Source organism: Ralstonia sp. PBBBR1 (genome assembly GCF_002256165.1).
Taxonomy (GTDB): Bacteria; Pseudomonadota; Gammaproteobacteria; order Burkholderiales; family Burkholderiaceae; genus Ralstonia; species Ralstonia thomasii.
In genome coordinates, this window is record NZ_NKIL01000003.1 from 394,090 (window position 1) to 450,634 (window position 56,545).

A 56,545-nucleotide genomic window follows, 5' to 3' on the forward strand; every position below is an offset into this window, starting at 1 on the left:
AACACACGCAGCGCACGCCGGAGCAGCGCAGCGAAACGTGGCTTGCACGCCAAAGCCACAAGATCGATCAGGCGCTGCAAGCCATGTCGCAAGGCCTGGCCGACAAGACCTGGTGCAACGGAAACCATCTGACGCTGGCCGACATCGCCGTCGGTTGCGCACTTGCCTACCTGGATTTCCGCCAGCCGCAGATCGACTGGCGCGAGCGTCACGCCAACCTCGCCACGTTCTACGCGCGCATTGAAAAGCGGCCGAGTTTCATGGAAACCCAGCCGCAGTAATCCATGGTAATTCGCGAGCGCTACACGGCCACCGGATCAAACCGTTCGGCCTGGGCCATCGGCCAGTAGCGTTCGTACAACTGGAAGCGATACCGCCCGGCCAGCAGGTCGCCGGGTTCGAGGTACTTGAGCAGAGCGGAGAGCAACTGCACCTCGTTACCCGACACGCGCCGCACGATGTGGTGCGCGCGGAAATCCGCCGGATGCTGCAGGCCGGCCGCCTGCGTCAGTTCCAGCAGCGCGTGCAACGTGTGCGCGTGATATTGATGCACGCGCTCGGCCTTGTCCGGCACCACCAGCGCCTTCTGGCGAGACGGGTCTTGTGTCGCCACGCCGGTCGGGCAGCGGTCGGTGTGGCACTTCTGCGCCTGGATGCAGCCCAGCGCAAACATGAAGCCGCGTGCAGCGTTGCACCAGTCGGCACCCATTGCCAGCGTGCGAGCCACGTCGAACGCCGTGACGATCTTGCCCGACGCGCCAATCTTGATCTTGTCGCGCAGGTTGGTGCCGACCAGCGTGTTGTGCACCAGCAGCAGTCCTTCCTGCAGCGGCGTGCCAACGTGGTCGGTAAATTCCAGCGGCGCCGCGCCCGTGCCGCCTTCCGCGCCGTCAACGACGATGAAGTCCGGGAGGATGCCGGACTCGAGCATTGCCTTGACGATGCCGAAGAACTCCCACGGATGCCCGATGCACAGTTTGAAGCCGGTCGGCTTGCCGCCCGACAGCGTACGCAGCCGATCCACAAACTGCAGGAGCCCCAGCGGCGTGCTGAATTCCGAATGCGCGGCCGGCGAGATGCAGTCCTTGCCGATCTGAATACCGCGCGTGGCGGCAATCTCGGGCGTCACCTTGGCGGCAGGCAGGACGCCACCGTGCCCCGGCTTGGCGCCCTGAGACAGCTTTACCTCGATCATCTTCACCTGGGGGCTGCGCGCCTGTTCGGCAAAGCGGTCTGGATCAAAGCGGCCATTGGCGTCACGGCAGCCGAAGTAGCCGGAGGCGACTTCCCAGATCAGGTCGCCGCCTTCTTCGCGGTGGTACGGCGAGATCGAACCCTCGCCCGTGTCATGGATGAAGTTGCCGAGCTTCGCACCACGGTTGAGCGCGCGAATAGCATTGCCCGACAGCGCCCCGAAGCTCATCGCCGAGATGTTGAACACCGACATCGAATACGGCTTAGCGCGGCCCTCGCCCACCATCACGCGGAAGTCCGACGAGGCAATGCGCGTTGGCGCCAGCGAATGGCCGATCCACTCGTGCCCCGGCACCTTCACATCGACTTCGGTGCCGAACGGACGGCTATCGACTTCGCCCTTGGCGCGCTGATAAACGATGCTGCGCTGTGCGCGTGAGAAGGGCTTTTCGTCCGTGTCGTCTTCAACGAAGTACTGGCGGATTTCCGGGCGAATGAACTCGAACAGGAAGCGGAAGTGACCCCAGAGCGGGTAGTTGCGGAGCACCGAGTGGCGCGTCTGCGTCATGTCGTGCACGCCCAGGATCACGAACACGCCCGGAACGACGGCACAGACCCAATGCAGGCGCCCCGCTACCGCAAACCCCGCGGTGACGGCAAACAACAGCACAACGCCCGCAAAGGCCCAGTAGCGACGTGGCAGCATGACCAACCCAGTGTGGAGACAAATCAGCGCGCAAGCTTAAACGAGTGCAGCAACAGCCGCACCCGACACAACGCAGTGTTGCGAAAACCGCTTAGGCGACCGCCTTTTCGACGACAGCAGGCTCAGCTGCCGAAATAATGCCGCCGCCCAGGCAGACCTCGCCGTCGTACAGCACGGCGGATTGGCCTGGCGTGACGGCCCATTGGGCCTCGGGGAAGGTCAGCGTGAGTGCGTCATCGGCCGCGCGTGCGACGGTGCAAGGCGCATCCGCCTGGCGGTAACGCGTCTTGGCGCCAACGCGGGTGCCTTCGGCGGGCGCGTGGCCGGCAACCCAGCTCAGATCGTCGGCGTGCACGGTATGCGCCAGCAGCCACGGGTGGTCGTGTCCCTGCACCACGTACAACGTGTTGGCCGCCATGTCCTTGCGCGCCACGTACCAGGCATCGCCGGTGCCGTCGCGGCTGCCGCCGATGCCGATGCCCTTACGCTGTCCCAGCGTGTAGAACGCCAGGCCGATGTGCTCGCCGATGGTCTTGCCGTCCGGCGTCTTGATCGGGCCGGGCTTGGTCGGCAGGTAGCGGTTGAGGAAATCGCGGAACGGCCGCTCGCCGATGAAGCAGATGCCGGTCGAGTCCTTCTTCTTGGCGTTCGGCAGGCCAATCTCGGCAGCAATTTCACGCACTTTCGTCTTCGGCATCTCGCCCAGCGGGAACAGCGTGCGCGAAAGCTGCGCTTGGTTCAGCCGGTGCAGGAAGTAGCTCTGGTCCTTCGTGTGATCGAACGCCTTGAGCAGCTCGAAGCGGCCATCGACCTCGCGCACGCGGGCGTAGTGCCCGGTCGCGATGGTGTCGGCGCCTAACGCCATCGCATGATCGAGGAAGGCCTTGAACTTGATCTCGGCGTTGCACAGCACGTCGGGATTCGGGGTGCGGCCGGCCGAATACTCGCGCAGGAAGTCCGCAAACACGCGGTCTTTGTACTCGGCGGCAAAGTTGACGGCTTCCACGTCGACGCCGATCAAGTCGGCCACCGATACCACGTCGATCCAGTCCTGCCGGGTCGAGCAGTATTCGCTGTCATCATCGTCTTCCCAGTTCTTCATGAACAGGCCGACGACGTCGTAGCCCTGCTGTTTGAGCAGCCAGGCAGTGACGGAGGAATCCACGCCGCCCGACATCCCGACGACGATGCGCTTCTTGCTCATGACTGCGCTCCCAGGCCGTACACGCTGGCGTGCGTGTGGATGACGTCAAGCGGATACCGCTTGCCGGCCAGGTAGTCCTCCACGCAGGCGAGCAGCAGCGGGCTGCGATGGCGCTCGCGGCTGGCGCGGACTTCATCCGCCGTCATCCAGACAGTGCGAACGATGCCGTCGTCCAGCGTGCGGCGCGGGTCTTGGGGGCCCAGCTCGCCGGTAAATGCCATCCGCACGTAGGTGACCGGATCCCCCTGCGGCGGCTGGAACTGCGCCATGTAGCAGCCCAGAAACGCGGTCGGCACAAAGCTGTAGGCGGTTTCTTCCAGTGCCTCGCGCGCGACGGCGTCGACCAGGCTTTCGTCCGGGTCGAGATGGCCGGCAGGCTGGTTCAGGCGCAAGCCAGCATCGGTGTGCTCCTCCACCAGCAGAAAGCGCCCGTCCTGTTCAATGACGGCGGCAACGGTAACGCTGGGTTTCCAGCGGACAGCTTGGTTCATGGCAAAAAGGCAACAAAAACAAGGCGTTATTGTAGCTGGAGGCTGCCCTCCCCGCTTGCATGGGGCCGCTGGAACAAGGGCATGTCGCGCCAGGCCTGAGTTGTGAACAATTGAGCACACGTTTGCGCAGAATCGGCCCGCGTTCCATGTTGGATCGGATATTCGACATGGCATTCGACGAGCGTCCGTGCGCCAAAAAGTTCGGGTAAGCTGCACGTCGATCCTGATCCAGCGCGCCTTCGTTCACTTCGCGCGCATCCTAACCATAATCAGCGAGGAGAGAACACGATGCACATCGGCATCCCGCAGGAGACGCGGGCGGACGAGACGCGCGTTGCCGCGACCCCGGAAACGGTGAAAAAGTACGTGGCGCTTGGCCATCAGGTCACGGTGCAATCGGGTGCCGGTGTCGCCGCTGCCCAGCCTGACGACGCCTATGTGGCGGCCGGCGCCAAGATCGGAACCGCCGCCGAGGCGCTTGGCGCGCAGATCGTGCTCAAGGTGCGCTCGCCGGAAGCGGCCGAACTGGCGCAGATGCAACCGGGCGCCGTGCTGGTCGGCATGCTCAACCCGTTTGATGACGAAAACACGGCCCGCCTCGCCGCCGCCAACGTCACCGCGTTTGCGCTGGAAGCCGCGCCGCGCACCACGCGCGCGCAGAGCATGGACGTGCTCTCCTCGCAGGCCAACATCGCCGGCTACAAGGCGGTGATGGTCGCTGCCAACCATTACCAGCGCTTCATGCCGATGTTGATGACCGCCGCTGGCACCGTGAAAGCCGCGCGCGTGCTGATCCTCGGCGCCGGTGTGGCCGGCCTGCAGGCCATCGCCACGGCCAAGCGCCTGGGTGCCGTCATTGAGGCGTCCGACGTGCGGCCAGCGGTGAAAGAGCAGATCGAATCGCTGGGTGCGAAGTTTCTCGACGTACCGTTCCTGACGGACGAAGAGCGCGAAATCGCCCAGGGCGTGGGCGGCTATGCCCGCCCGATGCCGCCTGACTGGATGCGCCGCCAGGCCGAACTCGTGCACACGCGTGCAGCCCAAGCCGACATCGTCATCACGACGGCGCTGATCCCGGGCCGCCGCGCGCCGACGCTGCTGTCGGAAGCTACCGTGCAGGCCATGAAGCCAGGCTCGGTCGTCGTCGATCTGGCGGCAGCGCAAGGCGGCAACTGCCCGCTGACCGAAGCCGACCGCGTGGTCGTCAAACACGGCGTCACGCTGGTGGGCTACACCAACCTCGCGTCGATGGTGGCGGCCGATGCCTCTGCCCTCTACGCCCGTAACGTGCTTGATTTCCTCAAGCTGATCATCGACAAGGATGGCGGCTTGAACATCAACCGCGAAGACGACATCGTGGCCGCCTGCCTGCTCAGCCAGGCCGGCCAGGTGGTGCGCGCTCCCGCAGCCACGAGCGCCGCCAAATAAGAACGGAGACGGCGGCCTGCCGGGCGTCACAGCCCGGCGTGGTGGCCAGTGGCGATTTCATCTTTTGTTTCAAGGAAAGCTTCATGCAACGCAACATGCTTCGCGCCAAGCTGCACCGCGCGACGGTCACCCAGGCCGATCTCGACTACGAAGGCTCCTGCGGCATCGACGAGGACCTCCTCGATGCCGCCGACATGCGCGAATACGAAAAGATCGAGCTGTACAACGTCAACAACGGCGAACGCTTCTCGACCTACATCATCAAGGGCAAACGCGGCTCGGGCGAAATCTCGCTCAACGGCGCCGCCGCACGCCGCGCCCACGTGGGCGACCTGCTGATCATCTGCACTTACGCGCCGATGAACGAAGAAGAAGTCGCCAACTACAAGCCCAAGGTCGTGCTGCTGGGCGAGGGCAACAAGATCAAGGCCATCAAGGAAACCTGACGCGCCAGGCGGCCGGGCCTGAACGACCTGGCCGCTTCGCACATCGACCAAGAAGCGAGGAGGAGCACTCATGGAGCTGGTCAATCACACGGTGATCAATCTGATCATCTTCGTGCTGGCGATCTACGTCGGCTACCACGTGGTCTGGACGGTCACGCCGGCGCTGCATACACCGCTGATGGCCGTGACGAATGCCATCTCGGCCATCATCATCATCGGTGCCATGCTGGCAGCCGGCCTCACACAGACGGGCCTCGGCCGCACGATGGGCGTGGTGGCGGTGGCGCTGGCGGCAGTCAACGTGTTTGGCGGCTTCCTGGTCACGCAGCGCATGCTTGAGATGTTCAAAAAGAAGGAGCCGAAGGCCAAGGCCGATCAGAGCGAGGGAGCCAAGCAATGAGCATGAACCTTGTCACCCTGCTGTATCTGCTGGCTTCCGTCTGCTTCATCCAGGCGCTCAAGGGGCTTTCGCATCCGACCACGGCGCGGCGCGGCAACGCGTTCGGCATGACGGGCATGGCGATTGCCGCCGTCACGACCGTCGCACTGATCTACAAGCTCAAGGCCGAGATGTTTGCCGGCACCGAGAGCGGCACCTCCACGGGTTTCATCCTGATCTTCGCGGGCCTGGTGGTGGGCGGGGGCATCGGTGCCTATGTGGCGCGCACGGTCGAGATGACCAAGATGCCTGAGCTGGTGGCCGCCATGCACTCGCTGATCGGTCTGGCCGCAGTGTGTATTGCCGTCGCTGCGGTAGCCGAACCGTCTGCCTTCGGCATCACGATGGCCGGCGACAACGTGCTGCCCCTGGGCAACCGCGTGGAGCTGTTCATCGGCACGTTCGTCGGCGCCATCACGTTTTCGGGTTCGGTGATCGCCTTCGGCAAGCTGTCGGGCAAATACAAGTTCCGCCTGTTCCAGGGCGCGCCGGTGCAGTTTGCCGGCCAACACATGCTGAACCTGCTGCTGGCGGTGGCCATGCTCGGCTTCGGCATCCTGTTCTTCCTGAGCCAGAGCTGGCTGCCGTTCATCATCATGACGGCCATCGCCTTTGTGCTGGGCGTGCTGATCATCATCCCCATTGGCGGCGCAGACATGCCGGTGGTGGTGTCGATGCTGAATTCGTATTCGGGCTGGGCGGCGGCCGGCATCGGCTTCTCGCTCAACAACCCGATGCTGATCATCGCCGGCTCGCTGGTCGGGTCATCCGGTGCAATTCTGTCTTACATCATGTGTAAGGCGATGAACCGGTCGTTCTTCAACGTGATCCTGGGCGGCTTCGGTTCTGAAGCATCCGCCGGGGCCGCAGCAGGTGGCGGCGGACAGCAGCGCCCGGTCAAATCGGGCTCGCCGGATGATGCAGCCTTCCTCATGGGCAACGCCGAGACGGTCATCATCGTCCCCGGCTATGGCCTGGCCGTGGCGCGCGCGCAGCACGCCCTGAAGGAACTGACCGAAAAGCTGTCGGACAAGGGCGTGACCGTCAAATACGCGATCCACCCGGTCGCAGGCCGCATGCCGGGCCACATGAACGTGCTGCTGGCCGAAGCCGAAGTGCCTTACGACCAGGTCTTCGAGATGGAAGACATCAACGGTGAGTTTGGCCAGGCCGACGTGGTGCTGGTGCTGGGCGCCAACGACGTGGTCAACCCGGCGGCCAAGAACGATCCGAAGTCGCCCATTGCCGGCATGCCGATCCTGGAGGCCTACAAGGCCAAGACCATCATCGTGAACAAGCGCTCGATGAACGCCGGCTACGCCGGGCTGGACAACGAGCTGTTCTACATGGACAAGACGATGATGGTGTTTGGCGACGCCAAGAAGGTCGTTGAGGACATGGTGAAATCCGTCGAGTAAAGCGGCGCACTGACAGCCGTCAATGTGCCGTCAGGCCAGACCGGTTCCGCTTGCTCCCGGCAGCGGCAGACAGTAACGTAGTGGAAACGGGCAGCGCCGGCTACACCGGCCGTGCGCTGCACCCAGCCCTCTTCCGACTCTTCCCGACGTATGCAACAGGACAGCGCCCTGCCGGTCTATTTCCACCCTACCCTGACGGTGGTGGTCGACGACAGCCAATCGTTCGTGGAAAGCCTCGGGTTCCAGATGGACCCATCACGTGCGCTGCTGGCTTTCAATGATCCGGAAGACGCGCTGGCGTGGCTGCGCCAGTGGCATTCGCTTCGCATGCCGGGTTTCCTGCCCGTGCGCGTCACGCACGATGACCTGACGTTCTCGACCGAGCGCCGCACGATCCAGCTCGACGTCGACCGCGTCTACCGCCAGATCCACGAGGTCAACCGCTTCCTCCAGCCCTCGGTCATCGTGGTGGATTACTCCATGCCACGCATGAACGGTCTGGAGTTCTGCGCCAAGCTCAAAGATCTACCGTGCATGACGATCCTGCTCACCGGCATGGCCGACGAGAACATCGCCGTGCAGGGTTTCAACGACGGCCTGATCGACCGCTACATCAAGAAAGACAATCCGGCGATGGCCGAGCGGCTCAGCGCGGAAATCGAAGCACTGCAGGTGCGCTACTTCAGCAACCTGTCGAGCACACTGCGCGATCTCCTGTCGCGCCACTCGTTCAGCTTCCTGTCAGACCCGGCGATCACACGGCTCGTGCGCGATTTGTCTACGCGCTACCGCTTCATCGAGTACTACCTCTATCCGCACCCCGCCGGCGTGCTGCTGCTCACGGCCGATGGGCGGGCGACGCTCATGGTCATCGAGACCAACGCGAGCATGCTCACGCACCTGGAAAACGCCGAGGCCTACAACGCGCCCGACGCGCTGCTCAAGGGGCTACACGACAAGCAGATCGTCCCGTTCTTCTGGCCCGGCGATGGGATGTACACCCCGGCCTGTGTGGAGTGGGAACAATATTGCCTGCCCGCAGAGGTGTGCCAGGGGCGCGAGCCGTATTACTACGCGCTGTTCGACATGCCCAGCCATCTGCTGCCGGCACAGGTCTACAGCTACGCCCAATTCCTCACCAACTACAAACAGGATCCGGACGCGCTCACCGGCCGCAAGCCACGCTGAGGTGGTGTTTCCGCTTTGCTCTGCACTGCGGGTTTCCGCATTGTGTGGGTCACATTGGGCAAGTACAATCAATTGCGTCATCCGGCAGCCATGACGTCAGAGCATGGCCCGGCTGAATCGCCCTGATGCATGCGTGGCATACCTGCGGCATCATGGCGAATACGGGTGCCAGCACGCAACATACGATATGGCGCCCCGAGTTCATTACTGTGCGGGATTCTCCTTGAGGGACGATTTGGGATGCAGCAGCGGGCCGCGCGTTCAAGCAGCGCGCGTTGCGGATGTCAGCGGAGTGCATCGTTCCAATCTGGTCATGGTTCACGGTTGCACGATTCCCGTTGCCACGCTGTTGATCGGCGAGCAGTAGAGGTGCCGCGGTAGCAGTACTGAAGGCGCCGGCTGCAGTCGATCATCCTCCCCGATCTTCTCGAAGCGGGTTTGGGCGAGAGACGCCCGGGCTGGCGCGTATTGCGCACAGCCAGCGGACGGCTTCAAGCACGCTTTCACGACTGATGCGGCGGCATGCCCGGCAGTGTCGGCGGGGCGCGCCGTATTCGCGGTGCCCGGATCGCGCTACGACCCCGGGTGCGCGGTTGTTGGAGTGAGCGTCCCGCTTGGCAGACGTTTTCCCTGAAGTCTCCGGCAAATTCGCACCGTGTACTCACCCAACCAAATCGATCCCGCGGTCAGCTTCCGCAACTCACAGGGTCAGCAGGTCCGCGGCACCATCATCACGCTGCAGCGGCGTGCCCTGGTGATGGAGATCTACAACCCCTACTCGATCGTGCAGGTGAGCGAGGTGCTGTCCGAACTCGCGATCAAGATGGGGACGCGCCAAGCCTATCTTGGCAAGGCGGTGGTGATCAGCCTGGTGAACACGGGGCTGACCGCCGTCGTCTCGCTCACGCTGATCGACGAATGGCGCGAGCTGTCGGAAGTGGCCGACACGCCCGCCTCGGTGGGCGAAGAAGCGCGAACGTTCGTGCAGGAATGGCAGGAACGTTTCCGCATCCATCGCGACTATCAGATCGTCGTCAACGAGATGCGAGCGTTCCTGGCCGAAGTGTCGCGCTGGGTGGAACAGGTGGATCTGTCGAAGACATTGCCGCGCGAAGACAACAAGCTGCGCATGGATGTCTTCCAGGAGCTGGCCGAGCCGATCATGCTCAAGCTCAAGGGCTACATGGACGGGCTGGAATCGGAAGCGGGCAAGGTCGAGGCGGAGCTTGCACCTGCTCACCGCACGTTCGCGCAGGCGGCGCTGCATCCGCTGCTGTTGCGCGCGCCATTCATCTATCGCACGTACACCAAGCCGCTGGGCTACGCGGGCGACTACGAGATGGTCAACCAGATCCTCTCCGACCCGCGAGAGGGGCCGAACACGTACTTCCAGATCGTCAACGCCGCCTTCTTGCGTACCGACGTGGCCGAGGCGCACCGCAACCGCATCGACATTCTCGTGCAGTATCTGAGCGACCTGGCAGCCCAGGCCAAGGCGGCGGGCCGACCGTTCAAGGTGCTGAACGTCGGCTGCGGGCCTGCGGTGGAAATTCAGCGCTTCATTCAGGAGCATCCCGAGCCATCGCTGCTGTCGTTCGAGCTGGTGGATTTCAGCGAAGAGACGCTCGACTACACCCGCGAGCAGATGCGCCGCGCGATGGACCGCGCGCGCAAGACCGTCACCGTCGATTTCGTGCATGAATCGGTGCATCAACTGCTCAAGCGCCGCATCACGGCCGACAGCCCGCAAGCCGGCGATTGCGATGCAGTGTATTGCGCCGGCCTGTTCGACTATCTGTCCAACAAGGTCTGCCAGCGCTTGCTCTCCTACTTTGCTTCGCGCACGCGCCAGGGCGGCGCCATTCTTGCGACGAACGTGCACGGCAACAACCCGATGCGCTTCGTGATGGAACACGTGCTGGAGTGGTACCTCGTCTATCGCGATGAACCGCTGATGGCTGAGTTGCTGCCCGAAGGCTCGCACGACGTGCGTGTCTATACCGACGTGACCGGCGTCAACGTATTCGCCCAGGCCAGCGTGGCCCGGCTTGCCACATCCGCTGCTTAATCCGCAGCCCAGGAACACGCATGGAGCCTATTACACATCACGGATACCAGGCCGAGCTCAAGCAGTTCCGGCTCGTCTTCAGCCGCATGGCCGCCATTACCGGCATCGTGCTGGTGCTGGCCGGTGTCGGGCTGGACTACGGCATGTATGTGGACAAGCTGTGGCTGTTCGCTTCGCTGCGCGTCATCACGTCGCTCATCATGCTAGGCGCACTGCTTGTGCTGTACACGCGCTGGGGCGAGGAGCACGTGCAGAGCCTGACGTTCTTCTGGCTGATCTGTCCGCAGATCATGATCTCGTGGATGATCTACGACACCGAGGGCGCCAGTTCACCGTATTACTCGGGGCTGAACCTGGCGATCTATGCAGTGGGCATGGTGATGCCGATCGGCTTTCTGCAGGCCGTACTGTTCGGCACCTGCACGTACATCTTCTGGGTGATCGCGTGCACGCTGCATCCGGGCGGCATCCAGTCGCGCGAGATCTTCATCGTGCATTCGATGTTCATCCTGTTCTCGATTGCGACGAGTACGCTGTACACGTACTTCAACGAGCGCGGGCGCTTCCAGCTCTTCCGGCTCAAGGAAGAAGTGGCGCAGAAGAACGAGCAGCTGGCGCAGACCAATCAGAACCTCACCGACATCAAGGGCCAGCTTCTGCAGCAGGAAAAGATGGCCGCCATCGGCACGCTGTCCGCCGGCCTGCTGCATGAGATCAACAACCCGGTCAACTTTTGCCTGATGGCGATTGCCGTGGCGCAGGAAGATCCGACCGCCAAGAGCAGCCCGATGCTGCTCGAATGCCTGACCGATGCCAAGGAAGGCATGCAGCGCGTGCAGCACATCGTGTCGGACCTGAAGACCTTCGCCTACCGCAGCCCCGAGAAAGGCGAAGCCGATGCACCGTTCCTGGTCGAGAAGGCTATCGACTCGGCCGTCCGCCTGACGAGCCACGAGTTGCGCGGCGTGGCCCTGGAACGCAAGCTGCCGGCTGACACGCTCGTGCGCGGCGACGAGGCGGCCATCATCGGCGTGCTGATCAACCTGTTGTCGAACGCGGCGCTTGCCATGCAAAAGGTGCAGCGCGAGAACCCGCGCATCGAAATTGCCGGTGAGTGGATCGACAACCGCCTCCATGTGGTGGTGACCGACAATGGCCCGGGGATCTCGGAAAAGAACCTGTCGCGCGTGTTCGAGCCGTTTTTCACCACGCGCGATGTCGGCAAGGGCCTGGGCCTGGGCCTGTCGATCAGCTACAGCGTGATCCAGCGCCACGGCGGCACCCTTGCGGTGACGAGCCAGGAAGGCGAGTGGGCGCGCTTCACGTTCGATCTGCCGCGCTCGGAGTAGACGCATCATGGACACCACGCCGGAGACCGTCACCATCCTCTACGTCGACGATGAAGCGCAAGCCTGCAAATGGTTCGCGCGCACCATCGGCGTCGGCTACGAGGTGCTGACGGCCAACAGCGTCGAAGAAGCCAAGACCGTGCTGCGCGATTCGCACGAGCGCATCAGCGTGGTCCTGACCGACTTCCGCATGCCCGGCGGCGACGGCACCGAACTGCTGCGCTTCATCGATGCAGAATACGGCGACATCGCCACCATCCTCGTCACTGCGTATGCCGACAAGGACCTGCTGATCCAGGCCGTGAACACCGGACGCGTGTTCAAGATCCTGGAGAAGCCCTATCAGCCCGAAGACGTGCGGCGCTCGCTGCAGGAGGCTCTGGCACTGCGCCAGGACCGCCTCTTGCGTACCCAGCGCCTCATGGCAATCGACGAAACGCTGGCCTTTCTGGCGCACGAGTTGAACACGCCGCTGGCGGCCATCTCCAACTTTGCGCGCGGCATCCGCATGCGCGTGGACCAGAGTGAGCCCACGCCCGGCGCCCTTCCTGAAATTGGGCGCGCGGCCGATCGCGTGCAAGACAACGCGCGCTACTGCCTTTCAGTGATCGCCACGTTTCTGAACTCCGTGCGCAACACCTACGGCAAGCCCGGCACCGCAGCCACGCCCAACAGCGCGGGCGGGCTGATCCGCTCGTTGTTCGATACGTACCCGTTTACGAACGCACAGCGCGAATGGGTGTCGTACCGCGTGGAAGACGATTTTCCGATCCAGACGCTGCCCAACTGCGTGATGCTGGTGCTCTCGTCGCTCACGAGCAACGCGTTGCAGGCACTGCGACACACCCATGCGCCGAAGCTTGAAATCGTCGCAAGCCGTGCGCCAGATGCGGGCAACGCCCAGCACATGATCCGCATCGAAGACAACGGCCCCGGTATCGCGCCCGATGTTCTCGCGCGGCTGACCATCGACCCCGTGACCACGCGCGCCGAAGAAGGCGGCAACGGCATGGGCATGATTTTTTGTACGCGGATCATGCAATCGTTCGGGGGAGCGATTGCAATCGACTCCGCACCCAGCGCAGGCACGCGCGTGACTCTGACGTTCCCATGACAAGACCATCAACACTACGAACCACGCCGCACGTGATCCGCGCGTTTGCCGTATTGGCCGCATTTGCTATGAGGAGTGACGGATGACCAATCCCGGGGGCCACACGCCCACTAACCCGCCCAAGATCCTGTACGTGGACGACGAGACATTGGCGCTGACGTACTTCGGCCGTGCCATCGGTTCACTGGCGCCGGTCGTCACCGCCACCTCGGTCGAAGAAGGCAAACGCATGCTCGACCGGCACGCCGCCACACTCGGTGTGCTCGTGTCGGACCAGCGCATGCCCGGTGAACTCGGCAACGAGCTGCTGCGCTATGCCCGCGAGCGCTATCCGCACCTCGTGCGCATCCTGACGACCGCCTACTCCGAAATCGAAGACACGGTGGAGGCCGTCAACCAGGGGCAGATTCACCGCTACATCAAGAAGCCGTGGGACATCACCGCATTGCGCGTGGAACTGAAGCAAGCATTGGAGTTCTCCGATCTGCGCCGCGAACGCGACGCGCTGCTACGCGAGAAGATGACGGTGCGCCAAAGCCAGACGCTCACGCACCGCATCGGCGCGCTGCAGACGTTGTACCTCGCGGTGTCGGGACTGTCGTCGTTCAGCGCCGTCAACGATTACCTGCGTGCCGCCGCCGCCGTGGGTCTGCAATCGTTGGCACAGCCCGACTGGGCGATGAAGGACTACACCGAGCTGGTCGGCGAAGAAAGCCTGCGCACCGGCGAGTTCAGCCACGCAGTACGGCAGGCCTATCTCGACTTGTCGTCGCGCTTTGACAGCAAGCCGGCAGCCCAGGCGTTGGAGGTGCTGGCCGAGGCGCTGGACGGCAAGGTCTCGCCGTCGGGCCACGATGCTGCGGCGGTGGTTGATCTCACCACGCTGACGGAATTCCTGGAAGCCGCGTCCACGCACAAGGTGTCGGAGGCGCATGCCAAGTGGCTGGCGTTCCTGCTGTGGCTCGATGGCAAGGGCTGGTCGCTCACGGCCGAGCGCGATGGCGCGACCGTCAAGCTGCGCCTGCTCGACAACCAGACGCAGCTCACGCCGGATCAACTCGCGGCGTGGATGGAGCATTTCCAGGATCTGCAGGCCGCCTGAAACGGGCCCGCAGTTGTCACACAGCGCCGATGCCTATGCGTCGGCGTTGTCGTTTGAGGCATCGCCCTTTGCGGGCCGCTCGGGCCGTTCGGGTCGATCACGCATGCCGCCCTTCACCATGTCGAAGCGGAACAGGCGGCATTCGATGTTGCCGTTGTAGAGCGGCGTGCGCTGCGATTCCTTCAGCCGCATCCGACGCGGCATCGAAAGATCGCCGGTGAAGACGAACGCCTTCCAGCCGGCGAACTCACGCTTGAGCGTGCCGGCAAAAGCCTGCGCGAATTCGTTGGCGGCGGCCTCTTCCTCGGGGTCAACCGGGGGGGGCGGCTCAGGTTGCCGCAGCTCGCGCATCGGACGGCGGCCATCGTCGCGCGGGGCACCCATGGCGCGGCTGGCGCGCTCGAACACGGTGCCATCCTCGTCGCCCTCGCCTTCCGGTCGGCGGCGGCGTGAACCGTGTGCACCGCGCACGGCGATACGCTCACCGTACGGCGGGTTCATCAACAACACGCCGGCTACCTCAAACGGCGGCTTGCCGAAGCGTGCATCGACCTGCTTGAGCACCGGCTCGCCGGGCAGACCGGCGCGCTGCCAATTCGCGGCGGCATAGGCCAGCATATCGGTGGAAATGTCCGCGCCGGCCACCAATGGCGGCGTACGGCGCATGGACGCGGCGGCCGCATCCGCAGCGGCTTCGCGCAGACGCTTGAAGCATTTGGCATCGTGGTCCTGCAACCACTCGCAGGCGAAGGCGCGTTGCCCGCCCGGTGCAATGCCCAGTGCACGTTGTGCAGCTTCGACGAGGAACGTGCCGCTGCCGCACATCGGATCGTAGAACGGCATGCCGTGGGAACCCGTCCAGCCCGTCAGGCGCAGGATGCCGGCGGCGAGGTTCTCCTTCAGCGGCGCCTCGCCCTTTTCCTGGCGCCAGCCGCGCTTGAAGAGCGGCTCGCCGGTGGTATCGAGATAGATCGTGCAATCGGTCTCGGTCAGGTATGCGTAGATGCGCACGTCCGGCGAGACGGTATCCACGCTGGGGCGCGCGCCCATGCGCTGGCGGAAGCGGTCACACACCCCGTCCTTCACGCGCAGGCCGACAAACTTCAGGCTCTGCAACGGCGATTTGTGCGCGGTCACGTCCACGCGGATCATCTCGTCGGGCGTGAAATAGTCTTCCCAGCGCTGCGCTGCGGCCAGCGCGTAGATATCGTCCTCGGAGCGATACCCGCGCGACCCCAGGCGCATCAGCACGCGGCTGGCAATGCGGCTGTGCAGGTTGACCGCATATGCCGCGCCCTGCGTGCCGAAGAAGTGCACGCCGCCCGGTACGGTGCGGCCCACCTCGAACGCGGCCAGCTCATCGACCTCGGGGCGGATGGCGATTTCGGCCAGTTCATCGGCCAGCGCCTGTTCCAGCCCACGGGGGCATGGCGCGAAGTAAGCAGTTGCCATCGGAAAATCAGAAAAAATCAGAATGGCTTCACGACCACCAGGATCGTAATCGCCAGCAACAACAGCACCGGCAGTTCATTGAACCAGCGGTAGAACTTGTGGGAGCGCTTGTTGGCGCCCGCCTCGAACTTGCGCAGCAGCACGCCGCAGCCATGGTGGTATCCGATCGTCACGAGCACCAGCGCGAGCTTTGCGTGCATCCAGCCGTTGGGCGGATACAGTCCAATGCGATAACCCAGGAACAGCCACAGCCCCAGCAGGATCGCGACAATTGCCAGGATGGTCGTAAAGCGGAACAGCTTGCGCGCCATGATCAGCAGGCGCGTGATGGCCGCGCGCTCGGTTTCCATTGCCAGGTTGACGAAGATGCGCGGCAGATAGAACAGCCCAGCAAACCACGACGCAATGAAGACGATGTGAAAGGCTTTGACCCAGAGCATGCGAAGCGTCCCGTAAAAGGCGTGAACCGCGATCGGTAAAAACGTCGCGCCGCTCATGGCGGCGCTTAACGTGCAGCAGTCAATATCAGGTGCGAATCTCGCCGTGCCCGAACACGACGTACTTCAGCGAGGTCAGCCCCTCCAGGCCGACCGGGCCGCGCGCGTGGAGCTTGTCGTTCGAGATCCCGATCTCGGCGCCCAGGCCGTACTCAAAGCCGTCGGCAAATCGCGTGGACGCGTTGATCATCACGCTGGCCGAATCGACCTCGCGCAGGAAGCGCATGCCGGTCGAATAGTTCTCGGTGATGATCGAATCGGTGTGCGCCGAGCCGTAGGTGTTGATGTGCTCGATGGCGTCGTCCAGGCCGTCGACGGTGCGGATTGACAGGATCGGCGCAAGATATTCGGTATGCCAGTCGGCCTCGACGGCATCTTTCAGATTGCCGAAGCCTGCCGCTTCCAGCGTGGCGCGCGTGGCCGGACACACGCGCAGTTCCACGCCCTTGTCCTGGTAGATCTTTGCCAGCGGCGGCAGCGCGCGCGCAGCCACATCGCGCGACACGAGCAGCGTTTCCATCGTGTTGCACGGCGCATAGCGTTGCGTCTTGGCGTTGTCGCACACGCGCACGGCCTTCTCGATGTCGGCATCGACGTCGATGTAGACGTGGCAGATGCCGTCCAGATGCTTGATCATCGGCACGCGTGCTTCTTCGATCAGGCGCGCGATCAAGCTCTTGCCGCCGCGTGGCACGATCACGTCGACATACTCCGTCATGGTGATCAGCTTGCCGACGGCCGCGCGATCCGTCGTAGCCACCACTTGTACGGCGTTGGCCGGCAGGCCTGCGTCTGCCAAGCCTTCCTCGATGAGCGCCGCCAGAGCGCCGTTCGATTCGATCGCTTCGGAACCGCCTCGCAGAATGGTCGCGTTGCCCGACTTGATGCACAGCGCCGCGGCATCCACCGTCACGTTCGGCCGCGACTCATAGATGATGCCGATCACGCCAAGCGGCACGCGCATCTGGCCGACCTGGATGCCGGTGGGCCGGAACTTCATATTGCTGATCTCGCCGATCGGGTCGGGCAGCGCAGCGATCTGCTCCAAGCCCGCCGCCATGGTATCGATGGCGCGGTCGGTCAGCGTGAGGCGGTCGATAAAGGCAGCATCCTGGCCGTTGGCGCGGGCACGCTCGACGTCGCGGGCGTTGATCTCTTTGAGCTTGGCGGCATCGCGACGGACAGCGGCCGCAATATGCAACAGCGCGCGGTTCTTTTGCGCAGTGCCGGCGCGTGCCATGCCGCGCGAGGCAGTGCGCGCCTGACGGCCGACCAGGGCCATGTATTCGTTGACGTCGAGCTGCTTCATGATGATCGCGACCGGCAAGCTGCCGGCAATTCAGTGTGAGGACAATTCGAAGGCTTGCGCCGATGGCGCGGATCAGGCCGGCACCGGGAGGCTGCCCGGCCGCGCGATACGCATCGCCAGTTGCAGCAAGCCATCCCAAGGTTCAGCGGGTAGCGATGGTTCACGCAACCCCTTGACCTGCCGATCCAGCTTGGCCGCCATGGAGAGCGCTCCCTCCAGCTCGCGCTGCGACAACCGCTGCGCCGCCTGCGGCACCAGCCGCTCGCGCGGGCCCCACACCCGAAGTTCCCGCAGCATGGACGCCACTGGCTTGCCCTGGGCCGCGCCCGAGGCGATTTTTGATAATACGCGAATTTCTTCGGTCAACGTCCAGAGGACCAGGACCGTCGCTTCGCCCTCGCCCCGCAGCCCTTCGAGCATGCGTACCAGGCGCGGCACGTCTCCAGCCAGCATGGCTTCGGACAGCTTGAACACGTCGTAGCGCGCCACGTTGAGCACCGCATCGTGCACATCATCGAATGTCAGCACACCGGGCGGATGCAGCAAACCGAGCTTCTGGATTTCCTGATGCGCGGCCAGCAGATTGCCTTCCACACGGTCGGCAATGAACTGCAGGGCGCGGCGGCCAGGCTCACCGGGCTCCACACGTTGCTGCTGGCGCGCCAAGCGCTCGCCAATCCAGCCGGGCAGCTTGGTGCGGTCCACCGAATCGACCTTGATCGACACGCCAGCGCCTTCCAGCGCCGCGAACCACGCCGACTTGGCGGTCGCAAAATCCAGGCGCGGCAGCGTGATCAGCGTGAGGGTGTCGGTGGCGGGGCCGGACGGTGTGCCGGCCGCCAATGCGCGCAATGCTTCGCCGCCATCCTTGCCAGGCTTGCCGGACGGAATGCGCAGCTCGACGATCTTGCGATCTCCGAACAGCGACATCGACTGCTGCGCCTCGGTCACGCGCGACCACGAGAAGCCGCGTTCGACGCTCATCACCTCGCGCTCGCTAAAGCCCTGCGCGCGCGCAGCTTGGCGCAGCGCATCGACAGTCTCAAGTGCGAGCAGGTGCTCGTCGCCGTGCACCACGTACAGCGGCGCGAGCCCCTTGGCAGTGGCCTGCTTCAGATGACCTTCGAGCGCGTCGAGCCGCAATTGCATGGGAAACCTTGCCCTGATCTGCCGCTTACGACGGCAGTTTCACGGCGCCCAGGCGCCGCACGAGCTGGTTGATCGTATCGCCCTGCATGTCCCGGTAGAGCGCCGCTTCTTCGTACTCCTTGGCGAGCACCTGTGTCTCGTTGTACGAGAGATCGCGGAACTGCGTGATTTCCGACGGCGGGATCAGCAGGTTGTCGTGCGCATCGCGCAGCCGGAAGCGGAAGCGGTACGTGATACGGTACTCGCGCACCACACCCTGCGGCGTGAGCGACGAGATGGTCTTCACGCGGTCTTCGGCCAGCACGTCGAGCAGCGCATCGGCGTCTTTCTTATCCGACACGATGATGGTGTCGGAGCCGTTGTCGATCAGCCGGCGCAACTGCGCGCGCATCTGCGAGTTCTGCGGCAAGTTGATGTACAGCCGCTTGAACGCGAAGTCGGTGTTGCCCCGCATGTGGAAACCGCAAGCGGACAGCGCCGGCAGCGCAATCGCAAGCGCAAGGACAGAGCGGCCAAAGCGACGGCGGGACAAACCTCGGGACAACGACATAACCATGCGTTCCTTGAGTGGGATGGCCGATCAGGCCACCACGTTCACCAGACGGCCCGGCACCACGATGATCTTCTTGGGCGGCTTGCCTTCAGCAAATTTCTGGACAGCTTCATCCTTGGCGGCAATCGCTTCGATGGCAGCGCGGTCGGCATCGGCCGGCACGACAATGCTGCCGCGCACCTTGCCGTTGACCTGCAGCACGAGTTCGATCTCGCTTTGCACCAGCGCACCTTCGTCGACCTGCGGCCACGGGGCATCGAGCAGATCGCCATATGCGCCCGCGTAGCCCAGTTCCGTCCAGAGCACGTGCGTGATGTGCGGCACGACCGGGTACAGCACGCGCAGCAGCAGCCCCAAGCCTTCGCGACGCGCGTCGGCACCGGCGTCCTTGGCGCCTTCCAGCGCGTTGAGCATCTTCATCGTCGCGGAGACGACGGTGTTGTACTGCAGGCGCTCGTAGTCGTAGTTCGCTTGCTTGAGTACGGTGTACAGTTCGCGGCGCAACGCGCGATCGGCATCCGTCGCACCCGCCACGACGCCATTGCCGTGGCCGCCGCGAATGGCGTCACCATGCGCCACACCAAAGTTCCACAGACGGCGCAGGAAGCGCGAGGCGCCCTCCACGCCGGCGTCGTTCCACTCGAGTTGTTGCTCGGGCGGCGCGGCGAACATCGTGAACAGGCGCGCCGTGTCGGCACCGTACTGGTCGATCAGCGCTTGCGGGTCGATGCCGTTGTTCTTCGACTTCGACATCTTCTCCACGCCGCCGATCACCACCGGCTGGCCGTCGGCCTTGAGCGTGGCACCCACCGGGCGGCCGCGTTCGTCAGTCTGCACGTCAACATCGGCGGGGTTGATCCACTGCTTCTTGCCCGATGCATCTTCGCGGTAGTACGTCTCGTTGAGCACCATGCCCTGCGTGAGCAGGTTGGTGAACGGCTCGTCGAATTTGACGAGGCCCAGGTCACGCATGACCTTGGTCCAGAAGCGCGCGTACAGCAGGTGCAGGATCGCATGCTCGATGCCGCCGATGTACTGGTCCATCGGCATCCAGTAATCGTTGCGGGCATCGACCATTGTTTCGCCGTCCGGGCACGTATAGCGCATGTAGTACCAGCACGAATCGATGAAGGTATCCATCGTGTCGGTCTCGCGGCGCGCGGGCTTGCCGCACGACGGGCACGTGCAATTCAGAAAGCGCGGATCCTTGGCGAGCGGATTGCCCGTGCCGTCCGGAACGAGGTCTTCGGGCAGACGCACCGGCAGGTCCTGCTCGGGCACCGGCACGACACCACAGCTCTCGCAATGGATCAACGGGATCGGCGTGCCCCAGTAGCGCTGGCGCGAGATGCCCCAGTCGCGCAGGCGCCAGGTGGTCTTCTTCTCGCCCAGGCCTTGTGCGGCCAGATCGGCAGCCACGGCATCAACGGCCTGCTGATAGTTCAGGCCATCGTACTTGCCGCTGTGGAACAGCACGCCGTGTTCCTTGTCGCCGTACCAGTCGGCCCAGGTGGTCGTGTCGTACGACTGGCCCTTCACGTCGATCACCTGCTTGATGGGCAAGTGGTACTTGTTGGCGAAGGCAAAGTCGCGCTCGTCGTGCGCGGGCACGCCCATCACGGCGCCGTCGCCGTAGGTCATGAGCACGTAGTTGCCGACCCACACCGGCACGGATTCGCCCGTGAGCGGGTGCGTGACGGTCAGGCCAGTCGGCATGCCTTTCTTTTCCATGGTGGCCATGTCGGCTTCCATGACACTGCCGTGCTTGCACTCTTCGATGAACGCGGCGAGTGCCGGGTTGCTCTGCGCGGCGTGCGTAGCAATCGGATGCTCGGCGGCCACGGCGCAGAACGTCACGCCCATGATCGTGTCGGCGCGCGTGGTGAAGACGTACAGCTTGCCGTCGTTGATCAGCTTGCCGTCGTCACCGGAAATGTTGTGCGGGAATGCGAAGCGCACCCCCTCGCTCTTGCCGATCCAGTTCTGCTGCATCAGCTTGACGCGCTCGGGCCAGCCCAGCGGGTCAAGGTCGGAGAGCAGTTCCTGCGCATACTTGGTGATGCCCAGGTAGTACATCGGGATCTCGCGCTTTTCCACCACCGCGCCCGAACGCCAGCCGCGCCCGTCGATCACCTGCTCGTTGGCGAGCACGGTCTGGTCGACCGGGTCCCAGTTCACGGTGCCGGTCTTGCGGTAGGCGATGCCCTTTTCGAGCATCTTCAGGAACAGCCACTGGTTCCAGCGGTAGTAGTCGGGGCTGCAGGTCGCCACTTCGCGCGACCAGTCGATCGCCAGGCCCATCGACTGCATCTGCTTCTTCATGTAAGCGATGTTGTCGTAGGTCCATGCAGCCGGCGCCACGCCGTTGTTGAGCGCCGCGTTTTCTGCCGGCATGCCGAAGGCGTCCCAGCCCATCGGCATCAGCACGTTGTATCCCTTCATGCGCAGCTGACGCGTCATCACGTCGTTGATCGTGTAGTTGCGCACGTGGCCCATGTGCAGCTTGCCCGACGGATACGGCAGCATCGAGCAGGCGTAGAACTTGGGCTTGTCCGAGCCGTCAGCAGCGTGCGCGTGTTCGGTCACGCGGTAGGCATCCAGGGCCTGCCAGTGTTGCTGCGCTTGCTGTTCGACGTCGGACGGGGAGTATTTGTCTTGCATGGTGATGGGTCGCCCGGATGCCCCGGCGATTGCAGCCGCGCCGCCAACGCGCGCAGCCGGATTGAATAACGGAAAAGGCCCGATTATACCGTCGCCACCCGCCCCATCCGGGCGATCGCGAGCATTGGAAAGAGGCGCTGGACAGGCCTGCCAGCGCCTTCTGCCGCCAGCCTGATTACAGGCCGAGCACGTCGTTCATGTCGTACAGACCCTTCTTGCCAGCCACGTAGACCGCAGCGCGCACGGCGCCTTCGGCATACGACTGGCGGGTGTTGGAGCGATGCGTGATTTCGATGCGCTCGCCGTCGCCAGCAAACAGCACGGTGTGGTCGCCGACGATGTCGCCGCCGCGCACGGTGGCAAAGCCGATGGTGCCAAGCTCGCGCGGGCCGGTCTCGCCTTCGCGCGCATAGACCGCACGATCGGCCAGCTTGGTGCCCTGCGCCTCGGCCACGATCTCGCCCATCTTGAGTGCGGTGCCCGACGGGGCATCGATCTTGTGCTTGTGATGCGCCTCGATGATCTCGACGTCGTAGCCCTGCGCCAGGATCTTGGCGGCGACTTCGATCAGCTTGAACGTCGCGTTCACGCCCACGCTCATGTTCGGTGCCCAGACCACGCCGATCGACTCGCCGTAGGTCTTGAAGCTGGCCTTCTGCTCGGCCGTGAAGCCGGTTGTACCGATGACCACCGCGGTGCCCAGCTCACGGGCCACGTTCAGGTGATTGAGCGTTGCATCAGGACGCGTGAAGTCGATCAGCACGTCGGCTTGCGAAAGCCCCGCATGCACGTCGTCGGTCACAATCACGCCGGTGGTCTTGCCCAGCTTGACGCCGGCGTCCTGGCCCACGACGTCGCTGCCTGGGCGGTCCAGCGCAGCGCCCAGCGTCACGCCGGGCGTGCGCAGTACGGTGTCGATCAGCATCTGGCCCATGCGGCCCGAGGCGCCTGCAATCGCAATTTTCATGTCGGTGGAAGCGAAAAGCTGCAAAAGAGAAAACGGTCTGTCAAACGCACAAGCGGCGGAACCCGTCCGCCGCTCGCTCGAAGATGGTGTGCCGATGCCTGGGCGCTCAGGGCGACGTCGTAGCCGGCGGCGGAACGCTGGTGTCGGTGCCGCCACCGCCCGTGCGGCGCTCCGGCAGCGTCACGTCAACACTGTTTTTGGAGCCGGCGGTCGATTGCACGCGGTCAGTCACCTCAGCCGACGGGATCGACGGTGCACGCGCTGCCGGCGCGGCGCCCGCAGCAGCAGCGGCTTGCGCGGCATCCTTCTTCGGGCGCTTGATGCCGTCGATCTCGGAAATCAGCTCCGACTCAGACGGCAGCTCATCGGCGCCCACCCACTTGGCGAGGCGATCGCCATCAAACCACACCGTCAGCCGGCGCTCCTGCACAACTGACGTATTGCCACGCTTGAACGAGAAGATGTAATCCGAGCGGTTGGCGTGGAACATGTCCGTCAGCAGCGGGGTCCCGAGCACGAAGCGGACCTGGTCACGCGTCATGCCTTCCTTGAGTTGTGCAGCCTGTTCTCGCGAGACGAAATTGCCTTGCACGATATCGATGCGATACGGCGTGATGGCATTGGCGATCTTGCGCGTGGTGCTGTCATAGGTGCCGCATCCGGCCAGCAACGCCGACGCGGCGAGCATGGCACCCACCAACAGGCCGCCGCGACGGGCGACGTTGGCAAAATGGACAGGACTGCGCGCAAAGGGAAAGGTCATGAGCGATCGGCCTTCAAACGGTTCCGGACATGCCGGTACAGGAGGAATCGGCGGCGGCCAGGCACATCGTGCAGGCCCGTCAGTAGGACTTTTGCCGCCAAAACCCTTATGATTGGAATCCGAACATTGTACTCTAGGGAGCCTGGCGCATGCCGAGTCCTGCAGACCTCAAGAACATCGGTCTGAAAGCCACGGTGCCGCGGTTGAAGATCCTCGAGATCTTTCAGACCAGCGAAGAGCGCCACATGAGCGCCGAAGACGTGTACCGCATCCTGCTCGCCGAGCACATGGACATTGGCCTGGCCACGGTCTATCGCGTGCTGACGCAGTTCGAACAGGCGGGGCTGCTGTCACGTAACAACTTCGAATCCGGCAAGGCCATTTACGAACTCAACGAGGGCAAGCACCACGATCACCTGGTGTGCCTCGATTGCGGCCGCGTCGAAGAATTTTTCGATGCCGAGATCGAGCAGCGCCAGCAGAGCATTGCCCGTGCGCGCGGCTTTGCGCTGCAGGAGCATGCGCTGTCGCTCTATGGCAATTGCACGAAGGAAGCCTGCCCGCATCGGCCCAAGCGCTGAAGCAGCGTCGCAAAAAAGAAACGGCCGCATCATCTGCGTCCGTTTTTCATTGGAGCGGAGAGACGACGAATGTCAGGCGGACAGCCGCGTCTCGCCCTCCTTTTCTGCGTCGCCCTGGCCGCCCTTCTCGGCCTTGCCATGCTCATTCGCCTGCACAGGCGAATGAGCCAGTGCGCCGGACGCTTGCCCGGTGTATTCGGCCACGACCTGCTTGAAGAGCTGACGCGCCCACACCAGCATTGGATGCGTGTTGCGGCTGCGGTGCCACAGCATGTTCAGGCCCAGCACGGTTTCCAGTTCCGTCGGCAGGGGGAATGCGTTGAGGTCATACATCTTGCAGACCATATCCTTCATCAGCGAATTGACCGTGAAGATCATGTCGGTCTGGGCCGCCACTTCACCCTGGGTGCGCCAGCTATGCACCGTCATGGTCGAACTGCGCTTGAGGCCGCGCTGCTGCAAGGCGTAGTCCAGCGGGATCAGCGACGGCGCGACACGGCTGCCGGGGCTACCCTGCGCGATGAAGATATGCTCGCACTCGAGGTATTGCTCGAGTGTGCACCGGTCACCAAGGATCGGGTGGTCCTTGCGCGCGCAGACCCACAGGTTGAAGGAGGTCACGACCTCTTCCATGATCTCGGGGTGGCGCGTGGGGAACGGCGAGAACGCCAGATCCAGCTCATTGGCACGCATGGCGGCCACATCGGCTTCCCACGAAGACGACTCCGTCAGGCGCACCTGCAATGCCGGCGCCAGACGCTTGATGCGCAGCAGGAAGCGATCGAACAGCGCATCGCCCAGCGTGCCGGCAAAGCTCACGTTGAACGTGCCGGTGGCTTCGGCCGGGTCAAACGTGGCGATATCGCCTTCGTTGATGGCGGCCCACAGGTCGAGCATCTCGCGCACCTTCGGGCCCAGCTCAAGCGCCTTGGGCGTAGGCGTCAGGCCGTGCGGAACACGGATGAAGAGGGGATCGTCGAAGATTTCGCGCAGACGGTCCAGCGAATGCGAGACAGCCGGTGCGGTCATGTGCATCTTTTCAGCCACGTAGGTGGCGTTGCGCTTGCTCAGCAGCTCAACAAAAATCACCAGCAGCTTGGTATCGACGTTGACCATGGGACGCCTTGGCTCGAACACGTTGGAGACTGGAAAGGCAACCATTGCCGAGGCAATGGGCCGGACACGACGTAAAAGCCCGCCACATCACAATGTAGTATTTGTTCAGTGTACGGACTGCAACCCGATTTTCAAAGCGAATTCCTGTAGCCCGAATTCGAAATTTGCCAATTCGCAAACGTTTTCGTTCCAGTCCATAACAAACATCGATTTGTACCCAAGCGACAACGTTTTGGGGAGACACCTCACCCGGACCGCAGGCCTATGAAAAAACGCGCCCGAAGGCGCGTTCTCTTTCGACTGCTAAGTGGGTTGGATTACTTGCCCACCACACGTGCCATTTCCAGGCACTTGTTCGAATAGCCCCACTCGTTGTCGTACCAGCTCACGACCTTGATGAAGGTGCCATCCAGTGCGATGCCGGCTTCGGCGTCGAAGATGGAGGTGCGTGCATCGCCGCGGAAATCCGTAGCGACGACCTTGTCTTCGGTGTAGCCGAGCACGCCCTTCAGCGGGCCTTCGCTCTGTGCCTTCATTTCGGCGCAGATTTCAGCGTACGTGGCGGCGCTTTCCAGCTCGACGGTCAGGTCGACGACCGACACATCCGAGGTCGGCACGCGGAACGACATGCCGGTCAGCTTCTTGTTCAGCTGCGGAATCACCACGCCCACGGCCTTGGCGGCGCCAGTGGACGACGGGATGATGTTTTCCAGGATGCCGCGGCCGCCGCGCCAGTCCTTGTTGGACGGGCCGTCAACGGTCTTCTGCGTGGCAGTGGCAGCGTGCACGGTCGTCATCAGGCCGCGCTTGATGCCCCACTTGTCGTTCAGCACCTTGGCAACCGGTGCCAGGCAGTTGGTCGTGCACGAAGCGTTGGAGATGATCGCCTCGCCCTTGTACGTTTCGTGGTTCACGCCATACACGAACATCGGGGTGTCGTCCTTCGACGGGGCCGACATGATCACCTTCTTGGCGCCCGCGTCGATGTGCTTCTGCGCGCCTTCCTTGGTCAGGAAGATGCCGGTCGATTCGATCACCACGTCGGCGCCGACTTCGCCCCACTTCAGCTCGGACGGGTCCTTCACGGCGGTCAGGCGGATCTTCTTGCCGTTGACGACGAGCGTGTTGCCGTCGACCGACACTTCACCGTCGAAGCGGCCGTGCACCGAGTCGTACTTCAGCATGTACGCCAGGTAGTCGGGCTCGAGCAGGTCGTTGATGGCAACAACTTCGATGTCCTTGAAGTTGGCGGCGGCGGCGCGGAACACCATGCGTCCGATGCGGCCGAAGCCGTTGATGCCGATCTTGATGGTCATGGTCAGTCTCCTGATAGCAGAAAAGAAATCGACGATGCGATAAAAACCTGCGCGGCACCTCGTAGGTGCCGCGTGCGCAAATTCAGTTAAGCAATGACGCTCTTGGCGGTGTTCACCACGTTCTCGACGGTGAAGCCGAAGTGCTTGAACAGCACACCTGCCGGGGCGGATTCACCGAACGTGTCGATACCGACCACGGCTTGTACCTGGTACTTCCACCAGAAATCGGTCACGCCCGCTTCCACGGCAATGCGCGGCACGCCGGCCGGCAGCACGCTCGCCTTGTAGGCCGAATCCTGTTTATCGAACACGGTGGTGGCGGGCACGGAAACCACGCGCGCGTGGATTCCCTCGGCGGCGAGCTGGTCTGCTGCACCGACCGCCAGGCCAACTTCCGAGCCGGTGGCGATGATGACCACGTCCGGCTTGCCGTTGGCCGCATCGCGCAGCACATAGCCGCCGCGCGCGATGGCTTCGCGCGTGGCCGGGTTGCGCGCCTGGAACGGCAGGTTCTGGCGGCTGAAGATCAGGCAGCTCGGGCCGTTCTGGCGCTCGATGGCAGCGGCCCAGGCAACGGCGGTTTCGGTCGTGTCGGCGGTGCGCCAGACATCCATGTTCGGGATCAGGCGCAGGCTGGCAACGTGCTCGATGGACTGGTGCGTCGGGCCGTCTTCGCCCAGGCCGATGGAATCGTGCGTGAAGACGAAGATCGAGCGGATCTTCATCAGCGCGGCCATGCGCAGCGCGTTGCGGCTGTAGTCGGAGAACGTCAGGAACGTGCCGCCGTACGGAATGTAGCCGCCGTGCAGCGCGATGCCGTTCATGATGGCGCTCATGCCGAACTCACGCACGCCGTAGTTGATGTGGTTGCCCCAGGCATCCACGCGCACGGCCTTGCTGCCGCTCCAGTTGGTCAGGTTCGAACCGGTCAGATCGGCCGAGCCGCCCAGCAGCTCGCCCAGGACCGGGGCGTAGGCTTCAAGCGTGTTCTGGCTGGCCTTGCGGGTGGCGATGGTCTCAGCCTTGAGTTCGCATTTCTCGATGAACTCGTCGACGGCCTTTTCGAAGCTGGCGGGCAGTTCGCCGCGCATGCGGCGCTCGAATTGTTCGGCTTCGGCGGGGTAGCGGTCGGAATATGCATCGAACAGCGCGTTCCAGGCCTTTTCCAGCGCCTGGCCCTGTCCTTTGGCATCCCAGGCGTCGTACACGGCTTGCGGGACTTCGAACGGGGCGTGCGGCCAAGCCAGCGCTTCGCGCGCAGCGGCGATTTCAACGCCGCCCAGCGGGGCGCCATGCACGTCGTGGCCGCCTTCCTTGTTGGGCGCACCCTTGCCGATGAGCGTGCGGCAGCAGATCAGGGTCGGCTTGTCGGACTTCTTGGCCTCGGCAATGGCGGCGTCCACGGCGTCAACGTTGTGGCCGTCCACGGCGCGGATCACGTTCCAGCCGTAGGCTTCGAAGCGCTTCGGGGTGTCGTCGTTGAACCAGTGGACGACGTCGCCGTCGATCGAGATGCCGTTGTCGTCCCACAGCGCGATCAGCTTGTTCAGCTTGAGCGTGCCGGCCAGCGAGCAGGCTTCGTGGCTGATGCCTTCCATCAGGCAGCCGTCGCCCAGGAAGACATAGGTGTGATGGTTGACGATGTCAAAGCCTGGGCGATTGAATTCCTGACCCAGCAGACGTTCAGCCAGGGCCATGCCGACGGCGTTGGTGATGCCTTGGCCGAGCGGGCCGGTGGTGGTTTCCACGCCCGGGGTGATGCCGTATTCCGGGTGGCCGGCGGTCTTGCTGTGCAGCTGGCGGAAATTCTTCAGTTCCGACATCGGCAGGTCGTAGCCGGTGAGGTGCAGCAGCGCGTAGATCAGCATCGAGCCGTGGCCGTTGGACAGCACGAAACGGTCACGATCAGGCCAGCGCGGGTTCAGCGGGTTGTGGCGCAGGTGGCGGCTCCACAGTGCCACGGCGATATCCGCCATGCCCATCGGCGCGCCGGGGTGGCCCGAATTGGCCTGCTGGACGGCGTCCATGGCGAGCACGCGAATGGCGTTGGCCATCAACTGGGTAGGCTGGGTGGTGTTCGAGTGGAGGGCGGGGGCGGTCATGCGAACCTGCGGCAGGAGATAGGCGGGAAAACCGCGATTTTACCAGACGGGGATGACCCGGCTGGGGTGATCGCGGTCAGTAAAACGTGCTACGACGTCCCCTCCCCCGCCCGGCTTACCACTCCGCGACAGAACCGTCGGCGTGACGCCACACCGGGTTGCGCCAGTCGGGGGCTTCCTTGCTGCGTTCGATGACCAGCGCCTCGTCGATGTCCACGCCCAGGCCGGGCAGGCGCGGCGGGCGGATATAGCCGCCTTCCAGCGCGAAATCGGCCTTGTTTCGCACGTAATCGAGCAGTTCGGCGCCCTTGTTGTAGTGGATGCCCATGCTCTGCTCCTGCAACGTGGCGTTCCAGCTGACGAAATCCACGTGCAGGCAGGCGGCCAGCGCGATGGGGCCGAGCGGGCAATGCGGTGCCAGCGCCACATCGTAGGCCTCGGCCATTGCGGCGATCTTCACGCATTCAGTAATGCCGCCGGCGTGAGACAGGTCCGGCTGCAGGATCGACACCCCGCCCGCTTCCAGCACGCGCTTGAAGTCGAAGCGCGAGAACATGCGCTCGCCGGCAGCGATAGGCAGATGGGTGTGGGCGGCCAGGCGGGCATAGGTTTCGGCCTGTTCGGCCAGCACGGGCTCTTCAATAAAGAGCGGGCGATACGGCTCAAGCTCCTTGATGAGCACCTTGGCCATCGGCGCAGAAACGCGGCCGTGAAAATCGAGCCCGAATTCGATGGTGTTGCCGAAAGCCGAGCGAATCTCTGCCACCTTCGCCACCGCGGCATCCACGGCGCGGGAGGTGTCGATGATGCCCATCTCTTCGCAGCCGTTGAGCTTGAAGTGGTCGAAGCCGCCGGCCTGCAGCGCCTTCATGCCGGCAATCACGTCGGCCGGCCGATCGCCGCCCACCCAGCTGTAGGTGCGCATCTTGTCGCGCACGAGGCCGCCGAGCAGTTCGTACACCGGTACGCCCAGCACCTTGCCCTTGATGTCCCACAGCGCCTGGTCGATGCCGGCAATGGCACTCATCAGGATCGGGCCGCCGCGGTAGAAACCCGCGCGGTACATGGTCTGCCAGAGGTCGTTGATGCGGCTCGGGTCCTGGCCGATGAGGTAGTCGGACAGCTCGTGCACCGCCGCTTCCACTGTGCGCGCACGGCCTTCGATGACGGGTTCGCCCCAGCCGGTGACGCCCTCGTCGGTCTCGACTTTCAGGAACATCCAGCGCGGCGGCAGGCGGTACGTGGTCAGGCGGGTGATTTTCATGGATCGAATCGATGGTGCGTTCAAGTGCGGTCGGATTGGGCGCTGCGGTAGGCGGTGACGAAGGCGCGCGCGCGTTCGGCGGTGCGCTCGACGGGCTGGCCCGGGCGATACAGGTCGCTGCCGAGGCCTGCGCCGATGCAGCCGGCGGCAAGGTAATCGGCGAGGTTCTCCGGCGTGATGCCACCGACGGCAAACACCGGCACCTCGGCGGGCAGCACGGCCTTGAGCGCGCGCACGTAGCCCGGGCCGAGCGCGCCGGCCGGGAAGATCTTCAGCGCCTGCGCGCCCGCGTCGAGCGCGGCAAAAGCCTCGGTGGCGGTCATGCAGCCGATGCAGGTGACGAGCCCGGCCTGTGCGGCGGCGCGAATCACAGGCGCATGCGTGTTGGGCGTGACGACCAGCTTGCCGCCCGCCGCGACCATCAGGTCAACGTCTTCGGGGCGCAGCACGGTGCCTGCGCCGATCAATGCGCGTTCACCGAAGGCGCGCGCGGCAAGTTGCACGCTCTGCGCCCAGTCGGGCGAGTTCAGCGGAATTTCGATGGCATCGAAGCCAGCATCGACGAGCGCCTGCGTGTGCGCGAGCACCTCGTCGGGCCGGATGCCGCGCAGGATGGCGATCAGCGGAAGGTGGGTTGTCCAGGTCATTCGTGATAAAGCTGCGAGCGCCCGCCATCGATGAGGATGTCGGTCGCGTTGATGAAACGCGCCTCGTCGGAAGCGAGGAACAGCGCGGTGTAGGCCACCTCTTCGGGCTCGCCGATGCGCTTGCACGGCAGCAGCTCGGCCTGGCGGCGGCGTTCGGCTTCGGGGTCAGGCGCGGCGGCAAAGCCAGCCTCGGCAATCGGCGTGAGGATCAGGCCCGGCGAGATCGAATTCACACGGATACCACGCGCCGCATATTCGATGCCCAGCGCCCGCGTGAGCCCGATCAGTCCATGCTTGGCCACGGGGTACGGAAACGCGCCCGGAATGATCTTGTGCCCATGCACCGAGGCAATGTTGACGATGCTGCCCGCCCCGCGCGCCAGCATGTGCGGCAGCACGGCACGCGCGCAGTGCCACGCGCCTTCCAGATCGACGGACAGGCAGCGCGCCCAGTCGTCCTCGCTCAACTTGAGCGGATCGGAAAATACGTTGATGCCGGCGTTGTTGACCAGCACGTCGATCCCGCCAAAGCGCTCGACACCGGCAGCGACCATCGCGTCGATCTGCGCGCGATCGCGTACGTCGGCTTGCACGAGGAGGATGTTCTCGTCGTTGCCAACGCTGCTGCCAATTTCGGCGGCAAAGGCTTCGGCGCGCGCGTCACGCACCAGCGCGTTGACGATCACGCGCGCGCCATGCTGCGCGAACAGCTTGGCAATCGCACCTCCAATGCCCTGCGTGGCGCCCGTTACCAAGGCGACCTTGCCAGCAAGACGCGGCGGAAAAGACATCGGAGAAGCAGTCATGCGTTGGGTTGATTCACGGTGAATTGATAGCTGCGCTGCAGGCTCTGCCCGGTGCCGAGAATGGTCAGGCCGTGGTCTTGCGGCAGGCCAGGCAGATTGTGCGCATTGATCGCGTGGTCAACCGGCTCGAAGCAGAAGAAGTCGTACGCAACCGGCGTGTACAACACATAGCACGACGTATCGGCGGTGATGCCCACAGACACGCGGCGGCTGGGCCAGACGATCTCGGCGCGGCCATCCCAGCCTTCAAAGCTGTGATTGATGGCGGCGCTGGCGTCCAGCTTCCGCAGCTTGCGAAAGTCTGCATCTGCCGATGGCGCATTCAGGACCGTCGGCAGATTGTCCGGCGCGGATTGCCACATGGCCGTGGCTCCCGCGCGCAACTGGACATCGGGCGTGCGGGGGAAAAACGGATGCACGCCCAGCCCGAATGGCAGCGGTGAGCCCTCGTTGCGTACCGTCAGCGCGATATTCAGCGTGTTACCTGCCAGCACGTAGCGCTGCAACGCGAGATAGCGGAACGGGCGGCCGTGATCGACCATCGCAGCGAGTTCAACCGACGTGGCTGTCTGCGAGACTGGGTGCCAAGGCATCAGCCAGCCGTGACCATGCAGCGGATACGGCTCGTCGCCACGCGTGCGCGGCACTTCGATGGTCCGCCCCCGGAACGGGAACCGCCCGCCGCCGATGCGGTTGGACCACGGCACCAGCGGATAACAGGCCAGGGTTCTCGTATCGCGCAGCGCGGCGTCTGCCTCGCCCGGACGGAAGATGGGCATCACGTCGTCATCGCGCAACAGATCGAATCGCAGCAACCCGCCGCCCGCCTCGGGCAACACCTCGGCGCACAGCACGCCGTTTTCAAGCCGTAACGTAGGCATGGCCGAACCGGCCCTCCGGCAATCCGCGTACGTTGGGCACGGCAAGCTGCAAGGTCGCGCCTGCATTCACGTCTTCTGCGAGGCGATGCAGAGGCAAACCATCGCGCGCCGTCGTCAGATACAGCGTGTCGAGCGCCTCGCCGCCAAATGCCGAGCACGTGGGCTGCGATGCCGGCACGGACATGCGCGTCAGCACGCGCCCATCGGGTGCGTACCGCGTCAGTCGGTTGCCGCCCCACTCTGCGTTCCACAGGCAGCCGTCTGCGTCGACAGTCGAGCCATCGGGTGAGCCTTTGTGGGCGCCATCGGCATCCTGGTCGCGCAGATCGGCGAAGACGCGAATATTGGCGACTTGGCCGGTCTGCCCGTCGTAATCGCACGCGTGGATGCGCCGGCTCCTCGTATCGCACCAATACAGGGTCGCGCCGTCGGGGCTGAAGGCGATGCTGTTGGCAATGGCGATGTGCGGCAGCGCAAGGCGTTGCAGCGTGCCCACGGGCGTGAAGCGATAGAAGCTGCCGGTCGGTTCCGGGCCGCCTTCGTGCATGGTGCCGAAGACGTAGTTTCCGGAGCGGTCGGCACGGCCGTCATTGACGCGCGTGGTCGGGTTGTCGGGCTCGACGTCGGCCAGCAGCGTGAGCGCGCCGGTACGCGTGTCGAAGCGGGCGATGTTTTTGGCAAGGCCCAGGATCAGCACGCCGGGCTCGTCCGTCAGCACGAAAGAACCCACGCGTTGCGGCAGCGGCCATTGGCGCTCCTGCCCCGTCGCCGGATCGTGCTGCCACAGCAGCGATTCCTGGATGTCGGTCCACCAGAGCACGCGCAGGGCGTCGTCCCAGACAATGCCTTCGCCCAACGTACAGCGCAGATCGGACAGCGTGGTTGCGGTTGTCATCTGCACCGCCTCACTCGCGGCCGCCGCGGTTCTTCAACTGGTCGACCAGCACCGCAGCCAGCAGAATCGCGCCGCGCACGAGGTACTGATAGAACGCGTCGATGTTCAGCAGGTTCATCGCGTTCTGCACGGTGCCCATGATCAGTACGCCGACCAGCACCCCGCTGATGGTCGCGCGGCCGCCCAGCAGCGACACGCCGCCCAGCACGCAGGCCGAGATCACGTTCAGCTCAAAGCCTTGCGCCGCATTCGGCTGGCCGCTGGTGATGCGCGCCGCCAGAATCACGCCGGCCAGCGCGGCAATCACGCCCTGGATCAGGAAGATGACGATGCGCGTCATGTTGACGTTCACGCCGGCCAGCCGCGCCGCCTCCGGGTTGCCGCCGATCGCCAGCGTATTGCGGCCGTAGATTGTCTTGTTGAGCAGGACACCAAACACCACAAAGCACAGCGCCGCCACCCACACTGGCGTCGGCACACCAAAAAAGATGGTGTTGCCGAGGTCGAAGAAATCCATGTCGGACACGCCCACCGCTTGCCCATGTGAAGCGATGAAGGCGAGGCCGCGCACGATTTCCATCGTGGCCAGCGTGGTGATCAGCGCGTTGATCTTCAGCTTGGCAATCACGAAACCGTTGACGCCGCCGATGATCGCGCCCGCCACGAGGCTCCCGCCGATGCCGAGTGCGATGCTGCCGGTGGCGTTGATGATCATGGCGCACAGCACGCCGGCAAACGCCACCGTCGAGCCGATCGACAAATCGAAATCACGCGACGCCAGACAGAACATCATCGTGCAGGCGACCATGCCGATCTGCGAGACCGACAGCGCAAGGCCGACCATGTTCTGCCACGAGAAGAAATACTCGACCGAGAACGACAGCGCGGCAAAGAGGATGGCGAAGATCAGCGGCAGGCTGAAATCGTCCAGCAGGCGAAGCAGGCGCGTCTTGTTCATGGCAGAGCGTGCCGATGCGGCGAGCGCATCGGAATGTTGCAGGGGTTGAGACTGGGACATCTTGGACTCCGGGGTTCTCATGCCGCCAGCGGCGGCAAAGGTGCGGACGGCAGCGGCGCAGATTCAGGCCGCAGCGCAAGCTTGAGCACGGCTTGCTCGTTCGCCTGTTCGCGCGGCAATTCGCCGGCGATGCGGCCTTCGCTCATCACGAGCACGCGATCGGCCACACCCAGAATTTCCGGCAGCTCGCTGGAAATCATCAGCACGGCCACGCCGCGTTCGGCCAGCTCGTACAGCACCTGGTAAATCTCGTTCTTGGCGCCAACGTCGATGCCGCGCGTCGGCTCGTCGATGATGAGCACGCGCATGTCGTCTTCCGCCAGCCAGCGGGCCAGGATCGCCTTCTGCTGGTTGCCGCCCGACAGCAGGCGGATCGGCTGCTCGCGGTTGGGTGTCTTGATGCGCAGGCGCGTGATGTAGTGGTCGGCCGTCTTCGCTTCCTGCTTGTCGTTGACGAACAGGCCGAAGCGACGCTGGTTGCGCCGGCAACTGATGTTGATGTTTTCCGACACCGAGCGGCAGCCGATGATGCCTTCTTCCTTGCGGTCTTCCGGGCACAGCACGATGCCTTGGCGGATGGCGTCGGCCACGTCGCGGATGCGGATTGGCGCGCCGTCGAGCGTAAGACTGCCCGCCGTCTTGCGATCAGCGCCGTAAATCAATCGCGCGAGTTCCGAACGCCCCGCGCCCACCAGCCCGAACAGGCCGACGATCTCGCCGCGGCGTACGAACAGGCTTGCCGGTTCAGCCAGCTTCGGGCCCATCAGGCCATCCACCTGCAAGCGCACGTCGCCAAGCGGGCGCGCGCGGTAATCGAAGATGTCGTCGATCTGGCGGCCGACCATCTGCGCCACCAGCTCGTCGCGCGTGACGTTGGCCATCGACGGGAAATCCGCCACCTTGCGGCCGTCGCGGAAGATCGTGCAGCCATCGCACAGCTCGAAAATCTCATCGAGACGGTGCGAGATGTAGATCAGCGCCCGGCCCTGCGCGCGCAGGTCTTTCACAAGGCGGAACAGGATGTCGGTCTCGCGGATCGACAGCGAACTCGTCGGCTCGTCCAGCGCAATCACGCGCGCATCGCGCAGGATCGCCTTGCAGATCTCGACCATCTGTCGCTGCCCGATCGACAGGTGTTTCAGCTTGGCGCGCGGGTCCAGATCGACGCCGATGCGGCCGAGCTGCTCGCGCGTCCAGGCCATCGCCTCGCGCTGACGGATGAACCCGCCGCTGGCCGGCAGGTGGCCCAGCAGCAGGTTGTCCATCACCGTCAGCTCGGGCACCGTCTGCAGTTCCTGGTGGATGACGGCAATACCGGCATCCAGCGCCGCCCGCGTGGTCGGGAACGCCGTCGGCTTTCCCTCGACGACGATCTGCCCGCCATCGGGCTGATAGTCGCCGCCCAGAATCTTCAACAGCGTCGACTTGCCCGCGCCGTTCTCGCCCAGCAAGCCGTGCACGCGACCGCATTCGATGCCGAACGACACATCGGACAGCGCCCGCACACCCGGAAACACCTTGCTGATGCCACGAAACTCAAGAAACGCCGACATGGCAAGTCTCCTTCAACAACGTCATCCGCAAGATCACAAACCCATCTCTTGGCGGACGGCCTTTTCGTTGTCGCGCGTCATCAGGCGGCCGCTGGTCAGGATGAGCGGGTCCGGCGCCTTGTTGCTCTTGACCCACTCGTACATGTTGAGCGAGGTTTCATAGCCGTGGCGCTTCGGGCTAATCAGCACGGTGCCGAAGAAGCCGGTCTTCTCGGGCTTGGCAAACTCGTTGAGCGCAGACTGGCTGCCGCCGATACCTACCCCGATGATGTCCGCCGGCTTCACGCCGTGGCCTTCCGCTGCGCGCACGGCACCCAGCACGGCTTCGTCATTCAGGCCGAAGGCAATCCAGTGCTTGAACTTCGGGTTCTTGGTCAGGGTGATGTTGGCGGCGTTGAAGGCGGCTTCGGTATCCGTCTTGGCCTGCGGGCTGGTCAGCACGTTGGCGGCCGGGAAGCCCGCCTTGCTGAGCGCGGCGACTGCACCGTCGGTGCGCTCCTTGGCGGTCGGCAGCTGGTCGTAGGCGATGCGAATGGCGCCGACCTCCGACAGGTTCCAGCCGCGCTTCTTCATCTCCTGCGCGATGGCATCGCCCACCTGCTCGCCGATCTTCGTGGCCGAGATGCCCATGTGCGGCACGGCTTCGATGGGCTTGCCGGCGCCATCCACCAAACGGTCATCCACCGTCATCAGCTTGAGGTTGTTCTGTTTGGCCTTGGCCACGACTGCAGGTCCGAGCTTCACGTCGGGCACGCAGATCACGAAACCCTGCGCGTGCTGCGCGCCCAGGTTGTCGATGGCCGTCAGCACTTCGCCGCCGCTGGGCACGCCGATCTTTACCAGCTTGAAGCCCTTCTCCTTGGCGGCCTGGTCTGCGAACTTCCACTCATCCTGGAACCACGGCTCTTCGGGCTGCTTGACCAGGAAACCGATCTTCACGTCATCGGCTGCATGGGCAAACACTGAAAGGCCGCCGGCCATGGCGAACAGCGTGGCAGCCGCAATGGCCTTGAACGTCCCGCGTCGTTGTTGTTGCATGTTGTCTCCTTGCGATGCCGTCATTGCGGCATCTGTTCTGCGTTGGATGAAAGAGGGATGACGTGTGCGCCGGGCTCACGCCACCTTCAAGGTTTTGACCAGGCCGCGCTCGCGTGCGATGGCGATCGCGCCGCTGCCGGCCAGGTGCTCCTGCTGTTCACTGCTGGTGACGGTGACCTTGCCCGAGAAGAAATCGTCGTCCGACACCAGCACGGCCAGCGCTTCGCGCAGCAGCGGCTTGCCCGTGATGACGAACTGCGTGCCCGGGTTCATGCGGATCGCGCTGCTGTTCTTGAGCGTGAGCAGATCCGCGCCCAGCACCGCGCCCAGCAGGAAGTTGGCCCGCGCATTGCGCTCGTAGATCGTGAACTGGCCCAGCGTGCGCACCATGAAGCAGGCACGCCCCAGCCCGATGCTGCTGGCGCTGCGCGCGCCGGAGAGCAACATTTCCGGATCGACCTCGGTGGCAAAGTCCGAGTCGAGCGCGTCGGCCAGGATGGTGTTGTGCGTGATCACGTGGAGCAGCTCGCCGGCCAGCGTGGTCACACAGCCGGTGATGCGCTGGTTGGCGTCCAGATGCACGAACTTCGAGTGCGACCCGGGCAGCACGATCACCGCCGGCTCCGTGATGCCCAGGCGCGAGACCAAACCCATGGTCTCGACCTCTTCGCCGCGCATCATGTCCATCGACTCGATGTTGTGCAGGCCGAGGTTGTCCACCGGATTGCGCACGCCCGGCACAAACCAGATCGGCTGGGCGCACACCTCGGGAATGCTCGCCTGCACCATCCCGGCCGCCAGGTCGCGCAGGCCGGCCGGCGCCATCAGGTGCGGGACTTCATGCAGGCCGACGTTGGAGGTAATCATTCCGGACGCCAGCACCAAGTCGACCTGGCCCATGCCGAACCCGGCCTTCTGCAGCGCAGCGTCAATGGTGTCCTGCACGCCGCGCTGCAGCGTCGTCCGGTTGCCGGTGATGGCGGTGTCGCGCACACCAACCTGGCGCGCAGCCTGGCAAAGCGCAACGTCATCGCGCCAGACCGTGACGCGTGTGTTGGTGGTACCGGTATCGATGGTGAGGATGTTCATGCGTGGCATTGCTTGGTGTGACTTGGGACACGGCCCGGGTTAAAACCATCCATGAGCCGCAGCGGGCGGCCCCAGGTTGACTTGAGAATTGCCGCCGCTCATGAAGACGTCATCCGGAAACAGCAGCATCGCGGGGTCAAGTTGGGGGTGCGCACCACGATCATGAGCGGTTTTTTAGAACGAGTGAACGATACCCGTATAGGCACCCAGCTGGTTCTTGCCCGGCGCCGGGTTGTTGTTGGTCGCTTCTACCGAGAAGTTGGCGGTGGCGCTGTTCTGCACGGTGCCCACGCTCGCGTACAGCATCGTGCGCTTGGACAGGTTGTAGTTCGCGCCGGCCATGAACAGGTTGGCGTTGCCGCCACCGTGGTTCACGTTGACGCGGTAGGCCGCGCCGATCAGCGTCAGCGCCGGCGTGAGTTCGTAGTTGATGCCCAGCCAATAGTGGTTCGCCTTGGTCGGGGCGCCCGCTGCGGCATCCGGGGCCGACAGGTTTTCATACACGGCAAACAGCTTCGCCTTGCCGATCGTGTACGTACCGCCGACCGTCGCTTCCTTCGAGAAGTTGAAGATGTCGCTGAACTTGCCGTTGCCGTCGCGGATCACGTCGTAAATCGCGCGCACTTCCAGCGGACCGGCGGAGTAGACAGCAGACACGCCATCGCGCCGGCTGTTCGTGAAGGAGCCCGGCTGCTCGCCCAGCCCGCTCTGCAGACCGATCTGGAAGCCGCCCCAGGTCGGGCTCTGGTATTCGACGATGTTGTTGGCACCCGGCCAGTTGCGCCCGCGCACGAGCGTGGCCGAGCCGATGAACTGTTGGCCGGTCGGGTCGAGGAACCAGACGTCGTTGCTGATGAAGAGGTTCTTGCCCGCAGTCAACGTGCCCCAGGTCGGGCTGGACAGGCCGACGTACGAACGGCGGTTGAAGAGCGCATCGCCGTTGGTTTTGCCCTGGGCTGCGCCGAAGCCGGATTCAAGCCGGAACACTGCCTGCAGACCACCGCCCAGATCCTCCTTGCCCATGAATCCGAACATGCTGGTCCCCCACTGGTTGTCGGCGGCGCGCCAGAGGCTGCCGCCCGGCGAGGTCGCGGTGGGGGCGACGTTGTTCTGGTAGTCGATGCCGCTGGCGACGCGGCCGTACAGCGTGACGCTGGTTTGTGCGAGGGCGGGAGCGGTCCAGCCAGCGAGCGCAAGGCCGCACGCCAGCATCCCGCGAACAGCGGTGGTTCGATTCATGACGTCTCCTGAAATGTTTTTGTAGGCGGGGTCCGGTGCGTCGCGTGGTTTGAGATCGCTGGAGGCACGCACCAGGCATCGTCACCGTCCCCAGGCGCATTTGTAGTTGGGGCAGCCTTAACGTGGCAAACTACAAATTCTTCGTGAGACGTTAAATTTTTCTTAACGAGAACGCATGCCACGGCGCCTCCCTCCCCTTAATGCATTGCGCGTCTTTGAAGTCGCGGGCCGTCACCTGAGCTTCAGCCGGGCTGCGGATGAGCTTTGCGTGACCAACGCCGCCGTCAGCCACCAGATCAAGCAGCTCGAAGATCATCTGGGCAAGAAGCTCTTCGCACGCCGCAACAACCAGCTCACGCTCACAGACGCGGGCGACAACTACCTGCCCCGCGTGCGGGACGCGCTGCGTGCGCTCGAACAAGCCACCGACCTGTTGATGGACACCGCCGATGCGCCCCTGCGCGTGGCCGTGCCCCCAACCTTCGGCGCCAAATGGCTGGTGCCGCGGCTGTACCGCTTCTTCAACCAGCACCCGCACGTGCGCGTCGAGGTGTCGACCGCCGATGTGCAGGACCACGGCCAGTTCGATCTCTGCATTGATGACCGGCAAGTCAACGCACCCAATCTGCGCGTCGAGTGGTTCACCTCCACCGATTTCTTCCCGGTGTGCAACGCCACGCTGCAGGCCGCCATCCGCATGCCGCAAGACCTCGCCACACACACGCTGCTGCACGAGCGCGGCGGACGCCATCTCGCGCATCATCCGACATGGCGGCAATGGCTCGACGAGGTGGGCGTGCCCCAGATCGATGCCACGCGCGGGCCGGCGTTTTCCGAGGCGCTGATGGCGCTGCAGGCGGCCATTGACGGCCAGGGCGTGGCGCTCGGGCAGGGCATCCTCGTCGAATACGACATCGCCGCCGGACGCCTGATGCGCCCACTGGCGACCGAAGCCTCGCTGCGCCTGTCGTACTACCTGATCCATCCGCACCAGGCGGCCGAGCACGCAGGCTTTGCACTGTTCCGCCAGTGGCTCGTCGACGAGGTTGCACGCGGCGGCGGCCGCGCACGCAACCAGCCCCCGGCAAGCGAGGTGTTTTGATTTCTTTTTGATTGTGGCGTGGCGGGCGCTCTACACTACTCGTCCCTGGTTGCACCGCGCCGAAGAAGGAGCCCGCCATGAGCTTCCCCCGCCCCGCCAACACCCCGTGGCTGGTCCCGTACCTGACCGTGCGCGACGCCTCGGCCGCCATCGCCTTCTATCGCAACGCGTTCGGTTTTGATGTGCAGGATGAAATGCACGACCATGGCCGCCCGATCCACGTCGAGATGACCTACCAGGGCCAGCTCATGCTGATGTTTGCGCCCGAAGGCGTCTTCGGCTCCACCGCGAAAGCCCCGGCCGGCGCGGGCTTTGAATGCCCGCAGAGCTTCCACCTGTATTGCGACGACGTCGACACCGTGTATCAGAACGCGCTCGACCAGGGCGCCGCGTCCATCATGGCGCCGCACGATGCCTTCTGGGGCGAGCGCTACGCCGCCGTGCGCGATCCCGACGGCTATCGCTGGGGCCTCGCCTGCCGCCCCGCAGCGGCCTGATCGCGCCATCGCCTGATCGCCTTACCCGATTCACCACAAGGATTGCTGTAATGGGGCTTCCCCGTTTTTTCGTCGACACGCCGCTGGCCCCCAACACCACCGTCACGCTGGACGAGTCCGTCACACGCCACATCCACGTGCTGCGCCTGGCCGCTGGCGATGACATCTGCCTGTTCGATGGCTCCGGCTACGAATTTCGTGCACGGCTCGACGCCATCAACAAGCGCGACGCCACCGCCAGCCTTGTCGACGCCACGCAGCCCGACACCGAGGCGCGCTACGCCATCACGCTCGCGCAAGGCATTGCCGGCGGCGACAAGATGGATTGGCTGATCGAGAAGGCCGTCGAACTGGGCGTCAATGCCGTCGCGCCGCTGCAGACCGAACGCGGCGTGGTGCGACTCTCCGGCGAGCGTGCCGTCAAGCGCGTGCAGCACTGGCAGGCATTGGTGCAAGCGGCCTGCGAGCAGTGCGGCAGAGCCCGCGTGCCGGTGGTCGCACCCGTCGCCACGCTGCGCGAATGGCTTGCCACCGCCAAGTCCACCGACGCGCCGCGCGTGTTGCTGTCACCGCGCGGCGCGCAATCGCTCACGCAGTGGGCCGTGCAATCGCGCACGCGCATCGTAGGCAGCGGCATCGTGCTGCTGATCGGCCCCGAAGGCGGGCTTTCGCCCGACGAGGAAGCACTTGCCGAATCTGCGGGTTTCTTACCACTGACACTCGGGCGACGTATTCTGAGAACGGAATCGGCGGCGCTTGTGGCCGTCTCCGCGCTGCACGCCGTGCTCGGCGAGTTCTAGGTTCTGACGACGAAACACTGACCGTTACTGGCCGTTTGATCCCACAGGTGGGCCTTTCCCCCGTGCCCGCCATCGACCAAAGGAGCTTCATCATGGGTCTACTCGATTCGATTCTCGGCGGCGGCAATGACGCCAGCGGCGCGCAATCGTCGTTGCTGGGCAACAAGAAAGTGCTGCTCGCCATGGGCGTGCTGGCCTACCTGGCGATGAAGCACAAGTCGCAAGGCGCGGGCGATGCGGCCGCGCCGCAAGGCCAGGAAGATCAGGGCGGCGGCCTGTTCGGTTCGCTCGGTGGCCTGCTGGGTGCGGCAGGCGGTGCCGGCGCGCTGGGCGGCCTGCTCGGCGGCGCTGGCGGAGCGGGTGGCCTTGGCGGTCTGCTTGGCGGTTTGCTGGGCGGCGGCAACGCCAATGCTGATCAGGCAGCGGTGGGTGGCCTCGGGCCGCTGCAGCAGATCCTGGAGCAAGCCGGCCTGGGCGAACAGGTGAAATCGTGGATCGGCAATGGCCAGAACCTGCCGGTGTCGGGCGAGCAGATTACGCAGGCACTGAGCGGCACGGGTGCGCTGGAGGAGGTGTCGAAACTGGCCGCCCACCTGGGCATCAGCGAAGGCGACCTCGCCAACCACCTCGCTGAAGGCCTGCCCGAAGCGGTCAACCACCTCACGCCGCAGGGCGCAGTGCCGGCGGCCTGAACGTCATCGCCGCACAGAAAAAAGCCCGCAATTGCGGGCTTTTCTTTTTTTGCGCTGGCAGTCAACCCGCGCTGTAGGCCATTCGGCCTGCTTCGTGCAGCGCCTGCACCACATGCAGCGCAGCCGGAGACAGCAACCGGTCGGTGCGCGTGATGATGCCGAAATCGTCCATCTGGCACGGCATCGCTATCGGAAGAATCGCCAGCATCCGATACGACGTGTAGTACTGCGCGACGTCGGTGCCGATCACGGCCAGCATGTCGCTCTGCTCAAGGATGCGCGTCAGGAACAGCAACGCGGAGGTTTCCACCACGCTGGACGGCGCTGTCAGGCTCTCCCGCTGGAACATCAAATCGAACCGGTGGCGCAGAACGCTGCCGATGGGTGGCACCACCCAGGTGGCCGGCTGCACATCGGCCAAGGTCAGCGACGGTTCTGCCAGCAGCGGATGCCCCGGCCGCGCCACCGCAACCACCGGTTCGTCGGCCAGCGGCTCGTAGCGCAGATGCAGCTTGTCGTGCTCGGCAAACAGGCGACCGACCACCAGGTCGAGCTTGTCCTGCGCCAGTCGTTCCAACAACACGTTGCTGCTTTCGATTTCCAGCGACACCCGCAGCCCCGGATGCTCGCGCGTGATCTGCGCCACCACCGGCGGCAACAGCCGCACGCCCGGCGAGGTGATGGTGCCCACCGCCACGTGCCCGAGGTGTCCCGCCTTGAGGCCGAGCACTTCCTCCTGCGCCTGGTCCAGGCTGCCGACGACTGCGCGCGCGTGGCGGATCAGCGCGTCGCCATAGCGCGTGGGCCGCATGCCGCGCGGCATGCGCTCAAACAGTTGCACATCCAGCATGGCCTCCAGCTCGCGCAGCAGCTTGGAGGCGGCGGGCTGCGTCATGTTGAGCGCGGCGGCCGCCCGGTGGATGTTGCCCTCCTCGGCAAGGGCAATCAGCAACAGCAATTGCCGCGTCTTCAGGCGCGCACGGACATACCAGGGGCTGTTCGACATCGGGTCTTCCTCGGGATATCAAATCGGATATCGGTCGCGGCCAATATTTCATTGGAAGGATATCAGGGTGCTCCGTACACTCGGTCCGATCAAAAAACCACAACCACACCGGAGACAACGGACGTGCCGCGCGGCCCGCAAGTGCTACGTTGCTGGGCGACGCGCGCGCCTCGACAACCACGTCCGTGACACACGCACCCATGTCGGAATCGAAACCCAAGCTGCGCTCGGCCCAATGGTTCGGCACCGCCGATAAAAACGGCTTCATGTACCGAAGCTGGATGAAGAACCAGGGCATCCCCGACCACGAATTCGACGGCCGCCCGATCATCGGCATCTGCAATACCTGGTCGGAGCTGACGCCGTGCAACGCGCATTTCCGCAAGCTGGCCGAACACGTCAAGCGCGGCATTTACGAGGCGGGCGGCTTTCCGGTGGAGTTTCCGGTGTTCTCCAACGGCGAATCGAACCTGCGCCCGACCGCCATGCTCACGCGCAACCTCGCGGCCATGGATGTGGAAGAGGCGATTCGCGGCAATCCGATCGACGCGGTGGTGCTGCTCACCGGCTGCGACAAGACCACGCCTGCCCTGCTGATGGGCGCAGCCAGCTGCGACGTGCCGGCCATCGTCGTGACAGGCGGGCCAATGCTCAACGGTAAGCTCGACGGCAAGAACATCGGCTCGGGCACGGCGGTGTGGCAGTTGCACGAATCGCTCAAGGCGGGCGAGATCGACCTGCATCACTTCCTGTCGGCGGAAGCCGGGATGTCGCGCTCGGCCGGCACGTGCAACACGATGGGCACGGCCTCCACCATGGCATGCATGGCCGAGGCGCTCGGCACATCGCTGCCGCACAACGCGGCCATTCCCGCGGTGGATGCGCGGCGCTACGTGCTTGCGCATATGTCAGGTATCCGCATCGTCGAGATGGCGCTGCAGGGGCTGACGCTGTCCAAGATCCTCACGCGCGCCGCGTTCGAAAACGCCATCCGTGTCAACGCGGCCATTGGTGGCTCGACCAACGCGGTGATCCACCTCAAGGCGATTGCCGGGCGCATTGGCGTGCCGCTTGAGCTGGAAGACTGGTCGCGCATCGGCCGGGACACACCGACCATCGTCGACCTGATGCCCTCGGGACGCTTCCTGATGGAGGAGTTCTACTACGCCGGCGGCCTGCCCGCCGTGCTGCGCCGCCTCGGTGAAGCAGACTTGCTGCCGCACCCCGATGCGTTGACGGTCAACGGCAAGACGCTGTGGGAGAACGTCAAGAGCGCGCCCATCACCGACGATGAAGTCATCCGCCCGCTCACCAACCCGCTGATCGACGATGGCGGCATTCGCGTGCTGCGCGGCAACCTCGCGCCGCGCGGTGCGGTGCTCAAGCCATCGGCCGCCAGTCCGGAATTGCTGCGGCATCGCGGCCGTGCGGTCGTGTTCGAAAACCTCGAACACTACAAGGAACGCATCGTGGATGAAGCGCTGGACGTGGATGCCAGCTCCGTGCTGGTGATGAAGAACTGCGGGCCCAAGGGATATCCGGGCATGGCCGAGGTGGGCAACATGGGCCTGCCGCCCAAGCTGCTGCGCCAGGGTGTGAAGGATATGGTCCGCATTTCCGACGCACGCATGAGCGGCACGGCCTACGGAACAGTCGTGCTGCACGTCGCGCCCGAAGCGGCGGCCGGCGGCCCGCTGGCCGCGGTGCAGGACGGCGACTGGATCGAACTCGACTGCGAAGCCGGCACGCTGCACCTGGACATCGCGCCGGAAGAACTCGCGCGCAGGCTGGCGGCCTACCAGCCCCAGCGTTCGCATGCCGAGGCAGGCGGTTACCAGCGCCTGTACGTCAACCACGTGTTGCAGGCTGACGAAGGCTGCGACCTCGATTTCCTGGTCGGCTGCCGTGGCGCCGCCGTGCCGCGCCACTCGCACTGAATCAACACACGCGTAGGAGACTGGCTTTGCCGATTGATCAACCCGCCGCGCACGCACCACGCTATCACGGCATCTTCCCGGTGGTGCCCACCACCTTCACCGAAACCGGCGAACTCGATTTGCCGAGCCAGAAGCGCGCGATCGATTTCATGATCGATGCAGGCTCCGATGGCCTGTGCATCCTGGCCAATTTCTCCGAGCAATTCTCGCTGTCGGACGACGAACGCGAAGTGCTCACCCGCACCGCGCTGGAACACGTGGCAGGCCGCGTACCGGTGATCGTCACCACATCGCACTACAGCACCCAGGTCTGCGCGCAACGCAGCCGCCGTGCGCAGGACATGGGCGCCGCCATGCTGATGGTGATGCCGCCCTACCACGGCGCCACCTTCCGCGTGCCCGAAGCGCAGATCTACGAATTCTCTGCGCGCGTGTCGGATGCGGTGGGCATTCCGATCATGATTCAGGACGCGCCGGCCAGCGGCACGGTGCTCTCAGCGGCGTTCCTCGCGCGCGTGGCCCGCGAAATCGAGCAGGTCGCCTACTTCAAGATCGAAACGCCCGGTGCGGCGGCCAAGCTGCGCGAACTGATCCGCCTCGGCGGCGACGCCATCGAAGGCCCCTGGGACGGCGAAGAAGCCATCACGCTGCTGGCCGATCTCGATGCTGGCGCCACGGGCAGCATGACCGGCGGCGCGTATCCCGACGGGATCCGGCCGATCATCGAGGCGCACGCCCAAGGGCAGCACGATCTCGCCTTCGATCTGTACCAACGCTGGTTGCCGCTCATCAATCACGAGAACCGGCAGGCCGGCATCCTGGCCGCCAAGGCGTTGATGAAGGAAGGCGGCGTGATCGCCTGCGAGGCATCGCGCCATCCGTTGCCACCGATGCATCCAGATACGCGCCGCGGCCTGATCGACATTGCCCGGCGGCTTGACCCGCTGGTCTTGCGCTGGGGGCGATAGCCATGCACGGTGACCGTTCCCCCGTTGCGATCGGCATTGTCGGCGTTGGCAAGATCGCGCGCGACCAGCATCTGCCGGCGCTTGCCGCGCAGCCGGGCTTCACGCTTGCGGCCTGCGCGAGCCCGCATTCGCGCATTGACGGCCTGCCGCATTACACGACGCTCGAGGCCATGCTGGCAGACGAACGCGCATTGCAGGCGGTCTCGCTGTGCACACCGCCGCAGGTGCGGTTTGCCCAGGCCCGCGCGGCGCTCGCTGCGGGCAAGCACGTGATGCTGGAGAAGCCTCCCGGTGCCAGCGTCTCGGAAGTGGCGATCCTCGCTGAACTGGCGCGAAAGCATCGCTGCACATTGTTCGCCTCCTGGCACTCGCGCCACGCGCCTGGCGTCGAGGTTGCTCGGGAGTGGCTTGCAAGCCGCGCCATCGTCTCGGTCAACGTGCAATGGAAAGAAGATGTGCGCCGCTGGCACCCGAACCAGGCATGGATCTGGGAGCCCGGCGGCCTGGGCGTGTTCGACCCCGGCATCAACGCGCTATCGATCCTGACCCGCATCCTGCCGCATGCGTTCTTTCTGACGGCGGCCAACCTGTGGGTGCCCGCCAATCAGCAGACGCCGATTGCCGCCCACCTCGCATTCACCGATGAACGCGGCACTGCCATCGCAGCGGAATTCGACTGGCGCCATGACGCAGGCGAACTCTGGCAGATCGGTGTGACCACGAGCGACGGCACCCTGCGGCTCGCCCAGGGCGGCAAGCAATTGACCATCGACGGCGCGGAGATCGACGTCGGCCCCGAACGCGAATACCCGAGCCTGTACACCCGCTTTCTCGAACTGATCGCCAGCGGCGAAAGCGATGTGGATGTCCGCCCGCTTCAGCACGTGGCCGACGCCATGCTGCTCGGTCGGCGCCATCTGATTGATCCGTTCGTGCCGTGAAGCACGCCCGACCCACGTAGTGCCATCAGAGCCATTCCAACGAGGAGACAACCATGCAACGCAAACTTCGCCGGCTGACCCTGTCCGCCCTGGCAGCCACCTTGTGCCTGGGGCCGCTGGCCGCCAGCCTGCCCGCCCACGCCGACGAGCCGCTCAAGATCGGCTTCCTGGTCAAGATGCCGGAGCAGGCCTGGTTCATCAACGAACAGAAGGCTGCCACGGCGCTTGGCCAGAAGGACGGCTTTTCGGTGGTGAACATCGGCACGCCCGATGGCGAAAAGGTGCTGTCCGCCATCGACAACCTGGGCGCGCAAGGTGCGAAGGGCTTCGTCATCTGCGCACCGGACGTACGCTTGGGGCCGGCCATCTCCGCACGCGCCAAGCACTACAACATGAAGTTCGTCACGGTTGACGATCAGCTCGTCGACTCGTCCGGCAAGCCGCTGGCCAACGTGCCGCACCTGGGCATGTCGGCGTTCAAGATCGGCAACCAGGTCGGCCAGGCTATCTCTGACGAGATGAAGCGCCGCGGCTGGAAGCCCGAGGAAGTAGGCGCGCTGCGCATCACCAATTACGAGTTGCCCACCGCCAAGCTGCGCACCGACGGCGCCACGCAGACGCTGCTGGCCGGCGGCTTCAAGAAAGAGAACATCTTCGACGCGCCGCAAAAGACAACCGACGACGCAGGCGGCTTCAATGCGGCGTCGCCGGTGCTGGCGCAGCATGCGGGCATCAAGAAATGGGTGATCTTCGCGCTCAATGAAGAGAGCGTGCTGGGCGGCGTGCGCGCCACCGAGCAACTGCACATTCCGGCCGCCGATGTGATCGGCGTCGGCATCAACGGGGCGGGCGAGGCGTTTGCCGAGTTCCAGAAGAAGGAGCCGACAGGCTTCTTCGGCACGATTGCCGTCAGCTCGACCAACCACGGAAAGGACAGCGCGGCAAACCTTGTCGAGTGGATCAAGACGGGCAAGCAACCGCCGGCCGATACGCAAACCACCGGCAAGCTGATGGTGCGCGGCAATTGGCAGGAAGTGCGCAAGGAACTGGGCATTTGATGCAACGCGCGGCGCGGGCCGGTCCCGCGCCCCACGCGCATCCGCAAAGAGCAATCGATGACAGTCCAATCACTTGATGAGAGCGGCCCGCCCGACGCTTCCGCTGACGCCTATCTGAAGCTCGACGGCATCACCGTGCGCTTTCCTGGCGTGCTGGCGCTCGACCATGTCTCGCTCGACATCCGCCGCGGCGAGGTGCACGGCCTGATGGGCGAGAACGGCGCGGGCAAGTCGACGCTGCTCAAAGTGCTGTCGGGCGTCAACCAGCCGGAGGTTGGCACGCTGTCGCTCGATGGCGTGCCGCAGCAGTTCACGAACACGCGCGCGGCCATTACGGCGGGCATCGCGATCATCTATCAGGAACTGCACCTCGTGCCGGAACTGACGGTGGCGGAAAACCTGATGCTCGGCGCGCTGCCCAACCGCTTTGGCGTGCTCGACGAGAAGACGCTGATCACCCGTGCGCTGCGCGAACTCGAACGGCTGGGCGAGAAGCTCGATCCGGCGCAACCGGTCAAGCATCTATCGATCGGCCAGCGCCAGATGATCGAGATCGGCAAGGCGCTGATGCGCGACGCGCGCGTGATCGCGTTCGACGAACCAACGAGTTCGCTCTCCTCGCGGGAGACGGCACAGTTGTTCCGCATCATCCGCGCGCTCAAGGCCGAGGGCCGCGCGGTCATCTACGTCACGCACCGCATGGAAGAGGTGTACGAACTGTGCGATCGCGTGACCGTATTCCGTGACGGCCGGCACATTGACACGTTCAACGCCGGGGCGAGCCTCGACCGCGAACGGCTGATCCGCTGCATGGTCGGCCGCTCGATCCAGGACGTGTACGGCTACAAGCCGCGCCCGCGCGGTGGGGTGAAGATCGACGTACGCGGCTTGATGGGGCCAGGCTTGACTGAACCCGCAACGTTCCGGGCGCATGCAGGAGAAATCGTCGGCTTTTTCGGGCTGGTCGGCGCGGGACGCTCGGAGCTGATGAAGCTGCTTTACGGCGCAGTCGGACCCACAGCGGGCGAGGTCCGCCTCAACGGCAAGCGCGTCCAGTTCAACACACCGCGCGATGCGGTGCGCGCGGGTGTTGCGCTCTGCCCGGAAGACCGCAAGCAGGAAGGCATCGTTGTCATCGCCTCGGTCTCGGACAACCTGAACATCAGTTGCCGGCGCCACTTCAGCCGCTTCAGCGTGCTGAACAACCGGCAGGAAGCGCGGACCACGAAGTCGTTCATCGACAAGCTCGCCATCAAGACACGCAACGGCGAGACGCCCATCGGCAAGCTCTCGGGCGGCAATCAGCAGAAGGTGATCCTCTCGCGCTGGCTGGCCGAGGACATTGACGTCTTCCTGATGGACGAGCCCACACGCGGCATCGACGTCGGCGCCCGCAGCGAAATCTACAGCCTGCTCTACGGCCTCGCCGAGACGGGCCGCACCGTCATCGTGGTGTCGAGCGATCTGGCGGAAGTCATCGGCGTGGCAGACCGCGTGCTCGTGATGAAGCAGGGCCGCATCGTCGGCGATCTGCCCCGAGAGCACGCCTCGCCCGACACCCTCATCAAACTAGCGCTGCCGCGCTAGCGCGCGCTTCACGCCTTCATGGAAACCGACCCTATGCAAACGCCATCCACCGAATCCGTGCCGGGCGGCGCGCCGTTGGCTGCCCCGGGCATACCCAGCCGCGCCGCGCTCACGTGGGAACTGGTCAACCGTTCCGGCATCGTCGTGGTGTTCCTCCTGCTGTTCACCGCGCTGGCCTTCACAGTGCCGGGCTTCGTCAGCAGCCGCAACATCCAGGGGCTGCTGCTCTCCGTCACCTTGATCGGCTCCATCTCGGTCACGATGATGTTCGTGCTCGCACTCGGCGAGGTCGACCTCTCCGTTGCCTCCATCGTCGCGTTCGCGGGCGTGGTGGCCTCCACGCTCATTACCGCAACGCACAGCGTGGTGCTTGGCGTCGGGGCCGGCGTTCTGGCGGGCGGCCTGGTCGGGCTCGTCAACGGCGTGCTGGTGGCGCGCTACCAGATCAACTCGCTGATCGTCACGCTGGCCATGATGGAAGTCGTGCGCGGCCTCGCCTTCATCACCTCCAACGGCGACGCGGTAATGATTTCCGAAGAGCGCTTCTTCGACCTGGGCGGCGGGTCATTCCTCGGCATCTCGTACCCGATCTGGAGCAACATCGTCGGCTTTGCCCTCTTCGGCTTCCTGCTCAAGAAAACGGTGTTCGGCAAGAACGTGCTCGCCGTCGGGGGCAATGAAGAGGCCGCACTGCTTGCTGGCCTACCGGTGACGCGCATCAAGATCGCCGTGTTCGTCTTGCAAGGTCTAGTGACAGGCTTTGCCGGCGTGATGCTGGCCTCGCGCATGAGCCTGGGCGATCCGAAAACATCGGTCGGGCTTGAGCTGGGCGTGATCTCGGCCTGCGTGCTGGGTGGGGTTTCACTCACGGGAGGAGTGGCAACCGTGTCCGGTGTGCTGGTCGGCGTTCTCATCATGGGGTCGGTGCAGAACGCAATGAGCCTGATGAACGTGCCGACGTTCTATCAGTACCTGATCCGCGGCGGCATTCTGCTGCTGGCGGTGTGGTTCGACCGCATTCGCCGCAATAAGCGGGCGAGTTGACAGGCCGGCGAGTTGACAGGCCGGTCGGTCTTCATACGGCAACAAAAAAGCCCGCAAGTGCGGGCTTTTCATTTAACGCCGATTGTCCGGCAGACGAGCAAGTTCAAGCGAACGAATAGAACACGCGGAACTGAACCTTGCGCTCGGCCCAGAATTCGGCCGCGTCGCGGAACACGTCGAGCAGCACTTCACGCGCTTCCTTGTCGAACTTCGGCTGGCACGGCAGGCCCTCAAGCACGATCACAAAACCCGGTTGCGGGCCGGCCTTGTAGATCATGTCGGTCAGGCAGTCGGCCAGGGCATCGAAGTTCTTGCCAAAATGCTTCGGGAACAGGAACTCACGCGCAATCACGTCGAGCACTTCGCTCTTGGTGGTCGCAGCCGCGCAGTTGGCGTACAGGAAATGCTGGCCAAGGCTGGCCGCCGACTCGGCCAGATCCGCCACGCGGAACGCGCGGATCGACTGCACGATATTCGGACGCACCGTCTTGAAGAGGTTCATGGCGTCTTCGCGACCTCCGTCGTCGTCCGTCTGAGTGTTGTCCTGCGTCATGATGTTCTGCGGTGCACTTTGAGGCAACTTGGTCGCCCCCCCGACGCGTGCGCCCAGGGCTTGCATCCCGACCACACCGTCGTACAGATTTTGCGCCTTGTGCCACGCATCGCGGGCCACGCGCTCATCGCGTGCGGTGAGCGAGTCGTCCAGCCCAAACATGTTGGTCGTCATCGCTGTATCCGTTGAAAACTGTTGTAGTGATCTTCCGTGTAGTAGCAGTCGTTGGCCGCTTGCTGGTCGCCGCCGCAGATGATGCGTCGGGCGCCGCGGTTGCGAGCCCCCCGCGTCTTCACGGTGTACTCGTGGTAATAGCCACGCCGCTGGGCAGGCAAACGCCGTTCATAGTTGCCGAACGTGATGCCGTCTTTGGCATAGGGGAACGGACCGCCCTGCTCGATCAGTGCCAGCGTGCGCTGCGCCTCGTTGGGCAGGTCTGCCGGGCGAATGGTTCCCACGGCGGCAGCCATGCCGGAGGTGTCCCGGGCGACCGCATTGGTCGGCAAGCCGGCCACCGACAACGCAAGCGTTGCCGCAAGCGCGCCACGCGCCATCGCCTGAGATACGGAGCGGCCGATCCACGCTCCAAGTCGCTTTGTCATCAGCAGGCCCTAACGGGAGAATCGCGCCGACCGGAGCCCGGCGCAGGTCACAAGCGCAGGTGGCCGTCCAATAACGATCCGGACAGCCGGTTTGCAGCTGAAAGCGAAGCGGCTCAATGCGCGAGAGGCCTGGCAGGAAATGACAAGTCGGGCGACTGCCGAAGACTTGGGGAATCCTTCCGCCTGCAAAAACCTACCCATTGCGCGCACCGAATAAGGCGACCCTGTCAGACGTGTGTACGGAAAACCGCCTTTTTGAACCCGTCTGGCCAGGATCAGACCTCATGTGCTCAGAAGCACCCCTTCAGCCCATAAGGGTACGCTCATCGATGACAACAATCAACCGACGGTGAAAGCCTGAAGGGTTTTTTGATATGGCTATTACGTCTTAAGAAATGTAAGCGCACGCAAACTTAGTGAATTAAAAAAGGGAGCGCAGCATCGTGCGCTCCCTTTTCCAGTGCAGTGGCGATCAGCGTTGTGCTTGTGCAGCGGCATCCACAACGGTCAGGGCCGTCATGTTGAGGATACGTCGCACCGTTGCCGACGGCGTGAGGATGTGCACCGGCTTTTTTGCGCCCAGCAGGATCGGGCCGATGGCGATGTTGTTGCCGGCGGCCGCCTTCAGCAGGTTATAGGCGATGTTGGCGGCATCGATATTCGGCATGACCAACAGGTTAGCTTCGCCCTTGAGCGTCGAATCCGGCACCAGCGAGTCCCGCAGCTTCTCGTCGAGCGCGGCGTCGCCATGCATCTCACCGTCCACTTCCAGGTTGGGGGCGCGTTCGCGCAGGATAGCCAGCGTTTCGCGCATCTTGACGGCGGAAGGCGCCTCCGACGAGCCGAAGTTGGAGTGCGACATCAGCGCGACCTTTGGCTTGATGCCGAAGCGGCACAGTTCCTCGGCGGCCATGATGGTGATCTCGGCCAATTGCTCGGCGGTCGGGTCGACGTTGACGTGCGTATCTGTCAAGAAGATCTGACGGCCAGGCAGGACCAGACCGTTCATGGCGGCGTACACGCAGTTCGTGCCACCGATGACCTGGTCGATGTAGCGCAGGTGCGCAGCGGTGGTGCTGACCGTGCCGCAAATCATGCCGTCGGCTTCGCCCTTGTGGATCATGACGGCGCCGATCAGCGTCGAACGGCGGCGCACTTCCAGCTTCGCGTACTGCGGCGTCACGCCCTTGCGCGCCATCAGCTTGTAGTACGTTTCCCAGTAGTCGCGGAAGCGCTCGTCGTGCTCGGGGTTCACCACGGTGAAATCCACGCCTTCACGCAGACGCAGGCCGAAGCGTTCGATGCGGTGGGCAATCACGCTCGGGCGGCCGATCAGGATTGGGCTGGCGAGCTTTTCATCCACAACGATCTGCACGGCACGCAGCACGCGCTCTTCTTCGCCTTCGGCAAAGATGATGCGCTTGTTCTCCATCGGCACCTTGCGGGCGGCCGAGAAGATCGGCTTCATCAGCGTGCCCGAGTGGTAGACGAATTGCTGCAGGTGCTGGCGGTAGGCGTCCATGTCTTCGATCGGACGCTGCGCCACGCCCGAGAGCATGGCCGCCTGCGCCACGGCCGGCGCGATCTTGACAATCAGGCGCGGGTCGAAGGGCTTCGGGATCAGGTATTCGGGGCCGAACGACAAGTCCTGGATGCCGTAGGCGGAAGCGACGATGTCGCTTTGCTCCTGGCGAGCCAGTTCAGCCACGGCGTGCACGGCGGCAACTTCCATCTCACGCGTGATGGTGGTCGCGCCCACATCCAGCGCGCCGCGGAAGATGAACGGGAAGCACAGGACGTTGTTGACCTGGTTCGGGTAATCCGTGCGGCCGGTGCCCATGATGACGTCCGGGCGCACTTCCTTGGCCAGTTCCGGCAGGATTTCCGGGTTCGGATTGGCCAGCGCGAAGATGATCGGCTTGTCGGCCATCTTCTTGACCATGTCCTGCTTAAGCACGCCGGCGGCGGACAGGCCCAGGAAAATGTCAGCGCCATCGATGACTTCGGCCAACGTACGCAGATCGGTCTTCTGTGCGAAGTGCGCCTTGTCCGGATCCATCAGTTCGGTACGGCCTTCGTAGACCACACCGGCCAAGTCCGTCACCCAGATGTTTTCGCGCGGCAGGCCGAGGTCGACCAGCAAGTCCAGGCAGGCCAGCGCCGCAGCGCCCGCGCCCGACGCCACCAGCTTGACCTTCTTGATGTCCTTGCCGACCACCTTGAGCGCGTTGGTGATGCCTGCGCCCACGACGATGGCGGTGCCGTGCTGGTCATCATGGAAGACGGGGATCTTCATGCGCTTGCGCAGTTCGCGCTCGACGAAGAAGCACTCCGGTGCCTTGATGTCTTCGAGGTTGATGCCGCCGAAGGTCGGCTCCAGCGAGGCGATGATATCGACAAGCTTTTGGGGGTCTTTTTCGTTGATCTCGATATCAAACACATCGATACCGGCGAATTTCTTGAACAGGCCCGCCTTGCCTTCCATGACCGGCTTCGAGGCTTCCGGTCCGATATCGCCCAGGCCGAGCACGGCCGTACCGTTGGTCACCACGCCGACGAGGTTGCCGCGGGCGGTGTAGCGGAACGAGTTGGTAACGTCTTCGACGATCTCTTCACAGGCGGCGGCAACACCCGGTGAATACGCCAGGGCGAGGTCGCGCTGGTTCGACAGCGGCTTGGTCGGCGTGACGGAAATCTTGCCCGGGGTCGGAAACTCGTGGTACTCCAGCGCGGCCTTGCGCAAGGCGGCGCGCTGCTGCGCCTTGAGTTCTTCATCCGTGCGGGCGGGCTGCTGAGGCTGGGTATCCACCGTGGTCATGGGTCTCTCGTATCGGGTGGCCAGCGCGCGCGCCGGCCGTCGCATCTAGCGGGCCACCGGGATACCCTCACGAGCGCCACGGGAATACGGTCCGCCTCCTTGGGCCCGTCATTTTATATAGTGAAAAGCGATCTCACAACGGGATTTTGGGTGGGAGTGCCATGCGCATTCGCTACAATATTTCACCGTCCTGTCACGGCACCATCGGGCTTGCCCCATATTCCTCCATCGCCGCTGCCGTGTCCAAGCCCGTCCAACCCCGCAACTCCGCTGATGATGCGTCAGACCTCTCCGAATTTGGCCTGATTCGCCGTTATTTCACGCGGCCGACGCCAAGAGCGACATTGGGCGTGGGCGACGATTGCGCCTTGCTCGGGCCACGTCCTGGGTACGAATTGGCGATCTCCACCGACATGCTGGTCGCCGGTCGTCACTTTTTTCCCCATGCGGAGCCCCGCGCACTTGGGCACAAAGCGCTGGCTGTCAACCTATCGGATCTGGCTGCCATGGGTGCGGAGCCACGTGCTTTTACGCTGGCCGTGGCGCTTCCCGAAGCCGACCCCGCCTGGCTCAAACCGTTTTCCGAAGGCCTGCTCGCCCTAGCGGATGCCTTTCACTGTGAACTCATTGGCGGTGACACAACGCGGGGGCCGCTCACGCTGAGCCTGACCGTCTTCGGCGACGTCCCCCTCGCTGCGGCATTACGCCGCGACGCCGCCCGTCCCGGCGATGACCTCTGGGTCTCGGGCACTGTCGGCGATGCGCGACTCGCGCTGGGTGCCCTGCGCAACGAATGGGCGCTTACGCCCGAAGCGCTCGCACAAGTGCAGCCACGCATGGACATGCCGACGCCGCGCGTGGCACTCGGTCTGGCATTGCGCGGTGTCGCCCGGGCGGCGCTCGACGTATCGGACGGCTTGTTGGGCGATCTTGGCCACATCCTCACGCAATCCCGCGTTGGGGCGACGGTCATGGTCGACGATGTCCCGCGTTCGCCGACGCTGGCCGCGCAGTCCCGGGCGCTTCAGCTGCAATGCACGCTGGCCGGCGGCGACGACTACGAACTGTGCTTTACTGCTCCTGCCGATGCTCGCGACGCTGTGATCGCAGCGGGCCAGCGTGCGGGGGTGGCTGTCACACGCGTCGGCCGCATTGACGCCGAAACCGGCTTGCGCCTCGTCGATGCCCAAGGTGAGCCGGTCATCTTCACGCATGGCAGCTTCGACCATTTCTCTTCCGCATCATGATGTCTTCCGCTCCCTTCCCGCCCTCCAATCCGCCGGGCCAGCCTGAAACCGTCGTCCTTGAGGCGGGCCAGGCCGCACAGGTACGCCGCCCGACGGCGCGCTTCATGTTCGGCCATCCCGCACGCATTCTCGCGCTCGGCTTCGGCACGGGCCTATCGCCAATCCTGCCGGGCACGGTCGGCACGCTGTACGCCTGGCTGATCTATGTGGTGTTGGCGCGCTGGGTTTCAGGGCCGACTTGGCTGCTGATCTCGGCCGTTGGTTTCGTGATCGGCATCTGGGCATGCACACGCACCGCACGCGATCTGGGTGTGGCAGACCACGGCGCCATGGTGTGGGACGAGATGGTGGCGTTTTGGATCGTGCTGGCGTTTGTCACGCCCACCACGCTGGGCGGGCAGTTCGCCGCATTCCTGTGGTTCCGCTTCTTCGACATGGTCAAGCCGGCGCCCATCCGCTATTACGACCGCACGCTCAAGGGCTTCGGCGTGCGCGGTGGCTACGGCGTGATGGTCGATGACATTTTGGCGGCGTTCTACACGCTGCTTGTGTTCGCGCTGTGGCGCTCGTTTTGACGTTTGACGACCGAAGCTTCGAAGGTATCGCAATGGCTGAATCCCGCGCCCTGGCCCAATTGGCCGAACTCGTCG

The 56,545-nt window shown here is 64.3% G+C and carries 52 protein-coding genes (2 of these 52 running past the window's edge); 24 read left to right on the forward strand and 28 right to left on the reverse strand.

Annotation, left to right across the window (positions count from 1 at the left end; translation table 11 throughout):
* On the forward strand, positions 1-281 hold the 3' portion of the coding sequence (locus tag CFE42_RS05385) for a glutathione S-transferase (protein ID WP_012436387.1). The gene continues 328 nt to the left of window position 1, outside the view; the window shows 281 of its 609 coding nt (coding positions 329-609); the start codon falls outside the window, past its left edge; its stop codon occupies positions 279-281.
* Positions 282-301: 20 nt separating this feature from the next.
* Here CFE42_RS05385 and CFE42_RS05390 read toward each other — a convergent pair whose 3' ends face one another.
* The 3 genes from CFE42_RS05390 to CFE42_RS05400 all read right to left on the reverse strand — a co-directional run bounded on the left by CFE42_RS05390 (position 302) and on the right by CFE42_RS05400 (position 3,595).
* Positions 302-1,900, reverse strand: coding sequence for an FMN-binding glutamate synthase family protein (locus CFE42_RS05390; RefSeq protein WP_004632843.1), 1,599 nt, complete (start codon positions 1,898-1,900; stop codon positions 302-304).
* A 91-nt stretch (positions 1,901-1,991) separates the two neighbouring features.
* Positions 1,992-3,104, reverse strand: a complete 1,113-nt coding sequence (gene mnmA, locus CFE42_RS05395; RefSeq protein ID WP_004632844.1) for a tRNA 2-thiouridine(34) synthase MnmA — start codon at positions 3,102-3,104, stop codon at positions 1,992-1,994.
* Positions 3,101-3,595, reverse strand: coding sequence for an NUDIX hydrolase (locus tag CFE42_RS05400; RefSeq protein WP_004632845.1), 495 nt, complete (start codon positions 3,593-3,595; stop codon positions 3,101-3,103). Before CFE42_RS05400 ends, mnmA begins: the two co-directional genes overlap by 4 nt.
* 288 nt (positions 3,596-3,883) lie before the next feature.
* Between CFE42_RS05400 and CFE42_RS05405 the strand changes: the two genes are divergently transcribed.
* The 9 genes from CFE42_RS05405 to CFE42_RS05445 all read left to right on the forward strand — a co-directional run bounded on the left by CFE42_RS05405 (position 3,884) and on the right by CFE42_RS05445 (position 14,147).
* Entirely contained in the window at positions 3,884-5,023 is a 1,140-nt protein-coding gene (locus tag CFE42_RS05405; RefSeq protein ID WP_004632846.1) for a Re/Si-specific NAD(P)(+) transhydrogenase subunit alpha, read from the forward strand.
* 83 nt (positions 5,024-5,106) lie between these two features.
* Entirely contained in the window at positions 5,107-5,469 is a 363-nt protein-coding gene (gene panD / locus CFE42_RS05410; protein WP_004632847.1) for an aspartate 1-decarboxylase, read from the forward strand.
* A gap of 70 nt (positions 5,470-5,539) precedes the next feature.
* On the forward strand, positions 5,540-5,869 hold the full coding sequence (locus CFE42_RS05415) for an NAD(P) transhydrogenase subunit alpha (RefSeq protein WP_004632848.1): 330 nt from the start codon (positions 5,540-5,542) through the stop codon (positions 5,867-5,869).
* Positions 5,866-7,326, forward strand: a complete 1,461-nt coding sequence (locus tag CFE42_RS05420; protein ID WP_004632849.1) for an NAD(P)(+) transhydrogenase (Re/Si-specific) subunit beta — start codon at positions 5,866-5,868, stop codon at positions 7,324-7,326. Before CFE42_RS05415 ends, CFE42_RS05420 begins: the two co-directional genes overlap by 4 nt.
* A gap of 150 nt (positions 7,327-7,476) precedes the next feature.
* Positions 7,477-8,514, forward strand: a complete 1,038-nt coding sequence (locus CFE42_RS05425; protein WP_004632850.1) for a response regulator — start codon at positions 7,477-7,479, stop codon at positions 8,512-8,514.
* A 655-nt stretch (positions 8,515-9,169) separates the two neighbouring features.
* Positions 9,170-10,582, forward strand: a complete 1,413-nt coding sequence (gene phcB / locus CFE42_RS05430) for a class I SAM-dependent methyltransferase PhcB (RefSeq protein ID WP_004632851.1) — start codon at positions 9,170-9,172, stop codon at positions 10,580-10,582.
* A 20-nt stretch (positions 10,583-10,602) separates the two neighbouring features.
* Positions 10,603-11,931, forward strand: a complete 1,329-nt coding sequence (locus tag CFE42_RS05435; RefSeq protein ID WP_004632852.1) for an ATP-binding protein — start codon at positions 10,603-10,605, stop codon at positions 11,929-11,931.
* A gap of 7 nt (positions 11,932-11,938) precedes the next feature.
* Entirely contained in the window at positions 11,939-13,045 is a 1,107-nt protein-coding gene (gene phcR, locus CFE42_RS05440; protein ID WP_004632853.1) for a two-component system hybrid sensor histidine kinase/response regulator PhcR, read from the forward strand.
* Positions 13,046-13,127: 82 nt separating this feature from the next.
* The gene (locus CFE42_RS05445; protein ID WP_004632854.1) at positions 13,128-14,147 is read left to right on the forward strand and encodes a response regulator; all 1,020 of its coding nucleotides are present in this window, start codon (positions 13,128-13,130) and stop codon (positions 14,145-14,147) included.
* A gap of 33 nt (positions 14,148-14,180) precedes the next feature.
* Here CFE42_RS05445 and CFE42_RS05450 read toward each other — a convergent pair whose 3' ends face one another.
* The 8 genes from CFE42_RS05450 to CFE42_RS05485 all read right to left on the reverse strand — a co-directional run bounded on the left by CFE42_RS05450 (position 14,181) and on the right by CFE42_RS05485 (position 23,498).
* Positions 14,181-15,599: a class I SAM-dependent RNA methyltransferase gene (locus CFE42_RS05450; protein ID WP_004632855.1), complete on the reverse strand. Its 1,419-nt coding sequence runs from the start codon at positions 15,597-15,599 to the stop codon at positions 14,181-14,183.
* Between the two features lie 17 nt (positions 15,600-15,616).
* The gene (locus CFE42_RS05455) at positions 15,617-16,039 is read right to left on the reverse strand and encodes a CopD family protein (RefSeq protein ID WP_009277382.1); all 423 of its coding nucleotides are present in this window, start codon (positions 16,037-16,039) and stop codon (positions 15,617-15,619) included.
* A gap of 85 nt (positions 16,040-16,124) precedes the next feature.
* Entirely contained in the window at positions 16,125-17,405 is a 1,281-nt protein-coding gene (locus tag CFE42_RS05460; RefSeq protein WP_004632857.1) for a glutamate-5-semialdehyde dehydrogenase, read from the reverse strand.
* A 72-nt stretch (positions 17,406-17,477) separates the two neighbouring features.
* Complete coding sequence (gene holA / locus CFE42_RS05465; RefSeq protein ID WP_004632859.1) at positions 17,478-18,554, reverse strand: DNA polymerase III subunit delta; 1,077 nt, start codon at positions 18,552-18,554, stop codon at positions 17,478-17,480.
* Between the two features lie 25 nt (positions 18,555-18,579).
* On the reverse strand, positions 18,580-19,104 hold the full coding sequence (gene lptE, locus CFE42_RS05470; RefSeq protein WP_004632861.1) for an LPS assembly lipoprotein LptE: 525 nt from the start codon (positions 19,102-19,104) through the stop codon (positions 18,580-18,582).
* A 30-nt stretch (positions 19,105-19,134) separates the two neighbouring features.
* Positions 19,135-21,768, reverse strand: a complete 2,634-nt coding sequence (leuS, locus tag CFE42_RS05475) for a leucine--tRNA ligase (protein WP_004632862.1) — start codon at positions 21,766-21,768, stop codon at positions 19,135-19,137.
* 175 nt (positions 21,769-21,943) lie between these two features.
* Positions 21,944-22,735, reverse strand: a complete 792-nt coding sequence (dapB, locus tag CFE42_RS05480; protein ID WP_004632863.1) for a 4-hydroxy-tetrahydrodipicolinate reductase — start codon at positions 22,733-22,735, stop codon at positions 21,944-21,946.
* Between the two features lie 106 nt (positions 22,736-22,841).
* The gene (locus CFE42_RS05485) at positions 22,842-23,498 is read right to left on the reverse strand and encodes an outer membrane protein assembly factor BamE (RefSeq protein WP_004632865.1); all 657 of its coding nucleotides are present in this window, start codon (positions 23,496-23,498) and stop codon (positions 22,842-22,844) included.
* Between the two features lie 149 nt (positions 23,499-23,647).
* Between CFE42_RS05485 and fur the strand changes: the two genes are divergently transcribed.
* On the forward strand, positions 23,648-24,079 hold the full coding sequence (gene fur / locus CFE42_RS05490; RefSeq protein WP_004632868.1) for a ferric iron uptake transcriptional regulator: 432 nt from the start codon (positions 23,648-23,650) through the stop codon (positions 24,077-24,079).
* Between the two features lie 72 nt (positions 24,080-24,151).
* On the opposite strand, the gene CFE42_RS05495 is transcribed toward fur, so the two are convergent.
* The 13 genes from CFE42_RS05495 to CFE42_RS05555 form a co-directional block, all read right to left on the reverse strand.
* Positions 24,152-25,195, reverse strand: coding sequence for a LysR family transcriptional regulator (locus CFE42_RS05495; protein WP_004632870.1), 1,044 nt, complete (start codon positions 25,193-25,195; stop codon positions 24,152-24,154).
* 317 nt (positions 25,196-25,512) lie between these two features.
* Positions 25,513-26,511 carry a type I glyceraldehyde-3-phosphate dehydrogenase gene (gene gap, locus CFE42_RS05500; protein WP_004632871.1) on the reverse strand — a complete coding sequence of 333 codons (999 nt, stop codon included), beginning with the start codon at positions 26,509-26,511 and terminating at the stop codon, positions 25,513-25,515.
* Positions 26,512-26,597: 86 nt separating this feature from the next.
* Positions 26,598-28,613 carry a transketolase gene (gene tkt / locus CFE42_RS05505; protein ID WP_004632874.1) on the reverse strand — a complete coding sequence of 672 codons (2,016 nt, stop codon included), beginning with the start codon at positions 28,611-28,613 and terminating at the stop codon, positions 26,598-26,600.
* Positions 28,614-28,728: 115 nt separating this feature from the next.
* Positions 28,729-29,877 carry a galactonate dehydratase gene (gene dgoD, locus CFE42_RS05510; protein ID WP_004632875.1) on the reverse strand — a complete coding sequence of 383 codons (1,149 nt, stop codon included), beginning with the start codon at positions 29,875-29,877 and terminating at the stop codon, positions 28,729-28,731.
* Positions 29,878-29,897: 20 nt separating this feature from the next.
* Complete coding sequence (locus CFE42_RS05515; RefSeq protein ID WP_004632878.1) at positions 29,898-30,524, reverse strand: 2-dehydro-3-deoxy-6-phosphogalactonate aldolase; 627 nt, start codon at positions 30,522-30,524, stop codon at positions 29,898-29,900.
* A complete protein-coding gene (locus CFE42_RS05520; RefSeq protein ID WP_037044537.1) occupies positions 30,521-31,330 on the reverse strand; it encodes an SDR family oxidoreductase in 810 nt (269 codons plus the stop codon). Before CFE42_RS05520 ends, CFE42_RS05515 begins: the two co-directional genes overlap by 4 nt.
* Positions 31,327-32,211, reverse strand: coding sequence for an aldose 1-epimerase (locus tag CFE42_RS05525; protein ID WP_004632881.1), 885 nt, complete (start codon positions 32,209-32,211; stop codon positions 31,327-31,329). The genes CFE42_RS05520 and CFE42_RS05525 overlap by 4 nt, the downstream gene beginning before the upstream one ends.
* Positions 32,192-33,106, reverse strand: coding sequence for an SMP-30/gluconolactonase/LRE family protein (locus tag CFE42_RS05530; protein ID WP_004632882.1), 915 nt, complete (start codon positions 33,104-33,106; stop codon positions 32,192-32,194). The genes CFE42_RS05525 and CFE42_RS05530 overlap by 20 nt, the downstream gene beginning before the upstream one ends.
* A gap of 10 nt (positions 33,107-33,116) precedes the next feature.
* A complete protein-coding gene (gene araH / locus CFE42_RS05535) occupies positions 33,117-34,124 on the reverse strand; it encodes an L-arabinose ABC transporter permease AraH (RefSeq protein ID WP_004632885.1) in 1,008 nt (335 codons plus the stop codon).
* Positions 34,125-34,141: 17 nt separating this feature from the next.
* On the reverse strand, positions 34,142-35,677 hold the full coding sequence (araG, locus tag CFE42_RS05540; protein WP_004632888.1) for an L-arabinose ABC transporter ATP-binding protein AraG: 1,536 nt from the start codon (positions 35,675-35,677) through the stop codon (positions 34,142-34,144).
* 33 nt (positions 35,678-35,710) lie between these two features.
* The gene (locus tag CFE42_RS05545) at positions 35,711-36,658 is read right to left on the reverse strand and encodes an arabinose ABC transporter substrate-binding protein (RefSeq protein WP_238563820.1); all 948 of its coding nucleotides are present in this window, start codon (positions 36,656-36,658) and stop codon (positions 35,711-35,713) included.
* A 132-nt stretch (positions 36,659-36,790) separates the two neighbouring features.
* Complete coding sequence (locus CFE42_RS05550; RefSeq protein WP_004632891.1) at positions 36,791-37,804, reverse strand: 2-dehydro-3-deoxygalactonokinase; 1,014 nt, start codon at positions 37,802-37,804, stop codon at positions 36,791-36,793.
* 174 nt (positions 37,805-37,978) lie between these two features.
* Positions 37,979-39,043, reverse strand: coding sequence for a porin (locus CFE42_RS05555; RefSeq protein ID WP_004632893.1), 1,065 nt, complete (start codon positions 39,041-39,043; stop codon positions 37,979-37,981).
* Positions 39,044-39,218: 175 nt separating this feature from the next.
* On the opposite strand from CFE42_RS05555, the gene gcvA reads away from it, so the two are divergent.
* The 4 genes from gcvA to CFE42_RS05575 all read left to right on the forward strand — a co-directional run bounded on the left by gcvA (position 39,219) and on the right by CFE42_RS05575 (position 42,134).
* Entirely contained in the window at positions 39,219-40,145 is a 927-nt protein-coding gene (gene gcvA, locus CFE42_RS05560; RefSeq protein WP_004632895.1) for a transcriptional regulator GcvA, read from the forward strand.
* 77 nt (positions 40,146-40,222) lie between these two features.
* Positions 40,223-40,642, forward strand: coding sequence for a glyoxalase/bleomycin resistance/extradiol dioxygenase family protein (locus tag CFE42_RS05565; RefSeq protein ID WP_004632896.1), 420 nt, complete (start codon positions 40,223-40,225; stop codon positions 40,640-40,642).
* Positions 40,643-40,692: 50 nt separating this feature from the next.
* Positions 40,693-41,442, forward strand: coding sequence for a 16S rRNA (uracil(1498)-N(3))-methyltransferase (locus CFE42_RS05570; RefSeq protein ID WP_004632898.1), 750 nt, complete (start codon positions 40,693-40,695; stop codon positions 41,440-41,442).
* A gap of 92 nt (positions 41,443-41,534) precedes the next feature.
* A complete protein-coding gene (locus CFE42_RS05575) occupies positions 41,535-42,134 on the forward strand; it encodes a YidB family protein (protein ID WP_004632901.1) in 600 nt (199 codons plus the stop codon).
* A gap of 61 nt (positions 42,135-42,195) precedes the next feature.
* Here CFE42_RS05575 and CFE42_RS05580 read toward each other — a convergent pair whose 3' ends face one another.
* On the reverse strand, positions 42,196-43,140 hold the full coding sequence (locus CFE42_RS05580) for a LysR family transcriptional regulator (RefSeq protein WP_004632902.1): 945 nt from the start codon (positions 43,138-43,140) through the stop codon (positions 42,196-42,198).
* Between the two features lie 200 nt (positions 43,141-43,340).
* On the opposite strand from CFE42_RS05580, the gene CFE42_RS05585 reads away from it, so the two are divergent.
* Genes CFE42_RS05585 through araH (CFE42_RS05610) form a run of 6 tightly spaced genes read left to right on the forward strand, consistent with a single transcriptional unit; the run spans position 43,341 to position 50,675 of the window.
* Positions 43,341-45,077 (forward strand): IlvD/Edd family dehydratase, encoded by a 1,737-nt coding sequence (locus CFE42_RS05585; protein ID WP_004632904.1) that lies wholly within the window; start codon positions 43,341-43,343, stop codon positions 45,075-45,077.
* A gap of 26 nt (positions 45,078-45,103) precedes the next feature.
* Positions 45,104-46,045, forward strand: coding sequence for a dihydrodipicolinate synthase family protein (locus tag CFE42_RS05590; protein ID WP_004632906.1), 942 nt, complete (start codon positions 45,104-45,106; stop codon positions 46,043-46,045).
* Positions 46,046-46,047: 2 nt separating this feature from the next.
* Entirely contained in the window at positions 46,048-46,986 is a 939-nt protein-coding gene (locus CFE42_RS05595; protein ID WP_004632907.1) for a Gfo/Idh/MocA family oxidoreductase, read from the forward strand.
* A gap of 53 nt (positions 46,987-47,039) precedes the next feature.
* The gene (locus tag CFE42_RS05600; protein ID WP_004632910.1) at positions 47,040-48,044 is read left to right on the forward strand and encodes an arabinose ABC transporter substrate-binding protein; all 1,005 of its coding nucleotides are present in this window, start codon (positions 47,040-47,042) and stop codon (positions 48,042-48,044) included.
* Positions 48,045-48,101: 57 nt separating this feature from the next.
* Positions 48,102-49,631 (forward strand): L-arabinose ABC transporter ATP-binding protein AraG, encoded by a 1,530-nt coding sequence (gene araG, locus CFE42_RS05605; protein ID WP_004632912.1) that lies wholly within the window; start codon positions 48,102-48,104, stop codon positions 49,629-49,631.
* Positions 49,632-49,664: 33 nt separating this feature from the next.
* Positions 49,665-50,675: an L-arabinose ABC transporter permease AraH gene (gene araH, locus CFE42_RS05610; RefSeq protein ID WP_004632913.1), complete on the forward strand. Its 1,011-nt coding sequence runs from the start codon at positions 49,665-49,667 to the stop codon at positions 50,673-50,675.
* Positions 50,676-50,778: 103 nt separating this feature from the next.
* Here the strand turns inward: araH (CFE42_RS05610) and CFE42_RS05615 are convergent, their stop codons facing one another.
* The 3 genes from CFE42_RS05615 to CFE42_RS05625 form a co-directional block, all read right to left on the reverse strand.
* Positions 50,779-51,402, reverse strand: a complete 624-nt coding sequence (locus CFE42_RS05615) for a barstar family protein (RefSeq protein ID WP_004632915.1) — start codon at positions 51,400-51,402, stop codon at positions 50,779-50,781.
* Positions 51,399-51,830, reverse strand: coding sequence for a ribonuclease domain-containing protein (locus tag CFE42_RS05620; RefSeq protein ID WP_004632916.1), 432 nt, complete (start codon positions 51,828-51,830; stop codon positions 51,399-51,401). Before CFE42_RS05620 ends, CFE42_RS05615 begins: the two co-directional genes overlap by 4 nt.
* Positions 51,831-52,302: 472 nt before the next feature.
* Positions 52,303-54,648, reverse strand: coding sequence for an NADP-dependent malic enzyme (locus CFE42_RS05625; RefSeq protein ID WP_004632919.1), 2,346 nt, complete (start codon positions 54,646-54,648; stop codon positions 52,303-52,305).
* Between the two features lie 161 nt (positions 54,649-54,809).
* Between CFE42_RS05625 and thiL the strand changes: the two genes are divergently transcribed.
* The 3 genes in view from thiL to CFE42_RS05640 are tightly spaced (at most 32 nt apart) and all read left to right on the forward strand, a layout consistent with a single transcriptional unit that may run on beyond the window.
* The gene (gene thiL / locus CFE42_RS05630) at positions 54,810-55,895 is read left to right on the forward strand and encodes a thiamine-phosphate kinase (RefSeq protein WP_004632921.1); all 1,086 of its coding nucleotides are present in this window, start codon (positions 54,810-54,812) and stop codon (positions 55,893-55,895) included.
* Complete coding sequence (locus tag CFE42_RS05635) at positions 55,892-56,470, forward strand: phosphatidylglycerophosphatase A (protein WP_004632923.1); 579 nt, start codon at positions 55,892-55,894, stop codon at positions 56,468-56,470. Before thiL ends, CFE42_RS05635 begins: the two co-directional genes overlap by 4 nt.
* Before the next feature lie 32 nt (positions 56,471-56,502).
* Positions 56,503-56,545 carry the 5' end (the start) of a CinA family protein gene (locus CFE42_RS05640; RefSeq protein ID WP_004632926.1) on the forward strand. 458 nt of this gene lie beyond the right edge of the window, so 43 of the gene's 501 nt are visible here — the first part of the coding sequence; its start codon is at positions 56,503-56,505; its stop codon lies off the right edge, out of view.

Bases quoted from the DNA above. Each gene is read 5' to 3' on its own strand.
- CFE42_RS05405 (WP_004632846.1), top strand. From the start codon at position 3,884: ATGCACATCGGCATCCCGCAGGAGACGCGGGCGGACGAGACGCGCGTT.
- CFE42_RS05425 (WP_004632850.1), top strand. From the start codon at position 7,477: ATGCAACAGGACAGCGCCCTGCCGGTCTATTTCCACCCTACCCTGACG.
- araG (WP_004632912.1), top strand. From the start codon at position 48,102: ATGACAGTCCAATCACTTGATGAGAGCGGCCCGCCCGACGCTTCCGCT.
- CFE42_RS05450 (WP_004632855.1), bottom strand. From the start codon at position 15,599: ATGGCAACTGCTTACTTCGCGCCATGCCCCCGTGGGCTGGAACAGGCG.
- araG (WP_004632888.1), bottom strand. From the start codon at position 35,677: ATGTCGGCGTTTCTTGAGTTTCGTGGCATCAGCAAGGTGTTTCCGGGT.
- CFE42_RS05415 (WP_004632848.1), top strand. From the start codon at position 5,540: ATGGAGCTGGTCAATCACACGGTGATCAATCTGATCATCTTCGTGCTG.
- CFE42_RS05620 (WP_004632916.1), bottom strand. From the start codon at position 51,830: ATGACAAAGCGACTTGGAGCGTGGATCGGCCGCTCCGTATCTCAGGCG.
- CFE42_RS05495 (WP_004632870.1), bottom strand. From the start codon at position 25,195: ATGGTCAACGTCGATACCAAGCTGCTGGTGATTTTTGTTGAGCTGCTG.
- leuS (WP_004632862.1), bottom strand. From the start codon at position 21,768: ATGCAAGACAAATACTCCCCGTCCGACGTCGAACAGCAAGCGCAGCAA.
- CFE42_RS05455 (WP_009277382.1), bottom strand. From the start codon at position 16,039: ATGCTCTGGGTCAAAGCCTTTCACATCGTCTTCATTGCGTCGTGGTTT.
- CFE42_RS05515 (WP_004632878.1), bottom strand. From the start codon at position 30,524: ATGACCTGGACAACCCACCTTCCGCTGATCGCCATCCTGCGCGGCATC.
- mnmA (WP_004632844.1), bottom strand. From the start codon at position 3,104: ATGAGCAAGAAGCGCATCGTCGTCGGGATGTCGGGCGGCGTGGATTCC.
- CFE42_RS05485 (WP_004632865.1), bottom strand. From the start codon at position 23,498: ATGACCTTTCCCTTTGCGCGCAGTCCTGTCCATTTTGCCAACGTCGCC.
- CFE42_RS05580 (WP_004632902.1), bottom strand. From the start codon at position 43,140: ATGTCGAACAGCCCCTGGTATGTCCGTGCGCGCCTGAAGACGCGGCAA.
- CFE42_RS05565 (WP_004632896.1), top strand. From the start codon at position 40,223: ATGAGCTTCCCCCGCCCCGCCAACACCCCGTGGCTGGTCCCGTACCTG.
- CFE42_RS05460 (WP_004632857.1), bottom strand. From the start codon at position 17,405: ATGAAGCAGCTCGACGTCAACGAATACATGGCCCTGGTCGGCCGTCAG.
- CFE42_RS05400 (WP_004632845.1), bottom strand. From the start codon at position 3,595: ATGAACCAAGCTGTCCGCTGGAAACCCAGCGTTACCGTTGCCGCCGTC.
- thiL (WP_004632921.1), top strand. From the start codon at position 54,810: ATGCGCATTCGCTACAATATTTCACCGTCCTGTCACGGCACCATCGGG.
- araH (WP_004632913.1), top strand. From the start codon at position 49,665: ATGCAAACGCCATCCACCGAATCCGTGCCGGGCGGCGCGCCGTTGGCT.
- CFE42_RS05595 (WP_004632907.1), top strand. From the start codon at position 46,048: ATGCACGGTGACCGTTCCCCCGTTGCGATCGGCATTGTCGGCGTTGGC.
- CFE42_RS05435 (WP_004632852.1), top strand. From the start codon at position 10,603: ATGGAGCCTATTACACATCACGGATACCAGGCCGAGCTCAAGCAGTTC.
- CFE42_RS05585 (WP_004632904.1), top strand. From the start codon at position 43,341: ATGTCGGAATCGAAACCCAAGCTGCGCTCGGCCCAATGGTTCGGCACC.
- CFE42_RS05555 (WP_004632893.1), bottom strand. From the start codon at position 39,043: ATGAATCGAACCACCGCTGTTCGCGGGATGCTGGCGTGCGGCCTTGCG.
- CFE42_RS05525 (WP_004632881.1), bottom strand. From the start codon at position 32,211: ATGCCTACGTTACGGCTTGAAAACGGCGTGCTGTGCGCCGAGGTGTTG.
- tkt (WP_004632874.1), bottom strand. From the start codon at position 28,613: ATGACCGCCCCCGCCCTCCACTCGAACACCACCCAGCCTACCCAGTTG.
- CFE42_RS05635 (WP_004632923.1), top strand. From the start codon at position 55,892: ATGATGTCTTCCGCTCCCTTCCCGCCCTCCAATCCGCCGGGCCAGCCT.
- panD (WP_004632847.1), top strand. From the start codon at position 5,107: ATGCAACGCAACATGCTTCGCGCCAAGCTGCACCGCGCGACGGTCACC.
- araH (WP_004632885.1), bottom strand. From the start codon at position 34,124: ATGTCCCAGTCTCAACCCCTGCAACATTCCGATGCGCTCGCCGCATCG.
- CFE42_RS05575 (WP_004632901.1), top strand. From the start codon at position 41,535: ATGGGTCTACTCGATTCGATTCTCGGCGGCGGCAATGACGCCAGCGGC.
- CFE42_RS05545 (WP_238563820.1), bottom strand. From the start codon at position 36,658: ATGGCCGGCGGCCTTTCAGTGTTTGCCCATGCAGCCGATGACGTGAAG.
- dgoD (WP_004632875.1), bottom strand. From the start codon at position 29,877: ATGAAAATCACCCGCCTGACCACGTACCGCCTGCCGCCGCGCTGGATG.
- CFE42_RS05445 (WP_004632854.1), top strand. From the start codon at position 13,128: ATGACCAATCCCGGGGGCCACACGCCCACTAACCCGCCCAAGATCCTG.
- CFE42_RS05600 (WP_004632910.1), top strand. From the start codon at position 47,040: ATGCAACGCAAACTTCGCCGGCTGACCCTGTCCGCCCTGGCAGCCACC.
- CFE42_RS05570 (WP_004632898.1), top strand. From the start codon at position 40,693: ATGGGGCTTCCCCGTTTTTTCGTCGACACGCCGCTGGCCCCCAACACC.
- gcvA (WP_004632895.1), top strand. From the start codon at position 39,219: ATGCCACGGCGCCTCCCTCCCCTTAATGCATTGCGCGTCTTTGAAGTC.
- CFE42_RS05520 (WP_037044537.1), bottom strand. From the start codon at position 31,330: ATGACTGCTTCTCCGATGTCTTTTCCGCCGCGTCTTGCTGGCAAGGTC.
- gap (WP_004632871.1), bottom strand. From the start codon at position 26,511: ATGACCATCAAGATCGGCATCAACGGCTTCGGCCGCATCGGACGCATG.
- holA (WP_004632859.1), bottom strand. From the start codon at position 18,554: ATGCAATTGCGGCTCGACGCGCTCGAAGGTCATCTGAAGCAGGCCACT.
- CFE42_RS05625 (WP_004632919.1), bottom strand. From the start codon at position 54,648: ATGACCACGGTGGATACCCAGCCTCAGCAGCCCGCCCGCACGGATGAA.
- CFE42_RS05390 (WP_004632843.1), bottom strand. From the start codon at position 1,900: ATGCTGCCACGTCGCTACTGGGCCTTTGCGGGCGTTGTGCTGTTGTTT.
- dapB (WP_004632863.1), bottom strand. From the start codon at position 22,735: ATGAAAATTGCGATTGCAGGCGCCTCGGGCCGCATGGGCCAGATGCTG.
- CFE42_RS05615 (WP_004632915.1), bottom strand. From the start codon at position 51,402: ATGACGACCAACATGTTTGGGCTGGACGACTCGCTCACCGCACGCGAT.
- CFE42_RS05420 (WP_004632849.1), top strand. From the start codon at position 5,866: ATGAGCATGAACCTTGTCACCCTGCTGTATCTGCTGGCTTCCGTCTGC.
- CFE42_RS05530 (WP_004632882.1), bottom strand. From the start codon at position 33,106: ATGACAACCGCAACCACGCTGTCCGATCTGCGCTGTACGTTGGGCGAA.
- CFE42_RS05550 (WP_004632891.1), bottom strand. From the start codon at position 37,804: ATGAACATCCTCACCATCGATACCGGTACCACCAACACACGCGTCACG.
- fur (WP_004632868.1), top strand. From the start codon at position 23,648: ATGCCGAGTCCTGCAGACCTCAAGAACATCGGTCTGAAAGCCACGGTG.
- phcR (WP_004632853.1), top strand. From the start codon at position 11,939: ATGGACACCACGCCGGAGACCGTCACCATCCTCTACGTCGACGATGAA.
- lptE (WP_004632861.1), bottom strand. From the start codon at position 19,104: ATGTCGTTGTCCCGAGGTTTGTCCCGCCGTCGCTTTGGCCGCTCTGTC.